This is a genomic window from Liquorilactobacillus aquaticus DSM 21051 (genome assembly GCF_001436755.1).
GTDB classification, from domain to species: domain Bacteria; phylum Bacillota; class Bacilli; order Lactobacillales; family Lactobacillaceae; genus Liquorilactobacillus; species Liquorilactobacillus aquaticus.
In genome coordinates, this window is record NZ_AYZD01000009.1 from 1 (window position 1) to 57,671 (window position 57,671).

Below are 57,671 nucleotides of genomic sequence, written 5' to 3' on the forward strand. Positions count from 1 at the left end.
GCAAGCCCTTATAGGGCTGAAAAAAAGCCACCAGCTATGCTGGTGGATGGTTACTTTTGAAGACTTTAAACCCATCTGTGTATTAACAATAATTTCTTTCAATAATGTACCTTCGTCTTCAAGACCGTACAGTATTTGATGAAGAAGTGCGTGCGCTTTTTATGCCGTACTGCTCATTCTAAACAGCTTCTTTATACTAGAAAAATAGAAAACATATTTTAGTAATGTTAGTTTTAATACAAAAATTTAGCGAAAAAAAGCAGAATTTTTGGAGACTTGACGCTAAATACTATTGCTATTAATATCAATCCATGTTTATTATAAATTAATGATTAGTTTTGACGTTCTCCGTCTAAGGAAGGAAGCAGCAAGGTTTATGCAGAAAATATTTGTGGTAGAAGATGATGAATCAATTTTAAAATCGGTCAAGGAAGGATTGGAAAAATGGCAATATCAAGTAAGTAAAGTTAATGACTGGCAGAATGTCGACCAAGAATCCTTAGACTTTGAAGCTGATCTAATTATAATGGATATCACACTACCAACCTATGATGGCTTTTACTGGACCGCAAAGATAAGAGATGCCTCCAACGTTCCGATTATCTTTGTTTCTGCAGCTGAAATGAATCCGAATGCCGTGAGAGCCATTGCAACCGGGGCGGATGATTATGTTACAAAACCATTTTCACTGGCAGTACTGATATCAAAAGTTCAGGCAGTTCTTCGGAGAACCACAAGCGCTAATGAACTAAGTGATAAAAAGATAACTGTAGAGGGCTATCAGTTGAATGCCTTAAACAACTGTCTAAGTTATGCAGGACAAACGATCAAATTAACACCAACCGAAGGGATAATTATGGAACTCCTCTTTTTAAATGCAAATAAAACTGTTTCAAAAGATCGCTTAATGCAAAGCATCTGGCAGGGCGGCCTATTCATTACACAAAATGCTTTGAATGTTAATATAAGTCGATTACGCAGTAAACTAGCTACGATGGAACTCAAAGAAAGGCTCGTAACTGAACGGGGTCGTGGATTTAGGCTGGTACTTCAATGATTAACAGTTCAATCAAGCGTATACTAAAAAACATTTTGGCAAAGTGGCCATCGTTCATGATGTACCTAGGTTCCATTTCATTTTTAGGCCTTTTATGTTTTCTTTATAATATTGATTTCATGTTGATTGCTGATCTAATCAGGTTTACTTTTATTCCTTTTGTCCTATTGCTGTTTTATCGTGTCTATCATGAGGACAAACTTTTAAAAAAACTAAAAAAGGCGTATTTACAAGGTCAATTGTTGTCTGCGGTTCCTCATAGTTTAACAGAACGAACTTTTATTGAATACTTCAATCGAGCGCAGCAACAGCGGAGCCAATATGAAAAAAAGATCCAAGAAAAATTTAAACAACATCGTGATTATTTAGTAATGTGGAGTCATGAGATAAAGACACCTCTAATTGCTTTGAGCCTGTTGGCGGAAAATAAAAACGAAGTTGCCAGTGTCGATGTGCAGGGGCAGGTCGCTTTAGCTTACCATCAGTTGGACTTAATACTCACTTATGAACGCCTGGCTGATTTTAACCATGATCTTAATTTTAAATGGAGTTCAGTTGATAATATTGTTGAGACAATTATAAAAAAATATGCAGTTTTCTTTATCAGAAAAAACATCACTCCTCGAGTAAAAGTCTCAACTGTTAAAATTTTAACAGATCCAAAATGGCTATCATTTATTTTGGAACAATTATTAATGAATGCTCTCAAGTATTCAAAGAAAAATACCTTAATTGAAATTGAATGGCGAGATAACACGATAAAAATCATTGATAGCGGAGCTGGTATTGATGCGAGTGATCTTCCACGCGTTTTTGAGCCTGGGTTTACTGGTAATAACGGACGCTCCCATGATTCTGCCACTGGGATGGGGCTATATCTCGCTCAGCAGATCAGCAAGATAATTGGATTAAAATTAACAATTAAATCGAAGACTCGCAAGGGGACAAGCGCTATACTTTCAATTTCTGAAGATAAAATTGAGAAATAAGTTGAAAATAACAGATTGTAAGGTTTCTAACGTTGTTGTAACTACAAAATGACGTTAGAAGCCTTTTATAATGTAATTAGACATAAATGAAGGAGTGTTATTTGGATGAACGTATTAAATTTAAACCATGTTCGTAGAGTTTTCGCAGATGATAATAAAAATAAGGTGACGGCGTTAAAAGATATTTCTTTTAATGTTGATAAAGGTGAGTATGTCGCTATTATGGGGGAATCTGGAGCTGGTAAAACGACACTGCTCAATATTATTGCGACTTTAGATAAAGCAACCAGTGGCAGCGTCACCTTAAATAATGTCGATTTGAATAAACTACGGGAAAAACAAACTGCCAAATTTAGGCGTGAACACTTAGGTTTTGTTTTTCAAAACTTCAATTTACTAGACACATTTAATAATCGCGATAATATTTTTTTGCCATTAGTACTTGCGAAGACTGAATATGCTGAAATGGAACAGCGCTTGAATCCATTAGCAGAGCAGCTTGAGATCAAAAATTTATTAGAACGTTACCCATATGAAATATCAGGTGGGCAAAAGCAGCGTGTAGCAGCAGCTAGAGCATTAATTACTAGGCCAGATTTAGTCTTAGCAGATGAACCAACGGGTGCGCTTGATTCTCATAATACAGAGAATCTTCTACAATTGTTTGAAAATGTAAATACTCAAGGTCAAACTATTTTGATGGTAACACATAGTGCGGCAGCTGCTAGTCATTCAAAACGGACTCTTTTCATCAAAGATGGTCAGATTTATCATGAAATCTTCAAAGGTGACCATTCAAGAGCAGAATATTTAAAAAAGATCATGGCAAGTTTAGCAGCGCTATCAAGTAAGGAGGTTTAAGAATGGTCCATTTAAAATTAGCGTGGCATGGTGTTACGCATCATAAACAAGAATATGGTCCCTTTCTTTTGGCAAGTGTAGTCCTTATCGCAATTAATTTTATTTTTTGGAATGTTTCTTTAAACAAGGCCTTAAAAGCAATGCCTTTTGGGGATGCAACAATTGAAATAACAAAAGTGGCCATTGTTTTCATCTCTTTGATATCTTTGTTTCTAATGTTTTATGCAAATAGTTTCCTAATCAAGCAACGTGGAGAGGAACTTGGCCTCTACAATATGGTAGGGCTCAGCATCGGTGACCTACGCTGGATTCTGTCATTAGAAACTATCTTACTGTATGTAGTCAGTTTGATTTCAGGGTTGATTGCAGGCTCGGTTTTTCTTAAACTGGCATTTTTGATCCTGCAAAAGCTGTTGCCAATTAAAGAATCGCTTGACCACTTTGAAATGCATGCAGTATCTACGACAGCAGTGATATTCCTCCTTATTTTTATGGCATTGTTAGTTTACAATTTTCATCGAGTTCATTCGATCGATCCGATTCATCTTTGGAATCAATCCTTTAAAGGTGAGAAAGAACCTAAAGCTAAAAAGGGACTGGCAATTATTGGTATTGCAATACTCGCTTGGGGATACTGGATATCACTTAGGGCTAAACCAAGTGGAGCGGCTTTTATAAGCTTTATTCTAGCTGTTACTTTAGTTGTTTTAGGCACGTATTTACTTTTTATTGTAGGTAGTATCGCTTTCTTGAAAATATTGAAAAAGCAAAAAAGAATCTATTACAAACCAAATTATTTTATTTCGATATCAGGGATGCTTTTCCGTATGAAACAAAATGGAGCAGGGCTAGCTTCGATATGTTTGCTATGTACATCAATTTTAGTCACGATGGTCGGTACTTTGAGCTTGTATGTTGGTGAAAATAAATTGATCGATTCGTGGAATCCTTACGATATCATGTTTACCATGGAGAAACAGCTCTCAGCTAAACAGCAGCAGGTCATCAACGAAACGGCTTCTAAATATAATATCACTTTGGGTAAGCAAAACCAGATGCCGATAACGACTCCAAGTTCAGGATCAATAAAAAACGGTAAGTTTGAAAACCGCAATATTATGCATGGGACATACCAGTTATCTACGCTAACCTTAGCCGAGTATAATTCTATTCAAGGAACGAATGTCAAATTAAAGAAACGACAGATCTTACTTTATACTGCTTCTTCTAAACTTCATGAAAAACATCTTTTTATTCAGGGACAGCAATATCAGGTCAGGACGATCAACGATTTCAAAATGGCATTTAACTATCTGCATTCAATTTTACAGCCGATGTTTGTAGTTGCTGCTAATGAAGAAGTAGCCAAAACAATTAACCCACAACCTAAATTGATTGTTTTAGGTTTTAATATAGCAGGTACTCGATCCAATCAGTTAAAGTTTGCTGATACGCTCCAAAAAGAGCTGAATTTGAGTACTGCAACATATACGGCCGCTCCAATTTATAGAAATCTTTTCCAGTCACTTTTTGGATCTCTGCTTTTCATCGGCTCATTAGTAAGTATTACGTTAATTTTTGCTACAGCTTTAATGATTTATTATAAGCAACTATCAGAAGGGTATGCTGATCGAAGAAAGTTCCAGACAATGAAACAGGTTGGTTTAAGTCAAGAAGAAACAAAAAAAGCTATTCGAAGTCAAGTTTCATTAGTATTTATGCTGCCAATTTTGGGAGCCGCTATTCACTTTGGATTTTGCATTCCGTTACTCAAAAGTATCCTATCAGTTTTCTCAATGTATAGTACCAAGGTTTTAACGGAGGTAAGTGTAGTAACGTTAATTGTTCTATCAGGAGGATATTGCTGTGTATACTTCTTGACGACAAAGGTTTACCAAGATCTGATAGACAAAAAAATCAAATGATTTGAAAAGCTTTTTAAAAGCTCTAATAGTGCTGTCAACCATTCAAACGCTTTTTGAGGCATTCTAATTACTGAGATTATGCGGTTATAAGTGTGATCTGTTAAATTTCAACAAAAACTCCAGATTAATCTCTAACGTATCTCATTTTTGTTTTCGCTAATTCCAAATGACATTCAGTCTGTAAATGTAAAAAACTACTAGCCAAAGGAATATTTCGTTATAATAAGAATCAAGAAGTATAAATAGCAACGGCTGATAGAATTAATCAAGGTTTTAGTTGACTGACTGTTGCGTATTAGGGGCGTGATAAGATTGGAAAAAAGTAGATGGATTCGATTTTTAGGTGGAAATAACCTAGTTTTTACACTGGTTACCTTGGGCTTAGTAGCAACATTGATTTTTTTGTTCGATAAAATATCATTTATTTTTAAACCACTAGGCATTATAGCAGGTACCGTTTTACCACCACTTATTTTTGGAGTCGTTATTTATTATTTATTGAATCCGTTAGTTAAATTATTGGAAAAAAGACTTTCTCGAACATGGGTCATATCGGTTATCTATGTCTTAATACTTATCCTATTAGCGGCTGGCGGCATCCAGCTCCTGATTCTAGTTCAAGATCAGGCAGTTGAATTATTCAATAAGTTCCCAGATATTGTGAAAGGCTTTCAAGATAATTTCGACTCGGCTACAAGGAACTTACCGTTTGCAAACGAAATCAATCAGTTAGTCAAATCAGTAGATTTGAACAGCGATAAAATCGGAGATTTTGTCAGCAACTATTTTACTGATGGACTTAAAGGCTTCGGTGGTGTATTCTCAGCCGTAACCACAACTTTTTTAACAATATTAACAGGTCCGATTGTCGCTTTCTTTTTGTTAAAAGACAAAGAAAAATTCTACAATTTTGTAAAGAAAATCGTTCCACCGGTTTTTCGGAATGACTTTAATGAATTGTTTAAGATTGTCGATCAGCAGATCGGTGGTTATCTTAAAGGGCAGATTGTTGCTTCAATTATTCTAGGTATCCTATATTGGCCAGCGTTCCTCTTGATTGGACTCAATTATGCTGGAGCCATCTCATTAGCTGCAGGTATTTTATGTATTATCCCATATATTGGACCTTTTGCAGTCTTTATACCAGGATTGATCGTTGCCTTTCAAACTTCATTTATGATGGCGGTCAAATTTGTCGTTGTTTGGTTTGTTATCCAATTTCTCCATGGTGAATTAGTTGTTCCACGTGTAATGGGTGACAAGGTTCAGCTGCATCCTATTACTGTCCTCTTAGTCTTGCTAGTTATGGGTGATTTAATGGGGTTGGTTGGTGTCATTTTTGGGATACCTATCTATTGTCTGGTTAAGGTTTTCGCTATTTATCTTTTCCGCATATTTAAGCGCCGATACAATCGTTTTTACGGTAACCATGGCAAATACGAAGATACAAAATTCTCGAAAGATGATTATTTAGATTAGAGAAAAGTTTTTAAGGTGACTTTGGTTATAACAACAAAACTGTTAGGCTGTATAATTGCAGTCTAGCAGTTTTGTTCGTTTTAGCAGGTTGAAGATCTAGCTAAGTTTTATATTAAATCTGTTTTCTTCATTAAAACATGCGAATTCTGAGTATGACTTGACAGATCCTTGAGAGAAACATTGTTATCGATTACTCCTGTATATTTTCCTGATAGGACTAAAAGATTAAATCGATCCGTATATAGATATATTTCATCATCCAAAAATTCAAGTGAGTAACTTTTTAATAAAAAATGACCCAATGAAGTATTAATTTCAGCATTATAATCAGTTAAATCAGCCATATTGTTAACAATAATAATGTCAAAATTTGTTTCAAGTCCGCATGTTGCTTGAAGGTTGGAATACATTCCAACCCCATCATCAAAACTTAATAAAACATGCAGTTTCTTATTATTTGTATACCTTCGAAGTATTTTTTGTGCTGCTGGCAAAATATTTAAAAACATAATAAAATTACCTCCTTCAGAAGAGAATAGTGACCCTTGGTCTAATCTTGACTTTCTAATGCACATAGTTTACTATGCACATACATAGTAAACGCTAATATAATGAAAGTCAACCAAAGGGTGGTACCAACTTAAAATGACAAAAAAAGAAAAAGTTATGCAGCTGGCTAAGATGATTCTGCAAATGAATAAAACAATTATTTTTACTGGAGCAGGAATTTCAATTTCAAGCGGTTATCCTGACTTAGCAGGTATGCAAGAAATTGCTCAAAATGATTCTGAGTTCCATGACAATCTTTTGAGGTTATTAACAAATCGTTTTGCTCAAAAAAATCCCTTAATGTTTTATCGGCTTTATCGAAAAACGCATTTTAAGCCACTAAGCCAGCCGAGTCTGAGTCATGAGGTAATAACTTTATTACAAAAAGAAAAACTAATTGCAGGCATAATTACAATGAATTTAGACCATTTGCATACCATTGCCGGATCAAAAAATGTTGTTGAATATTGGGGGAGTATTAATGATAATTATTGTGTAGCTGAACATCATTACTTTAGTATGAATTTTATAGCAAGACACTCAGTGCCATACTGCCCATTAGATGGATCATTGATTTTGCCTGTTTTTGTTGAGCGCAATATGACAGCCATTAAAAAAGAACTTGAATGCGGACGCAAGCTGACTACAAATACTGATTTAATGATAGTTTGTGGAACCAAAGCAGCACATGGTATACCTGGTAATCCTCATAAAATGGTAGTCATTAACAAAATGCATACTAAGCTTGATTTGAAAGCAGATTTAGTGATTCATGCTAACTTAGATTGGGTATTTGAACAATTAGCAATCGATTTGTGTTTAAAAAAACGAGGAGGTTTTCATGATGAAATTATCACTTGATGACTGTACATACTTTGCAACTAACAAATTGGCAAGAGAAACTGAAAAAATTGCAATCAAAGCGTATCAACCTACTGGATTAGCGCCAACTTACAATTACATTTTAATGACAATCAGTGAAACAGAGAGTATTAGTTTACAAGATCTTTGTCAATTAATGGATATTGCACCATCGACGATGTCACGTTTTATTAAAAAGCTCGAAACTGAAGGTTTGGTAAAAAAAAAATATGGTTGGAGAAAACTAGATTTGAACCTGACCGCTAAGGGCACACATTTTATGCCAACTGTTTACAAATGTTTCAAACAACTAGAAAGCCTAATGATTTCATATTTTGGCGAAGCGAAAGATAACGAAGGTTTTGTTAAGCTCGTTAATGATAAATGTACAGTGCTTGTTGAGAGAAATGAAAAATAATCATTTTTTATAGACCCGCAGTAGTAGCCGAAGTCTTGATCATGGGTAAAGTATAATTACGCGGAGACACAAAGAATCGAAAAAGACTATCACAAGACATCATTTTTTTGTTGAGTAGATACAACCATTTCTGGATTTTTAGATAATAACTGCACTTTATAATTTACTGATGTAGATTGACTTTTGTAAAGTGCCAGTATAAATTTATATTATTAGAGTTTTATCATCTATCTTTAAAAAAATAATTAATGAATTTCGCTAATGGAGAGGATAGTGATTTACATGCATATCTTGTGGAATGATCAGATTGTTGAACGATCAGAAGTTAAACTTGACATTGAGGACCGCGCATATCAGTTTGGAGATGGATTATATGAGGCTCTTCGAATTTATGATGGTGAAATGTTTATGTTCGATGAGCATTTCGCACGTTTAAAGCGTTGTGCAGATGAAATTCGACTGAAACTGCCTTTTACTAAATCTGAATTAAAAAACAATTTAGATAAACTGATCGCTGCTGAGAATGTTGATGGAGGTGAAATTTATTTCCAAGTTTCAAGAGGAGTGTTGGCCCCCCGTAATCATCGAATACCTTCTTCTGAAGAAGTTAAACCTGTTTTAACGGGGAATGTAATTCCATATGAGCGACCAATTGACAAACAAAAACATGGTGAGACCGCTTGTTTAGTTGAAGATAAACGCTGGCTTCATTGCAACATAAAATCTTTGAGTCTTCTTGGAAATATTTTATCACTTGACGAGGCGCGGCAAAAAGGTTGTGATGATGCACTCTTAGTACGTGATGGTTTTTTTACAGAAGCATCTGCATCTAACGCGTGGTTTGTTATTGATGGAATTTTGTATACTCATCCAGATGGCAATTTGGTCTTACCAGGGATAACTAAGCTTCGGCTGCTTGAAATTGCACGCAGTGAGGGGTTGTCGGTTAAAGAAGAAGCTGTACCGGTTTCTAAATTAGAACAAGTTGAAGAATGTTTTGTCTCAAATTCTATTTGGGAAGTAGCACCAGTCGTCAGTGTGGATGGAAAACCTATTAATGGTGGAAAAATAGGCAAAATTACTAAATTTTTACAAGAGAAGTATATTGAATGGATTAATAAGTAAAAATGTCTCACTTATTTTTTCTGAAAAGATAACAGTAAAACATAGTCTTGGAAACTAGCAGGGAAGTGTGTATATAGCTTAATTCTGTATTACAGTTAAAAAATTCATGGTTAGGCTAAGAAGCGATTGTTAGAATACATTATTAAGATAAATATTGTAATAGTGCTAAGTTGAAACATAAGTTTTGACTTAGTGCTATTTTTATGTAAACAAAATATATTGTCAAATGGTAATAACTTGCGTTTTGCATTTTTGGTAATGTGAGCCTAGCTAACACTTTGTACACTTACATTAAGAAATTAATGGGGGTTTATTGGTTTATGAAAAATAAAATATTGCGCGGTTCTATACCATATTATTCAGCTAGCGCGGGGCTGCACATTATCGGGATCGTATTATTGCTCATTGCCGGATTACATTCACCTAGTTTTTGGGGTATGAGTTTTCTTGCCTATTCTTTAGGATTGCGCCACGCTTTTGATGCAGATCACATAGCTGCTATCGATAATACTGTGCGTAAACTAGTTCAGCAGAATAAAAAAACATACGGTGTAGGTTTTTACTTTTCTTTGGGTCACTCAACAGTTGTTTTTTTAATGGCAATTGTGGTCAGCATTTCAGTTAAGTGGGCAAAAGTGAAGTTGCCCTTCTTAGAAGCAGTTGGAGGACAGATCGGTTCACTTGTTTCAGGGAGTTTCCTGATTATCGTTGCTTTATTTAACCTTTTAATTTTGGTGAGCATGCACAAATCGCTTGAAAAGATGAAACAGGGGAACTTCGATGAAAGCAAACTGAATGAACTTTTATTGTCTCGTGGTTTTCTCGCGCGATTATTAGCGCCCCTTTTCAAATGTATTGACCATAGCTGGCAGATGTACCCAATAGGCTTTTTATTTGGACTAGGCTTTGACACAGCTACTGAAATAGCGTTGATTGCTTTGTCAGCCAGTGCAGCACAGTCAAGTATTTCAGGCCTAGGCATTATTGCATTACCCGTACTTTTTGCAGCTGGAATGAATTTAATGGATACAACTGATTCAGTAATGATGTCTGGGGCCTACAACTGGGCATTTGATACACCAGTTCGAAAGGTGTACTATAATTTGACAGTAACTACAGTCTCGGTCATTGCAGCGTTTGTTATCGGTGGGATAGAATTGCTTCAAGTTGTTACTAGTATGACAAACGTTAAAAGTTGGGTACAGAATATTGATTTCAATTACTTAGGTTATATATTGGTGTTGATATTTATTGCGATGTGGGGTTTTGCATATCTAATTTGGAGATTTTTCATTAAGAAACGAGAAGCAATATAATTGAATTTTCTATGCCCATTTTCAAAGAGCCCAATTTTTACCAAAAATAATTTGGACCATTTGTTTGTCACTCAAAAATTGTCTTAATAAACCTTCAGACCGAAAAAACTAGGAGTTATGATTCTTTAATCATTCTTTAAACTGTGGTATACTTCAATGGTCAAAGAAAGTGAGGGATTTTTTTATGACACAATTTATGGACCAGAATGATGAAAAAAAGAAAAATTCGAACGATATCTCAGACGTGTATCGTAAAAAAATGCTTGATCAACGGATTGTTTTGATATATGGCGAGGTTAACGAAGAATTAGCTAAGGATATAACATCCCAGCTGCTGCTCCTTGCTGCTTTATCAGATGATCCAATTACGATTCTTGTCAATAGTCCGGGCGGGCATGTTGAGTCGGGAGATACAATCCATGATATGATCAAGTTTATTAAGCCAACAGTACGTGTTATTGGAACTGGCTGGGTTGCGAGTGCAGGAATTACAATCTTCTTGGGTGCTGACAAAGAAAACAGATACAGTTTACCTAACACACGCTATATGATTCATCAACCTGCAGGCGGAGTACAAGGCCAATCGACAGAAATTCAGATTGAGGCTCAAGAGCTTATTCGGACACGCAAGCGTATTAACGAGTTGATTTCTGAAGCAACAGGACAACCACTCGAAAAAGTGGAAAAGGATACAGATCGTAACTTCTGGATGTCCGTTGATGAAGCTAAGAAATACGGAATTGTTGGAAAGAAAATTACAACATTTGCTGAAATTCAACCTAAATAAGCTAAAGTATTACTTTATTTATTTCTAAAAAACAAAATAGAAAACCATCCTTTGGGAAATATTGATACAAAGAACAAAAAAAGCCTGTAACAATAATGAATTTTGTTGCAGACTTTTTTTTTACCAGGAAAAAGACATTTTTAAATATTGCAGTAATTGATTTATATACTGCGTCTACTATAATAAATTAAAAGCAATGCTAAGAATGAATGAAAAAATTAGAATTGATACAGTCAATATTATTATTTTATGGACAGTTTACATAGGAAGATATTTATTTGGTTTTGACTTTGCGTACACTTTCAACAAGGATTAGTCATAATCAAAATCATGGAGGCAATAGTTATGATTGAATCTAAAAAAATAAATATAGAGGCTTTTAAAATTTGGTTAAATGTAGAGGGACTTCTTTCTGAAGATATGGTGACCTTAAGAGAAAATTACAATCTTTCAAAGGAACTTCTTGAATATGTGGCCGACATTGATGAGCCAACTAACTATGATTATGACAAAGAAACACAGTCGCAGTTATTTGTTTATCACATTCCTTATAGAAGTCAACAAGGATTTCTAACGGTACCAGTTGTCATTCTTTTGATAGCTAATCAGATTATAACTTTTAATCATTCTAACGATGAGGCAGTTAAAAAAATTTTTACTGCTGAGATTCTTAATAAGGATACTTCTAATATTGAAACAAGTATTCTTGAAATATTGAAAAAATTAAGTGATCTTTATCTTTTACCTATGCATGAGATTCGACATCAACGCAAAGAATTAAATGATCTTTTAAGTACACGGGCCGATAATAAAAATTTAATAGCGCTCGCCAATCTTAGAAAAAGCTTGATTTATTTTTCAAGTGCAACTAGAAACAATCAGCAGTTGCTTGAGGGGCTGTCTAAAAAACATTTTGGCTTGAACTTTCTTGAAGATCAAATTGAATCCGTAGTTGATGCTAAAATCGAGACACACCAAGTAGAGCAGCTAGTTGAAACAGAATCTGAAATTGTAACGCAACTGATTAACACTTTCGACACAATATTAAGTAATAATTTGAATGATATTATGAAAATTTTAACAATCTGGTCAGTGGTTCTTGCTATTCCAACCATAATCACAGGCTTTTACGGCATGAATGTTAAATTACCATTTGAACGTAATTCATTGGCCTGGATCATTGTAATTGGATTAACAATAGCTATTATCTACTGGGTTATCCGTGCACTACGGCACCATCGCATAATCTAAAGGTTGAGCAATAATACCATCATGTTAATAGATTTAAATACACATGAAATTAAAGCAATTATCACAAAAAACATCTAGCAGTCTTTTAAATTTAATCTACAGAAACTTGAATTAATATCATAGATATACTTGACTTTTATTATTTTTTGTATGATAATTTTGATAACTTTTAAACGAAAGGAAGAATCATACCATGGACTTTACTTTAAATGTTTGGCAAAACTGGCGTAGTTAGTAAGTAAGTTTGCAGTAAAGTGTAGGCTTACTTTAATTCTTTAGTGTTAAAGAGAGTCTATGCTGGTATGATAATTCTAGATATAATACTATCTTTGAAGCCGCATAGTGAATACTATGTGGCTTTTGTCTATATTTTTCGTAAGGTAGACTCTCTCAAAAATTATATTAAGGGGATAAATCTCATGGAAAATACAACTGAAAAAGGATACTTCGGTAAATTTGGCGGACAATATGTCCCAGAGGATGTTAAAGTAGCATTGAATGAACTGGAAAAAACTTACGATAAATATAAAGATGATCAAGCTTTTCGAGATGAACTAGCTTATTATCTCAAAGATTATTCCGGCAGAGCAACGCCATTATACTATGCTGAGGGTTTGACCAATTATCTCGGAGGAGCAAAGATTTATTTAAAACGTGAGGATTTAAATCATCTTGGTGCTCACAAATTGAACAATGTTTTGGGTCAGATACTCTTGGCCAAAAGAATGGGCAAGAAAAAAGTTGTGGCAGAAACTGGTGCTGGACAGCATGGTGTTGCGACAGCTGCAGCCGCAGCTAAATTTGGGATGGAATGTGAAATTTTCATGGGTGCGGAAGATGTTGAACGTCAGAAATTAAATGTTTTTAGAATGGAACTGATGGGAGCAACTGTTAACTCAGTTACTGCTGGAACAGCAACTTTGAAGAATGCAGTTGATGCAGCCCTAGGCTATTTTGCAAAACATCTCAATGACACTTTTTATGTACTTGGATCAGCCGTGGGGCCCCATCCATATCCAACAATTGTTAAAGACTTTCAAAGTGTCATTAGTCGAGAAGCACGTAGTCAGATTCTTGCAAAAGAAGGCCGTTTACCAGATGCCGTCATCGCATGTGTTGGCGGAGGATCAAATGCCATCGGGGCTTTCGCGGAGTTTATCAACGATAAGGATGTTCGTTTAATCGGAGCTGAGGCTGCTGGGAAGGGGATCAACAACCCCGAAAATGCTGCAACGATGACGAATGGAACAATTGGAATTTCTGATGGAATGAAAACTTATGTTTTACAGGACAAACAAGGAAAAGTTTTGCCAGCATACTCAATTTCTGCTGGGCTTGATTATCCAGGAGTTGGTCCAGAGCATGCCTTTTTAAAAGACACCCATCGTGCAGAATATGTTCCCATAACAGATAAGGAAGCTGTTAAAGCTTTTGAGCTCCTCTCAAAAAAAGAGGGAATAATTCCTGCTTTAGAAAGTTCACACGCAATCGCCGAAGCAACCAAATTAGTTCCAAAGATGAGTAAAGATCAAATTGTAATCATCAACATTTCCGGTCGTGGTGATAAGGATGTAGAACAAGTTGCAAAATATATGAATAAAAAAATCTAATTAGAACCTTCTTATTCACCTGACAGTCTTTCTAGTGAGTGCAAACTCTCGTAAAAAAGCTAGAGCTTGCATTTATTTTATGGTCACAAAGAATGTAGCTTGGCTATAAACGTATTAAGAGAGTTTGGTAGAATGAAATAAGAAATTTTTTGTAGAACCTTACAACAAGATTTAGCCCGCTTCATTTGATAAAATACAAACTTTTTTTAAACAAACAAATAGTTTTTTGACTCTTGGAATCGAGCATGTGGGTAGTACCAGGACTAAGTGTAATGACTATTATTGACCTTGATATTGTTACTTGGGATTATTTGAGTTTCTATCTACTAAAAAGGGGGGATATTTTGGTAAAACCACCAGCGTTAAAAGTTGGAGATAAAGTTGCGATTGTCAGCTTATCTTCTGGTGTTTTAGGAGAAGCATTTTGCAGGCACGAATTAAAAAAAGGTAAAGAAAGATTACTGGAGATGGGTTTGAAGCCTATCTTTATGCCTAATGCGTTGAAGGGAATTGAATATCTTGCAAAGCATCCGGAGTCAAGAGCTGAGGATTTGAAAACGGCTTTTCTTGATGACTCTATCAGAGGAATAATTTGTGCAATAGGTGGTGATGATACTTATCGCCTTGCACCATATTTATTGGAAGATGAAAGTTTTAAAAAAGTTGTAAAAACCAATCCCAAATTATTCACAGGCTTTTCGGACACGACGATTAATCATCTTATGTTTTACAGCTTAGGAATGACCACCTTTTACGGGCCAAATTTCATCAATGATCTTGCTGAATTAGATTCAGATATGTTGAGCTATACTAAAAAATATTTTTTAAATTATTTAAAGAAGACAAACCATCTAGAAATTAGATCAAGTCATTATTGGTATGAAGAACGCAAAGATTTTTCAGAAAATGCTCTTGAAACAGCACGTGTCAAGCATCGAGAAACCAAGGGATACGAAATCCTACGTGGCAGGGGCATCGTAACTGGAAAACTATTAGGGGGCTGTCTTGATAGTTTTTATAATATTTTAGTAGGCGAACGCCACATTGGTGAAAAACAGCTTGTAGAGAAATACAGACTTTTTCCATCAGTTGATGAATGGAAAAATAAAATTATTTTTTTGGAAACAAGTGAAGAAAAGCCCAATCCTACTCTATATCGTAAAATGCTTACAGCTTTAAAAAAACGTGGCGTTTTTGCAGCAGTGAATGCTATTATTGTTGGTAAACCACAGAATGAGATTTTTTATGATGAATACAAAAAAGCAATAACTGATATAACTGCAGAAACAAAAACTCCGATTCTATTCAATGTTAACTTTGGTCACGCCTATCCACGGACTGTTTTGCCGTACGGTTTAGAAGCAAAAATAGATTTTGACCAAAAAAGGATTGTTATCAATGAATCGCTTTTTGCAACTGGTCCTGCCAATCATTTGAATAGTTAGGGATATAGCGTCAAAATAAGAGATTGAAGCACGTTAACTTTTTTATTTAATACATTCTGCCAGAAACTGGAACGAATATTAAAATATAATTAAAAAGCAAAGCTGCATCAAAAATCGAAAGCAGCTTTGCTTTTTAATTATATACATATTTATTGGATTTCCTGTTGCTTTGTTTCTGGGCCAAAAAAGGAAACAACGATTGCAGCAATCAGCATGAGCGCTGCAATTAAGTAAAAAATCAGATCTACTGAAACTTTTTGAATTGCCCATGTAGCAAAGTAAGGCGTTAAAACCGTTAATATTTTTGCAGCTCCATTGGCTGTGCCCGCGCCTCGAAAACGAAAATTAGTAACAAATAATTCTGACACATAAACACCTACGACCGAAGCCATCAAAATATAGAAAGTCATTGTCAAAAAGAAATCAATGATAATAATTGCTGCTGGATTAGTTTGTTGGGTATACAAAAGCCCTAAAATAGCTGAGAAAATAAAGGTCGGGATAATAGTCTTTTTTCGACCTATCCAATCTACAAGTATCGCACCAATTAATGCGCCAATTGGTGCACCTGTCATCATAATCATAAAATACCCGAGAGAATGTACAATGTTTATGTTCTTTTCAATTAATAGGGTCGGTGCCCAAGATGTAAATGTATATTGCGAAACCATAACCGCTGATACAGCAATAATTGCAATAAAAAGTCCACGTTTCAGATTAGGCCGTTCAGCTTGTTGCTTAGTTCCTTCTGTAGGAGTATCGGAGTACGAGCCATTGAGTTCTAGTGCAGCAATTATTTTTTCAGCTTCATCATATCGTCCTTTGGAGAGCAACCACCGTGGAGACTCAGGGAAATGGCGCTAACAATCCATAAAATAAGAGCAGCTGTACCAATGAATAGAAACATTGCACGCCAGGAGTAGCGGGGGATGAAGTAAGTTGCTAAGAGCAGAGCAAGAGGTGCACCCAGATTAGCAATGACAGCAGTTGCTCCCGACCAGCGGCCGCGTGTTTTTACAGGCGCAAATTCATTAATGAGCGAGTACCCAGTTACGATCTCGGCGCCTAACCCACAGGTTGCAATAAAGCGGAAAAAAATAAGAAAATAGATATTTGGCGAAAAAGCTCCAAGAAAAGTAAAGATGCCAAATAATAGCAGATTCAACTGATATGCTTTTTTACATCCCCATAAATCACCTATAAAGCCCGCTGCAATTGAGCCGACAAATAATCCAAGAAAACCGTCAGATAAGAAAAACGATCCTTGATTTAAAGTTGCAAAATGCTGCGCAATCATATCAGCATTAACCGCACTAGACATATACACATCACTTGCATCTATCATCATTCCAGCGACAACTAACCCAAATGCTTTATAAAACAAGCTTGATTCTTTTGATGTGTTAAGCCTCGTTTGCAAAGTATATTCTTTACTTTCCATTACTATAAATCCTCCTTAATATTCAGATCCTGCAGTATTTTTTCCATTTTTTTAGGAGCATATTGCTGTTCTCTCTGATTTACTTCATTGAGACCGATAAAATTATTGAAACGCTCGAAAGTAATCATTTTATTTTCTTGCCTAATGGCTGTACCTTCTTCTTTCAGATTGGAAAGTAATTGTTCCGTTGCGTATGTGTGCGCATAAGTTAATGCTGTTGGATGAACCACTATTTTGAAACCTAAATCGCACAACTCTTCTGAAGTAAGCATAGGTGTAGCACCACCTTCAATCATATTGGCCATTAATGGTGTATCTGGAAAGACTTTAGAGATTTCTTTTAACTCATCAATACTTTGGGGTGCTTCAATGAAAATCAAATCAGCTCCGGCTGCTAAATATTGGCGACTGCGATTGATAGCGTCTTCTAAGCCATAGACTGCACGCGCGTCTGTTCGCGACATAATTAAAAAATTTTTATTTTTCCTTTCTGAAACAGCTGATATTTTTTCAGCTAAAACATCAGCTGTTTCAACACTTTTACCTGCCATATGGCCACAAGGTTTTGGCCATTTTTGATCTTCTAGGAATATCCCTGCAGCGCCAATGGCTTCGTAATTACGGACAGTTCGACGAATATTATCTAGATCGCCATAACCCGTATCAGCATCCGCAAAAGCAGGAATATCAACAGCATTTATAATTTCACGACATTTGTTGAGCATGATAGAAAAATCTGCGATACCTCGATCTGGCATTGCAAGGTTACTGGCACTTGTAGCGTATCCAGCAGCAAAAATAGCTTTAAATCCGAGTTTTTCTGCTATTCTAGCTGAAAGGCTGTCGGGTGCAACAATCATATCTGTAATCTGATTCTTTGTATGAACAGCTATATCAAATTGATTCCTTAATTGATCAAATTTTTTCATACTGTATTTCCTCTAATCTCGAAACAAGTTCAGTTCCTATTTTTTTCTGACAGATAAGTGAAGCCGCGGTTGCAATAATAAAAGCTGGTTCGGCTTGTTCAAGCTCAGATCTTGAGATGAGCTCATTGTCCTGCGCTAAACCAATATCTGCAAGTGAAATTCTATTTTTAAGTTCTGTAATTGAATTAGTTTCCAAATGACCAATTAAAATTTTTTCAACACCAAGCTTGCTAGCAATTCTTATCCTTTCCTTGATTCCGGAAATACCATAATACCGAATTCCATCAAGTTTTACGATTAAATCCACAGAACTTGTTTTTAAACCATCCTGAGCCGCCTTTAATTTACCTGCAAATTCAAGCAGAGAAACAGGAGGTCGCGGAATTTTGCTGTGGGAGGGGAATATTTGATCATTTAATACCAATTGGTCAGCGCCAGAACGCGCTAATTCACGTGCAGTGTAATAGTTGTAAAAAGGCTGGCTGTGAAACGAATAGAACCAACTTTCAACTGTCTTTTTGTCTGAGTGTTTTAAAATTTTAAAATCGATTTGAATGGTGCTTGTTTTATTTGACGTGGTATACTACGATTAATTAAAATAAACTTTTATTTATGACATCATAGATATATGGTTAACAGATGGGATCGATGAAGGTGATTTTAGTAAGCTCATGTTTAGCGGGCTTTAAGGTTCGCTATAATGGAACAAGCGTGGAAAATGCAGCCGTAAGATGGTTGGTTACTCATGGTCAGGCAATTACGGTCTGTCCCGAAATAATGGCTGGTTTTACTATTCCAAGACTATCAGCAGAAATAGTTGGGGGTAGTGCAGCAGATGTTCTGAACGGAAAAGCGTACGTAAGAGAATGTAATGGCAATGATGTGACTGCCAAGTACATTGCAGGTGCACAAATGGTATTGGAGATTGCACGAAAAAATAATGTCCAAGCAGCTTTTTTGAAAGAAAATAGTCCGTCTTGTGGTGTAAACACAATCTACAATGGCCAATTTGACGGGCATTTATTACGAGGAAGCGGGATAACTGCCTATGTTTTAAAAGCTGAGGGCATTAAGGTCTATTCTGATTTGGAATTGAACTACGCAAAAATCAAACCCTTTGTTCCCGTGAGTGTTTCTGAGCAGTTTATCAATGCTGTCGGCTGAAAATCTGGACAGATAAAATATTGAAAGGAATGAAAAAATAAATGAAACTAGTAGTTTTAGATGGATATGCTTTAAATCCTGGTGATTTAAGCTGGAAAGAATTTGAAAAACTTGGAGACTTAACGGTGTATGATCGGACTTCTTACACAAATACGACTGAAATTTTAGAAAGAATCGGCAAGGCAGAAATAATATTCACAAATAAAACACCAATTAACCGTCAAATTATTGAGAAGGCACCCAATCTTAAATATATCGGCGTACTAGCTACAGGCTATAATGTGGTCGATGTCGAAGCTGCACAAGAAAATAGAATTACAGTCACAAACATTCCAGCTTACGGCACCGAAGCTGTCGCCCAAGCGACATTTGCACTGTTATTGGAAATTACCAATCAAGTTGGATTGCATAGTAAAGCTGTTCATAAAAGCGAATGGGAAAATAGCCCTGATTTTACTTTTTGGAAAACACCATTAATTGAATTAGCAGGAAAAACGTTTGGCTTAATTGGCTTTGGGAGAATTGCACAAGCAACAGCACAAATTGCCCATGCCATGGGAATGAAAGTTATCTTTTATAATCACCGGCCTAAAAAGTCAAAAGAGAGCTGGATAGAACAAGTGCCACTAGATGACTTGTTAAAACAGTCAGACGTTATCAGTTTACACATTCCGCAAACGAAATCGACAACTGGTTTCATTGATCATGAAAAAATTTCGAAGATGAAAAACGGAGTTATTTTACTCAATACTGCTCGTGGTGGTCTTTTAAACGAAGAAGAAGTAGCGACAGCTTTGAACGATGGTAAGATTTATGCGGCGGGAGTCGACGTCGTTTCGTCTGAACCGATTCAATCCAATAATCCGTTACTTTCTGCTTCGAATTGCTTTATTACTCCACATATTGCTTGGGCTCCTGTCGAAACACGCCGGCGATTATTAAAAATATGCTTGAATAATATAACATCATTTTTGGATGGGAATGCTAAGAATATCATTGATTAGAAGCTTTAAAAACAGCAGTTAATTATCGTAAATAGCGATAGTTAACTGCTGTTTTCTATATGCAAATAGCTTATTTATAAGGGCTTATTTGTTCTATTCCAATTATTTTTTTATTAATTAATTGTGTAATGCAAACAAACTATTATTTTAATTTGTTTATAACAATTATTCTTTTATATACTAGTATTAGATTCAGAACGCTTTTCTAATCAAGATTGTTTTTTCTCAAAACTACCGAAAGTGACTTAACAATAATTGGAACAACTACTCCAGCAAGAATCGCTTCTGGAATTCCATTAGTCCCGACAACACCTAATAATAAATTCCCAAGCAGCTCAGGATTTTTCAGTCCATATGCCTGTGCAACCGCAGGAGTCCGGAAACCAATATAAATAGTCCCTAGCACTAGGATCGTATTAAGCATTGAGCAAATCAGGGCTGTTAAAGCTGAACGAGCGACTAGACCGAAATGCGAAAGTCTTTTGTAGATAATGGCTGCCAATATTCCAACAATGATGCGAGGAACAACAGAAACTAAAGGGTTAGTAAAAACGAGTGTCTGGACAAGACTTGTCGGTCTTGTCCATGCGTTAATAAATGAAAATACTCCCCAAGTTGTTCCAGCAATGATGCCTTCAAATGGTCCAAACAAGATTGCGACAATAATAACAGTAATGTGAATAGTTGTTAAATTGATTAAGCCAATTGGAACGTAGCCGAGCATAGGAAAGAGACTTTGAACAATTATGATGGCCATAACAATACCCGAAATAGTAATCCGTCGTATTTTTTTTCTGTTATCTAACATTTAAAATACCTTCCTTTAGTGTATTTTGACTGCTGTCTATTATTATTTTTTGAAATACTTTTTTAAATATAGATTATTAATTTTCTTAGCAAGTCCAGCTGTTCATCGATATACTTTTCAGAGGCTTGATGGAGATAGCAGAAAACACTCAAACCCTCAATAGTCAAAATAAAATGATCGCCAATCGTTGCTAACTGTTTTTCTTGAATCTGATGCTGTGCAACTCCCAAATTAAGCACTCCTAAAATTGTTCTACGCATTTCATCCAAATTCTTGGATAAGAAGTTGGTGGCTTCAACAGAATTTTCAGAATAATATTCATAACCAGACATTAATAATGATTTGGAGATGTTAAGCAGCCGATCCTTTTGAAGATTAAGGTAGTTATCTAAAACCTCTTCAAAAGCTCTATCGCTTAGGATATCTTCTCTAACGCTGTCAAACCTCTTATGTTCGCGTTCAGTGATGATAGCCTGCATGATCTCTTCAGTTGAAGAAAAATAGAGGTACAGTCCACTGCGGCTGAGATTAATTGCACTTGCAATGTCCTTCATTGTTGTATTGGAAAATCCCTTTTCTAGCAATATCTGACGTGCCTTTTTTAATATTTCAGATCTTTTTATTTCACGTAATTTTTCATTTGCTTTTCTAGCCATATAAACCCCCTAAAAAAAATAAAGTGACACGCGTGTTACTTTATTCAAAGTTTATTTCAAATCATTAATTTTGTCAATATTTTTTTATACATGTAAATGGTTCATTTAAAATTTTTTCAAACATTATGCGCTAACTTTTTTCAGAGTGGAAGAAATTGCAAATTAAACAAACCAAGTTATACTTTAAGGAAAAAGCAAAAGAAATATCGTTTACCTTGGAAAGGGGATGCTAATTCAGTGGATTCGTTTCAAAATGAAAAAATCGTCAAAAGAATTATTTCTAAAAATAAAGATTTAATGCAAATTTTGCGAATAATCAAACTGCTCGATTTAAAACAGGGAGTATTAGCCGCTGGAAGTATCAGAAATACAGTTTGGCAGGTTTTAAGCGGTCAACAAGTGTTTTTAGAAAATGATGTCGATCTTGTTTATTATGACCCTTCAAAGCCTCAAAATTACGATTTCTTCATAGAATCTCAGTTACGCGAAAATTATCCTGGGTATAATTGGCAAGTCAAAAATGAAGTTTACATGCATGATTATGATTTTAAAAAAGAAAATCCCTTTGTCTCTGTCGAAGATGCTATTGCTCATTTTGTCGAAACTCCAACGTGTATTGGTGCATATCTCAATACAAATGAAATACTTAAGCTGATCATTCCTTATGGGGTTGACGATTTGGTTAATTTCACTTGTCGTCCTGTACCTGCCTTTAGAGAAGATCAACAGCATTTAGATATCTTTAAAAATCGGATTCGCTGCAAAAAATGGATTAAAAAATATCCACAGCTAAAAGTAATAGTATGAGTCACCTTTTCAAAGTAACCATAATTTGTTTAAAGGCAACTTTAATTGTCCACTAGTCTAGAAAACTCAGCTCAGGTTTAAAGCATATAATTTATAACATTGTACTTTATAATTCCTATTTGGAAATTTTTATTTGTTACAAGCATAATGTATAATTGATACGTGTTCTTAATTGTATTAAGTGGGGGAAATTTTTATGGAACTAAAAGATCATCAGGAATGGTTAGTTGCTTTTTATAAAAAAAGAGATTGGTATAAATTTTCACCGGAAATCAGAATGAATTTTTTAACCGAAGAGGTAGGAGAATTGGCTAGGGCCATCAGAACTTTTGAAATTGGACGAGATCATCCTGGTGAAAAGAAAAAAACACAGGAAGAAATGTTTGACAATTTAAAAGAAGAATTAGCTGATGTCATTGATCAAGCACTGGTTTTATGTGCGAAGTATGATCTTGAACCAAGTAAAATCTTGCATTTTAGTGAAAATAAATTAATAAAGCGTTTTAAAGATCAATAAATGATCATATTTTTACTACATAACAAGTACAAGACAACACTTTTTGCGGGTTTGAACCGTTTGAAACGGTCCTTCTTAGTAATGAAAGCTACTTATTTGAAAATGGGGTGGGAAAATTTTAAGGAGGCATAAAATGGATTTTAAAATATTCAAGGGCTCTTTAGTCAAGCTTAGAGCAATACATGATGATGATTTCGAAACAATTGCGAGCTGGTATGAGGATGCCTACTTTCTTAGAAATGTCGATACCGCTATCGCGTTGCCAAAAGACATTGAAGAAATCAAGGACATGTATGAACCCGATGATAGTATGATCGAACTTATGATATGTCCGCTTGAAAATAATTTTCCAGTCGGTTTTGTCTCAATTTACAACATCGAGTGGAACAATAGAAGTGGAACCTTGGCAATCGGGATTGGGCGTGAAAGTGACCGACATCTCGGTTATGGAACAGATACACTGAAGTTGATAATGAAATACGCGTTTAATGAACTTAATTTAGATCGCCTCGATCTAGAGGTCGTTGATTATAATCAAGACGCATACAAGCTTTATGAAAAACTTGGCTTTAAATTAGGTGGTCGGAGGCGAGAAGCCGTTTTACGTGACGGAAAAAAATTCGATGTTTTATTTTTAGATATTCTATGTTCAGAGTGGATAAAAAAATAGGTTCCATTATTTACAGAGATAAAAAAGGCTTTTCGCATGCTAACCGTTTTTGAATACTTTTTAATCAACTATAGTTTAGGATCGCCAAATATTTACGAACTGAAGGGCAAAAAATAGGTTTATTAAAGATTGCTCCTTGTTTTATAACAATTCTTTTGATATTCTAATCAACATAATAAATAAAAGACTATTAGGATGTGTAACTCTTGAAAATAACAAAATTCGGTGGAAGTTCGCTTGCCAGTGCTCAACAATTTAGAAAAGTTTTTGATATTATAAAATCAGATCGAGATAGGAAAGTTGTAGTAGTTTCAGCACCGGGGAAACGTTTTTCCTCTGATACAAAAATAACAGATAATTTAATTACTTTGGCTAAAGAAGTCCAAACGGGGCAAGACATCGAAAAAACATTAGCGGTTATCAAAGAACGATATGTGGGTATTATCGAAGACCTAGGCTTAAAACAAGAAATTAAAAACCAACTGGAAGATAATCTCAAAAAAATGATTACGGCTTCTTATTCTTCAAACAACCAGCTTTTAAACACCTTCAAAGCCAGTGGAGAAGACAATAACGCACAATTAGTAGCGGCGTACTTTAATGAAAATGGACTACCTGCTAAATATGTAAGTCCAGAAGAAGCAGGCTTACTTGTTTCCGCTCAAGATGGGCATACACGCGTTTTATCCGAAACGTATGCTAACTTAGAACGGCTTACTGAAGTGAACGAATGCATCATTTTTCCCGGCTTTTTTGGTGTTTCAAAAGAAAATCAGCGGGTCACCTTTTCACGGGGAGGTTCTGATATCACCGGAGCAATTCTTGCAAAGGGCTTGAAAGCCGATTTATATGAAAACTTTACCGACGTAGATGCTATCTTTGCCGCCAATCCTCAAATTGTTGATCAGCCGCAAAAAATCAATCATTTGACCTATCAAGAAATGCGTGAACTTTCATACGCAGGTTTTTCTGTTTTACATCATGAGGCTTTGCGCCCGGCAATCATGGCTGATATACCTATCAGAGTTAAGAACACTAATAAGCCTGAACTTCCAGGAACTTTGATTAGTAAGACTCGTTCTGAAAATAATTATCATATTACAGGAATTGCAAGCTCGCGAGGATTTATGTCTATTTCGATTGCAAAATATTTGATGAATGAGGAAGTTGGCTTTGGAGCAAAAGCATTAAATATTATGGCTGAACATAATTTAAGTGTAGAGCATGTTCCTACTGGAATAGATGAGATTACTTTAATTTTGCGAGCTGATCAGTTCAAGAATGAAGCAGATGAAAAAGAACTGCTGCAGGAATTGCAGGAAAAGCTTAATGCTGATAAGGTTTACGAAGAGAAAGAGCTTGCACTCTTAATGATCGTGGGCGAAGGTATGATTTCAACAGTTGGTACAGCTGCGAAAGCGATGGCCTCCTTGGCCAAAGCTGGAATCAACCTCAAAATGATCGATCAGGGATCTTCAGAAATCAGTATGTTATTTGGCATTGCTGCCTCAGATGAGAATAGTGCTATTGCCGCTTTGTATGAGTCTTTCTTCAAATCGAAAATTCCCGTTGAGGAGAAATGACTTTTACTTTTTTAAAACTTTTAAAAGTAAACAAAGTAAAATTATTTTTTACGATGAGTTCCTCGTAATTTAGCTTGAATCCAATGTATAGTCTCCGTAATTTAAAATTAATTACAGGGGCTTTTTTGCATTGTGAAGTGGAAAAACAATCACTATTTTTAATTACTTTAAGCCCGATATAAAAGGCATGCTAGAGAAAATAGCTCGACAAAAAGGGAAACTTAAAATATGCTGAATGGAGATTTTTTATGGTTAATGACAGCAAAAAATCAAATAAGTAACGCATAAAGGGGAAAAAATATATGGGTTTAAAAATCTGGCACTGTTTAAACGTATTCTGGCTATTAATTTTTTTAGCCACTGAGTTATTTATCTTATTGCGGAGATTTGATGGGGCCGGAGCAGTTCAAACACCGATAACCCGCATAATAGCATCAATTTTTCTATTTTGTTTTTTTACGATAGTTGCAATTATTCAACTTATAATCTGGCTGCTTATTCGAAAAAATAAAAAGACCCGCTAGCCTTCTGTTGTTAGCAACTTATATTACTGGTTACGTCTTATATATTTAACACAACAGAAAAATTTTTATGGGCTAGATCAAAACTTATCTTTTGGTCTAGCTTATTTGTATTATCTTGAAATATTCGTAAATTAGTTTAACAAATTATCCGAAAACGACGAATCAAATATCTCGCAAAGCATTATTATTGCTTTGCTAAAGAGACATTAAAACTAATATTCAGAGGGTGTCTTGACACCTAGCGCTTTTTACTTCATAATTGCTTTAACTTAAAAATTAAGAGGGTTTACCATAATGAAAAAAGTTATTATTGTCGGCGCTGGTTTAGCCGGAAGTTACATAGCAACACAGTTACCTGCAGATTACGATATAACAATCATTACAAAGAAAACGCGTATTGACAGCAATTCAATGCTTGCGCAAGGAGGTATTGCTGCCGCTCTTGATGAAGGAGATTCTCCTAAGGTACATGAGGAAGACACTTTGAAGGCCGGGAAGTATCATAATGACGAACAAGCAGTTAAACAATTAGTCACGATTGGTCCCCAATTGATTGATGACTTGATTGCGCAAGGAATGAAATTCGACAGGGAAAGTGACGGTCAGTTGTCATTTGGTCTTGAAGGCGCACATCGATTTCGAAGAATTTTACATGCACAGGGAGACCAGACCGGGCATGCATTAACAGAATTTGTTCAAAGTACGATCAGAAATGATATCAAATGGGAAGAAAATACGACTGTTTTGGATCTTGTCGTAGAAAAAGGTGAATGTCAAGGTGTTGTAATCAGAAATAGAAAGGGCGCGATAAAAACTAAATATGCCGATTTTACGATTCTGGCTTCCGGTGGCCTGGGACATCTATATCCTCTAACTACTAATGATCAAACTATTACCGGTGATGGAATAGCTCTTGCTTTCAGAAATAACATAAAGTTAAAAGACATGGCATATGTCCAGTTTCATCCAACTTTATTGACCAAAAATGATAAGTGCTATGGCCTGATAACGGAAGCAATTCGTGGCGCTGGGGCTATTTTGATTGATGAAAATGGCAACAAAATAATGGAAGATACTCCGCAGAAAGATCTTGCACCGCGTGATGTTGTTACAAGAAAGCTCAAAGCATGGCAGCAAAAAGGACACAGACTTTTTCTTGATATTTCAAAAATCCAGTCTTTCAAGCAGAAGTTTCCTGGTGTTAGCCGCAATTTGGCTAATCATCAGATCGATTTTGAAAGAACAAAAAAAATTCCAATTCAACCAGGAGCCCATTTCTTTATGGGTGGAATAAAAACAGACCTTGATGCACAGACATCTCTTAAACGACTGTATGCCGTTGGAGAGGTTGCTTGCAATGGTGTTCACGGTGCTAATAGACTTGCAAGTAATTCTTTGTTGGATTGCTTAGTCAGTTCTAATAGGGCTGCTGAAGCAATTGCCAAAACTCCAACTGCTGAAAATAAAAACAATGACTATACTGTTGATAGTCCTAGTAATTCTGATATCAAATCTAAGTTACCCTCAAAAGATGTGCTATTAGAAAAAACTTGGAAACAAATTGGTGTAGTTCGCTCAAAAACTGACTTAAACAACTTTTTAAACTGGCTCGACAAATTTAACTACAAAGAATTAAATCCCAAACAATTGTCATCAAAAGATTTAACCATTGCCAATTTATGTATTTGTGCAGAACTGATTGCTAAATCGGCTCTTGCACAGCCGAAAAGCTTGGGTGCAAATTATATTAAGGGAGTTTAGAATCATATGAATCATTTATTAGCAAAAAATAAAATTGAAGAGTTCTTACTAGAGGATCTTTCATTTGGAGATGCTAGTGACTTTTTCTTTAAGTCAGAGAAAGTTAGTGGTTCGCTAGTTGCAAAGAAAAGCGGTGTAGTATGCGGGCAGGAGATTCCATATATTGTTTTTGAAATTTTGGGAAATGTTGAGTATCAAGCCCGTGTCTCAGAGGGAAAAAATGTTGCAGCTGGGACTGTTATTGGAAGATTTAGTGGGCTGGCAAAAAATGTGCTTGCCGGTGAAAGAGTTATTTTGAATTTAATGCAGCGCATGAGTGGAATCGCGACTGCCACACATACAGCAATTCAAAAACTAGAAGATCCTGCAATAAAAATTACAGACACACGAAAAACAGCGCCGGGCTTAAGGTACTTTGACAAGTATGCAGTTAAAGTCGGCGGCGGACAAAATCACCGCTTCGATCTCTGTGCAGGATTAATGTTAAAAGACAATCACTTAGCAGCGAAAGGCGGAATCAAAAATGCTTTGACATTAGTCACAGAAAATATTGGACCAATGACTAAAGTTGAAGTAGAAATCGAAACAAAAGAGCAGCTCGAAGTAGCCATAAAAAGCCACATTGACGCTATAATGTTTGATAATCAAAAACCAGAAGTAATAAAAAAATGGATAAAAATAGTGCCCACACATATCACGACCGAGGCATCTGGTGGAATAAATTTTGAAAACATTGCTTATTACAAGGGTTGCGGCGTTGATTTTATTTCACTAGGGTGCTTGACTAATGAAGTAAAGCCGCTGGACATCAGTCTTGTATTGGATGGTGTTATCAAAGCATGAAACTAGCAAATATTGCGGAAAAAATAAAACTTGCTCAATATTACGATGAGGACCCTAAAAAACAAATTAAACGTATCAGGCAGATCAAACAAGAATTTGGCAAAGATCTTCTTCTAGTTGCACATCATTATCAAAAGGATGAGATTGTTCAGTTTGCTGATGCCACGGGTGATTCACTTAAATTGGCGCAAACTGCTTCCCAAAATAAACAAGCGCGTAAAATTGTTTTCTGTGGTGTTCACTTTATGGCTGAAACAGCGGATATTTTGACAGAAGATTATCAAGACGTGATTCTTCCTGATCCGACCGCAGGATGTTCAATGGCAGACATGGCGAATGCTTTTCAGGTAACTACTGCATGGAATTATTTGGCTCAGCAATACGGGGACGATATTATGCCTGTCACTTATGTTAACTCCAGTGCTGCCATCAAAAGTTTTGTTGGAAAAAAGAACGGAATTGTCGTTACATCGGGAAATGCAACTAAAGTAGTTGCCTGGGCTCTCAAAAAGAAGAAAAGACTTTTTTTCATGCCCGATCAGCATTTGGGACGGAATACGGCTTTAAAACTTGGAATCGACAAGGATGAGATCGGGCTTTGGAAACCTTTGACTAATACATTGGTCGCTGATTATCCAGATGCGCTACGAGTCATTTTATGGGATGGGTACTGTTCTGTACATCAGCAATTTAATGTGACACAGATAGAGAAGTTACGTTCGGCCTATCCAGATATAAAAATTATCGTTCATCCAGAATGTAGAAATGATGTGGTCAATGCGTCTGATGAAGTCGGTTCTACAGCCGCGCTTATTAGCTATATTAAGTGTGCACCTGCCGGAACAAGAATAGCAGTTGGAACAGACAATAACCTGGTAAGACGGCTCCAGAAAGAATACACAGATAAGAAGGTTATGCTGCTAAATCCGATTGCATGTTCTTGTGTCTTGATGAATCGGATCGATCTTCCACACTTAGCTTTTACAATGGACAATTTAATAAGCGGTGCTGCAGATTTAAATGTCATCAAGGTTAATGATGAAACTGCTTTTTGGGCTAAAAAAGCTTTAGATACAATGCTAAATCTTAGTTAGGATGATTTTAATGATTTATTTTGATAATGCAGCAACAACAAAAATGAGTGCGGCTGCTTTGAAGTCTTACAGAGAAGTAGCAGAAAACTTTTATGGAAACAGCGAAAGTCTGCATTTTTTTGGCAATCAAAGCAATTCATTGGTTGATGAGTCAAGACAGACTATCGCAAAATTATTCAATGTGATACCTGACGGTCTTATTTTTACTAGTGGTGGAACAGAAAGTAATCAGGTCGGTATCAGTACTTTAGCAAAAGTAGGCGGCAAAAAAAATGAAATTCTAGTAAGTCCGCTTGAACACTCATCAGTTTATCAAATTTTAGATAAGTTTGAAGCTGACAAAAAGGCACACATCCGCTTTCTTCCCGTAGACAGCGCTGGTAAAGTCACACCAACTATTTTGAAAAAAAATATCTCATCGAAAACAGCGCTGATAATAATTCAGGCAGTTAATTCCATCGTAGGAATCGTTCAAGATATCAAATCCTTGAAAACTATTGCAAGTGAAAATAAAATCCCACTGTTCGTAGATACTGTTCAAGCTACCGCTAAAATTCCTATAGATTTTTCCAATTTAGCTGGATTCAGTTGCAGTGCCCATAAGTTTAACGGTCCCAAAAGCTGTGGCCTTTTGTTTCTTTCACCAAATGCATTGACTGTACCTCAATATAATAATGTTTTTCAACAGAACGGTTTTCTGCCAGGAACGCTGGATGTCCCTAGTATTGTTAGTATGACAACTGCTCTTCAAGAAGCTTATCCTAAAATCGATGCAAATTATTCGTATCTAAAGGGATTACAAACAAGACTTGAAAAAAATATATCTAGGGAGATCAAGGTTATACATGGCGCTTATCCTGGAATTTGTGGATTAATGTTGCCACAGGTACAAGCACAAGAAGCAGTAACTACGATGGGACAATCAGGCTTCTGCTTTTCAACTGTGAGCGCCTGCAGTATTAAGGATCCCAGACCTAATCGGTCTTTGCTATCTTTAGGATTATCCGCCGAAGAAACAAAACGCTATATTAGGCTTTCATTTAGCCCCTCTAACACACCTGCGGAAATAGATCTTTTCGCAGAGACACTAAATGAGATGTATGGCTGAGCAACTCTGTACGAAGAAATAACTTTAATAAAGTGCAAATACCCCCACGTCAAAGTGAAAGCTTTGTAATGGAGGTATTCTTTTACTTAAATGTTCACTGAATCAATACCATCCAGCAAACAAGTTATTTTTCCGATTTCAAAAACGTCAATGTTCCTAAAAGAAAAGGATAACAATCAGTTTTTCGCTGTTTTATTAAGACTTGAGCGTAAAAATCTGTAAAATGACGAAGGAAAGAATTCTAGTGCAATTACTGAAACAATTATAGTTTTATTCACTAAAAGATTCATAATTTGTTAAGATTTGCTTTACTGTGCTTTTTATTGTTTATAGGTTTCATCACAAATAAATGCTGTACTACAGCTAAATTTTGCTTGAAATTGCAAGAGAATTGAAAATAATGGATTGTTTTATTATCAGCAATTCATTTTAGAAAGGAATCCTGTTCAAAACTACTTGAAGTAACTACAACTTTCAAATGTTATATGTTGTAAACTTCATATGTATATGATAACATGTAAAAATAATTGTAATCACCACAGGAGGGGGATAAAATGTTACAAGCTGTTTTTACAGGAATCACTGCATATATTTCAACAAGCATCGATTATTTAGTTATTTTGATGATTATTTTTGGAACTACGAGCAGAAAAAACAAATGGTCAATTTATGGAGGAGATTTGTTAGGGACAACTGTCTTAGTTATCACTAGTTTGTTCATCGCAAATATTTTAAAATTAGTACCTGAAGATTGGATACTAGGTTTGCTGGGTTTGATTCCAATATTCCTTGGAATTCGGCTTCTTATTTCGAATGAAAACGATGATGAATCCACGATTAAAAAACGCCTTCAAAGCAAGAAAAATATTTTTTTCAATGTTGCTATTATCACCATCGTTACTTGCGGTGCTGATAATATAGGTATCTATGTCCCACTTTTTGCTCAAATGGACTTAGCTAATAGTATGGTCGTTATTATCACGTTTTTTATCATGCTTTCATTATTCTGTTTAATGGGCTTGCTCTTGAGCAGGATACCATTAGTCGCAAATATTTTAGAAAAATGGGGCAGCTATATTACAGCTATCGTTTATATTGGATTAGGAGGTTATATTCTCTGGGAGAGCGGGACCTTAATGCATTTTTTAAGCTGACATGTTTTCTTTTGAAATAGTATAGAAGTTGCTTGCTAAGGCAAAGAACGCCTTGAATTAGTCAATCTTCCATCAGAGTAAAGCATCAATATACTTTTCTTGCAGGTTTTAAGCAAACGTTGAATGTTTGACTTATCTTCGTTACAATAGCATTAATATAATATGTTTTTTTTGAAAGGATAATGTGGAATGAAGGCACTATATTTTAACCACTTTGGAGATAATTCGGTTCTACAATATAATTCTCTCCCTGATCCTGAAGTGAAGAATAATGAAGTTTTAGTTAAAATGAAGTACATTGGTTTAAATTTTGCGGATATTTATAGACGCAAGGGCAACTATCATATTGAAAAGCATAGTCCGTACATTAACGGCTATGAAGGACTTGGAACAATTGTTAAGCTAGGCCATAAAGTTGAAAAGAGCCATCTAGGAGACAAGGTGCTTTTTGTCGATGTTCCACTTGCAAACGCAGAATTAGTAGCTGTCCCGTTATCTAAGATAATAAAAGTACCCGCTTATCTTGGAGAAAAGACAGCTGCTTCAATTGGGCTGCAAGGACTAACAGCCGACTTTTTAGCCCATGATCTGGCAAATAACCAAAAACATGACCAGGTTTTTATTCAAGGAATCAGTGGCGGGGTCGGACAAATTCTTCTTCAGATGCTTGTTGCGGACGGCATTAATGTATATGGTGTGACTTCCACGAAGAAAAAACAGGAGTTAGTTTTAAAACAAGGCGTTTCTGAGGTTTATCTTCGTTCAAATAAATGGGAAACTAAAGTGAGCGGAAAATTTGATACAGTTTTTGATGGTGTAGGGAAGACTTTAGATCAAAGTATTTCGCTTATTAAACATCGAGGAAAAGTTGTCTTATTCGGGATGGCTGGCGGAGATCCCAAGAAAATCGATGCGTTAAAACTTCTTGAACAATCAAAAAGTATTATGACAGGAGATCTGTGGGATTATCTAACAAGTCGAGAAGAAAGACAATTTAGATTCTCCAGATTAGTTAAATATTTTTCTGATGGAAAAATTGTTATTAACGATCCAAAAATATTTTCTTTATCAGAGGGAAGAAAAGCATATGCGTTACTTGAATCGGGTCAGAGCAATGGAAAGATTTTAATGAGGTGCGATTGATTCATACGGATTCTTAATCACGCTTTAGAGCATACTTTTGTAATAAATTTTCAAAGGAAAAGAATTTTATGATTAAAAGTCGGTTATTTAGAGACAGCGATGCAGTTGAGGTCGCTGAATTGGTTGCGACTACAATGCTTACAACTAATATCAAAGATTATTCGCGTGCGTATTTGGAAAATGATCTCAAAGAGCTAACTAGCAATAATTTTATTGAAAAGGCTAAATTTTTTCATTGTTATGTTTTTATTGATGACACTATAAACAAAATAATTGCAGTGGGATCGATTGGTCCGTACTGGGGTAGGACAAATGAGAGCAGTTTATTCAATATATTTGTTTTGCCCGATTATCAGGGACAGGGTGTTGGCAGAAAACTGATTGAAATCCTAGAGCAGGATGAATATTTTGAACGTGCAAAAAGGATTGAGATTCCTGCTTCGATTACCGGGTTAGGCTTTTACCAAAAAATGGGCTACTCTTTTAAGAACGGTATTAACACCGTTGATGAACAACAGCTGTACAGATTGGAAAAGTTCAATCCCCAACAAAAATAACGCTATTGACAATGAAAAAGACGACTATGGGGCATTTATAAAATGCTCTATAGTCGTCCTTGTTTTATCTGGTATTTACTATCATCTGACTTTTAATTTAGATTTTCCTAGTAACCAAGTTTAGCATATCTAAAAAGTTAATTGTCATCATTTAAGTCTATGAGTTGCTTATTCATAGTTGAAATTATTGCTAAAATTGGGGAAAAGTGCATTGTTATTTTACTTCTATAAAAATATCAGTTATTTTCCAAGTCAAAACAATATTTTTGGGGGTACAATGACATTCTTTCTGCGCGATACGCGTAACCTTTTTCAGCAAAATTTGAAATAGTTGCATTAAATACAACTTTTTTGGTTTTATTGTTGTATTCGACAATGTTGCTGCTTTCTCCCAGATTTCGATAACCGAAATCAATTAATCGATTATTTTTACTTAAATAGCGATTGCTGCCGATGTAATAGCTAAAGTTCTTTTTACCCAGTTGTTTGCCATATTGTGCAAATTCTTTAATGGTTTTCTTTTTTTCATTTATAGTGTATTCAACGCCTTGAGAGTATTGCTTCGATGTTTTAGTATTCCCTCGATATACAGAAATATTATTATTGAAAATCAATAAACGCTTAACTGATCCAGCTGTATTAGTCAAAATAGCTGCATGCTGGCCACCCGGATAAGAAATTTTGCCCTTAGTTTTTAACAGGTATTTTCGATAAGCTTTAGGCCACTTCTTGTTATTGCTAAAAATCCATTTAATGCGGTGTGTTCGATAATTGATTTTCATCACGAGATCTTGATTTCTGCTTGAAATAACTAAACCTCCGTCAGTTTTGTCGTAATATAACGAGTTGTTATGGAACCAATCCCTTTTACCATCGGAGCGCTTAACAGTATTTTTAGAACTAAACTTTGTGTAGAGAGATTTGGGTAAAATTTTCTTCATATCAATAACGTTAACTATTTTCCCTGTTTTATGCGATATTTCAACTATTGTATCTTCCATATATTTTTTGCTTCCATCAGAAACCGTAGCTAGAATATTATGATTAGTCAACTCGATTGCATCATGATGGATAATAGTTTCATCACTTCCTTTACTAGTTCCCGCCTCATCACTATGCGTTTTAGTAGAGAATTGATATTCTTTATATACCCTTCCTAAGTAATCAGTTTCTAGCATTTCATTATAATAGTTACCAGTATTGTCTTTTTTTGCTAAGTACAGCAAATGACCATTACTTAACTCTCTAAATACATGCTGAGAATAATTAGCAGTGAACCATCTTATCGCACCATCGGCGTCCATTCCAAAGGGTTCGTGCGTAGTACGAACAATAAAGGTAAGCTTATTACTGCCAATTACCATCTGCTTTTTATTGTTCTTTGTAACTTTTATCTTTGTTTTAGCCAACTCGGAGGGAAGTTTAGCTGTCTTAACAGTATAAATTTTAGACTCTTTTTTCCCATTTTTATATGTAGCTTGAACGCGAATTTTATTATTGTAATTTGCATATAGCCCTAAAACTGGAAGCGCATGTTTTTTATTGTACTTAGAATTATTATATGTAATAGTTGTTCCAGCTGTTTTACCAATTACTGAAATTTTAATCTTTGCTTTTTGAGTAGTTTTGAAAATTATTAAAGCTGTTAGAGGAGAGGTTTTATACGGATTCAATTTAATAAAAGGATTATCTAATGTGTATCGGCTTGATGTCAATTTTTTTCTGTAGCCAGTTGTCAGTGAACTTTGCTTATTTTGTAAGTCATGTGATAATTTGCTGGCTATATTTTTTTTAATCTGTTTTGTTGTCAGCATTTCCTTGTTAGGGTTCACATAGTTGACCACATGATTCTGACAGTAAAACCAAAAACCGGAAGCACTTATTAGTACGATAAAAAGAAATAAGACAAACCATTTTTTCTTGACCATGAGAAAAACTCCTTTGTTAATAATTTCATTTAATTGTAGCATAAGCTGCAATTTACAGTATTTAAGATAAACTTACGTTTTTTAAAGAAAACTAATGGCCTATATTACCAAGATTACATTAAGTTGACTTTATTTTAGAATCTTAAAAAAATAGTAACCTCATTAAAATGCCTTTGTGATATTGAAGGCTCATACTTGTCACCATAGTCGTTTTAGTCAAGAAATTGATATAGGAGGAATATAAGTTATGAATCTTAGAAAACAACTCACTGTTGCAGCTCTAGCAACTACCAGTCTTTTTGCCCTTCAAATCACTGCGGTTAATGCTGATGGTATTCAGCCAAATCACAATGTAAATCGGCAATCGATTGGAAACCACTACAATAGATCACAACGTCAATACGGTTACCATTATGGTTACCGCCAAGCAAAAAGAACGGTAGCTTACCATGTAAACAATTCAGTCAACAGTGGAAATCAATCTTCAAATTCAAATACAGCAGTGGTAGCAAGTACTGCTACTGCAAATTCAAGCGTAAATGATACAAGCACAACTGCATCAACTAACTCAACTACATCAACTAACTCAAGTGCAGAGGAAGCAGCTAAAGAATGGATCGCTCAAAAAGAATCAAGCGGTTCATATACTGCACAAAACGGGCAATACTATGGTAGGTATCAGTTGACTATTACTTACTTGAATGGCGATTTATCAGCTGCTAATCAAGAAAAGGTCGCAAATCAGTATGTAACTTCTCGTTATGGTTCATGGGTTGCTGCAAAAGCTCATTGGGAAGCTTACGGTTGGTACTAAGAAAAGATTATTTTATGCAAAATAGCATATTACCGTTGAGCTTTATAACATAAATTCTTCAAAGAAAAAGCAGGCTAGTAGGAATCATACTTGATTCCTACTAGCCTGCTTTTTTGTCAGATAAACCGTTATAACCACAATGCAATGGACCATATTCATTATCGAAAAGACTTAATAAATATTAAATAAAGTAACCTCAAAAATGACTATAAAATACTTACGTTTGCAAATAATCTCTAAACAGTATCTCCTTTCCAGGGCCTTTCCTTAAATTTGTAGTTTTTCTTATCAAATAAATAATTTTAGCTTCAGCAGATATTAACAATTATCGCCTATACTGACTATATTGATTCGAAAGTTTCGGTGTCAATTATAAAAGGAGATAATTTTAATGAATATTGACTTAAATATTGTTTCAGCTAAAATTGTTGGCGTTAGAAAAAAACAGATCATTTGTAAAACAGAAACCAATGAATTCCTTTTGATTAATAAACCAGCTATGTTAAAAAACGATAAAATCTTCACTCAAGTTATGTTTGATCTTTTAAGAAATGAACTCTGGATCCCTGTAAATAAAAAATTAAAAAAACTAATGCGGTATGATTGGTTGGACGATTCAGCCGAAAATCTGGCATTTTGACAACGAAGGGCGCAAGATGTTTAAGTATAAAAAATTTCAAGGCAGTTTTATTGAGACACTATTTTTGTATATGTGTCTTCGATAGTACTGCTATTTTTATATCGTTTTTTGATGTATTTATTTTTTCAATTTAACATGAGTCATAATAAATCATAGAGTTTAAAAAATTTTTACCTAGCCGGTGCAAAAGCCAACCTTAAGTTTAGTTTCTGAATGCTTTATAAACCTTTAGTTTCTTGAATATAAATAATGCTGCAATTGCTTTGATCGTATCACCAGGAACAAATACCAAAACAGTCAGTATAGCTTTGGGAAAGGGCATACCTATTAACAAAGTTAAACCAACAGCCCCGCAAAAGTTGATGAAGGCAACTCCAACAAACCAAATTGTCAGAAAATCAACTAAGATTTTTTCGTCGTTAAATATTTTTAAGCCTTTACCTATAAGTAAGGGGCAGAAGAGATAGCTGATCAAAAAACCGCCTGAGGGACCTATGAAAGTTAAAAAACCGCCGCGACCACCAGGCAGAAAAGGACAACCTAAGGCCACTAAAGTAAGTAGCATTAAAACTGCTAAACATCCCTTCCTAGAGCCTAGTAAAGCTCCAGCCAGTATGATCCCCAAGTCCTGTAAAACAATAGGTACCGGAATATAACCGAGGGGAATAGCTGGAATTAAACCCAAAATAATTAAAATGGATGTCATTAAGGCAACCTGAGTTACAGTTCGTACTCTCATCTCAAACCTCCCAATAATAATTACGTTTAAAACAATACAACTTAGTTAACCCAAGAGTCAAATGCAGTTAACTAAATGAACGCATTGTTTAAAAATAACAAATGAAAGAGTTGACAAATATCTGGCAGTGACAGTTAATCTACTTGAAATTTATCTTTTATTTAATAAACTGGCTTCAAACCTTTATACTATAAGTTAGTTAACGATTTAATTTTTATACTTTTTTGCTTAAATTATTTTTAAAAAGAGGTGTTCTATGACAGCAGAGCTTAGAAATATAAAACAAATTAAGATTCGCAAAATGTCTCTAAGGGACTATGATAGTGCTTATCTTCTTTGGAAAAGAACATCTGGGATGCACCTAAGAGAAGCAGAGGACAATTTTACAGAAATTAGTCGCTTGATAAAATTCAATCCAGATTTATGTTTTGTAGCTGAGTTTAAGCATAGGATCATAGGTACGGTCATGGGCGCTACTGACGGAAGAAGAGGCAAAGTTTATCATCTAGCAATAGATGGAGATTTTCGCAATTTGAAATTAGCAAGTAATCTACTAGATCGGGTATATGTACGATTAAAAGAAGTGGGTATTCGTAAAATTTCAATCTGCGTTATGAAAAATAATCAAATTGGCGAAAATTTTTGGGAACATTGTGGTTTTCAAAAGCGGACAGATATCAATTATTTTGATCGGTTTTTGTAATCAAACTAAGAAAGTAATAATCAACTAAGATCTGATTAACAACGTTGAATGTGAACTATTATGATACTACGTTTCAAAATTTAATTGCTAAGGACGTTTTTTTTGTGACTATCAAACTCAGAAAAATTCAACACAAAGATGCTGAAGCATTTTGGAACATGGCTTTCAGCAATGAAGACGCGGAATGGACAAAGGGGAATGGGCCATACTTCCAAGAAGAACTTCCAACCAAAAGCAGTTTTATTGCTGGACGTGTAGGTGCTGACTACATGAATAATCCGTTGAAAAAAATTATCTTGCTTAATAATAGAATGGTCGGGATGGTCTCTGCACACTATGAAGATGGAAATCTGCAAAAATGGCTCGAGGCAGGAATCGTAATTTATAATCAGAGCAACTGGCAGCAGCATATAGGTTTCCAAGCGTTTTCTTTATGGATTGACGAGCTTTTTGAAAAAACAGATCTTCCACATATCGGACTGACCACTTGGGCTGGCAATCAGCGCATGCTTGGACTGGCCGAAAAAATGGGACTGAAAAAAGAAGCAGAAATTCGTCAAGTTCGTTACTGGAATGGTCAGTATTGGGATTCTATTAAATACGGTGTTCTGCGTGATGAATGGGAAAAGGGGGATCGATCACAGATCTCGCATTTAAAATGAAAAATTAGTTGATTAAAAAAGAGAGACATTCATTTGTTTTTCATAATCTATAGAACCTGATATTGTCTTAATGTTCAAAAATAAAATGTGCTTTTTATGCTGCGTTGCCTTCTAGTTTCTTTTAATGTATTCTTAATAACTATAATGAACAAAATAAAAAAAGGTTATTTTCCACTCATATTGAGCCCATTTGCTTCACAGCTAGGCTCTGCCATTTATGTTTTGGGTCTTAATTGGCTTATTGTTCGAAGTACTGGGAATACTAAAACATTAGGCCTAATTGAAGGATTAGGAGGTTTAGCATTTCTTTTAGGAGACTTTTTAGTTGGCTTATTAGTAGATCAGTATAATCGAAAAAAAGTTTTAATTTGGACAGACATTGTTTCAGCCCTGATGTGTTTTGTGGGCAGTTTTTATGTAAATAATGAAAAACCTCAGGTTTGGTTGTTAATTGCAATCACTTCTATCCTGAATTTAATGTTGTCCTTAAATTATCCAGCGGCTAAGGCGCTTGCACCTGAAGTGGTCGCAAAAACTCATTTGCAAAAATTTAATGCAATTTCAAATACTTTTTTCAATTTAGCTAATATAGGCGCTCCACTTATTGGTGGAGCTCTGCTAGCAATCAAAGGCATTGATTTTATGGAATTTTTGTTGATAAACGCTTTATCCTATATTGTTGCACTTATGATGAATTTATTAATTCCATATAAAAATAAATCGGATGTAAAAGGAGATAAGAAAGAGTCAGCCCTTGCTAGTACTTTAACTGGTTTTAAATATGTCAAAAAACATCCAAGATTACTAATGTATATGTTAGCCATGGGCATCTTTAATTTTTGTTACGCGGGTTTTTTGTTGGCTGCACCTTATGTAGCACAGCATTTTTTTGAAGGACGTTCAACGAACTATAGTTTATTCCTAACTTTTTCTGCTGCTGGAGGCATTTTAGGTGGTTTATGGCTTACTTTTCAAAAAAGAGAAATTTCACCTCAGCGCATCTATCAAGAACAACTCTTTTGCGGTTTTGTTCTTATTATTTGTGGAAGTTTTCTTTCTCTGTCAACCTGGATATTGATTGCTTTAGTATATGGCATTTTTCAAACAAGATTTTTTGGGAGCATTACTACATTTATTCAAGGTGAGACTGACACTGCATTTTTAGGGCGAATATTCGGATTAACTTTTTTATTTTTTGATGGAATTCAACCCGTGGGAGACTTTATTTTTGGCTTTTTCGTTAGCAGCTGGAATCAATGGACCTATGTAATCTTGGGTGGATGCTTGGTAACTTCTTTTTCACTACTCCAGCATTTTAGAAAAGATGATACACTAAGTTAGCCTGTTATCCAGTACTAACGTATCATACTCTTTTAATATTTTTTCTCGTAATGAAAATAATAGCTTTAAGGTTAATCGGGCTGGCTCAAAAAACGAATTTTGAGCCACTTCTTTATTGATTCTGTATACACAGGCTCCATAAGTCAAAATTTTCCGTCTAACTTCGAATTACCCGTAGCAAGGAAGATGCTAAATCCATACTTTTGCGTTGGTACTCAAATTTTAGCAATTACGTCACACTTCCTTTTTCTGTAGAATTTAAAACAAGCTACGCAGCAAAGATCAAATACGAAGATAAGTCGGCGAAGAGGCTAACATGACAAACATAGTTAACAAATCTGGACATTAATCTGGTTAAAATAGTAAGTAGCGGAGGTGTTTTGTTTGGAAAAAAACGGAATAATTCATCATATTGAGCTATATGTCAGTGATTTATATACTTCTAGAAGATTTTGGGAAGTATTATTGATCGATCATTTAGGATATAAAAAATATCAACAATGGGAAAGGGGAATAAGTTATAGTAAAGGTAATTCTCCCTACATCGTATTTGTCCAAGCTGCTAAAGAAAAGCTACTGCCAGCTTACAATCGAACAAGAGTTGGGCTAAATCATCTAGCATTTTCGATTTCAGACAAAAAGAAGCTTGCACAAATAAGGAGCGAGTTGAATTCTCTAGGATATAAAGAGCTATACCCTGAAAAATATCCACATGCAGGTGGAAAAAAACATTACGCTCTTTATTTTGAAGATCCTGATAGAATCAAGGTAGAAGTGGTGTTGGAGAATTAATTTTTTTGAGTCAGTTTTGAAAAATACAGATAATTAATGTTAACGGGGACGTCGTCAACGCCGCCTAAAATTATAGTAAGTACTTGTCACTAAGAGACAATTGCTGCAAAGGAGGTTAAATCAAATGAAAAAAAATTGGATAAATGCTCTAAGTATATTATTTTTTGCATTTTGGGGAGGTATACTCCGCTATCTGTTCAGCATGTGGTTTGGCTTCAACGGCACAATCATGGTTAATCTCATAGGTTGTTTCTTATTAGCTCTTCTAACATATTTCTTCATAACATTTAAAAATTTTGCAGAATGGTTAACACTCGGTTTGGGCACTGGATTAATAGGTTCTTTTACAACTTTTTCAAGCTTCAATCTTGATATTTTTAAGTTGACTTCTCTTAATAATTCCGAGTATTTATTTTTCTATGTAGCAATAAATATTTTTGGTGGACTGGTACTAACATTCCTAGGCTCATTTATAGGAATTTATTTGGGTAACAAAAGTAAGATAAGGAGAAAATAATAAGTTGATATATTTAATAGGACTTGGTGCGGCTCTGGGCTCGTTGTTGAGATTTGAAATAACTATGAAAACAAAAATGTATTTCAAAACAAGCTGGCCCTTAGCAACTTTTCTAATTAATCTTAGCGGTGCATTCCTTCTTGGTTTCATGTTTGGCTTTCATTTTCAACAAAGCTATTTTCTCTTCTGGGGGACTGGAATAGTAGGTGGATTCACAACTTTTTCAACTTTAAATTCCGAGATTGTGGAACTTTTTAATAACAAACATCTTTATACAGGGCTAAACTATATGGTGTTCAGTTATCTAGGCGGTTTTATCTTACTTTTTATTGGATATTTTCTTGGCAAACTGATTGGATATTTATAGTAACATCAAAGATGACAGAACTAAAAGGTGACCATAAATGCGACACGAATACAACTATGTCAAAAAAATGAACGACCCTCATCATCAGCAATTAAAAATGACAGTAAGGTTCGTTCACAAATTTTCATTCAAACAAAACTACAGAAAAACGTCCTATTAAGAAGACGCTTATTTTGATCGAAACAATGTTGAATATCATAAAAGAAACTAGAAAACATACAAAATTAATTATCGTGTCCAATTATCTTTTTAAATATTTCATTTGATTTAGTTGGTTCAAATTCGATAACGCTGTACTTTGCTATTCCCTCTTTATAAAAAGGATCATTATGATAAATCTTTTCAGCCTCCTGAAGAGTAGGCGCCTTACAGAGAATTACACCGCCCGTGCGAGGCTTTTTTCTGCCTGAAAAAACGAAATTTCCCTTTTTATAAAAGGTTTCTAAATAATGATTGTGCTTATCTAAAAATTTTTCAACTTCGTCTAACGGTTTAATATAGGTTAAACTAAAGAAAAACAACATGCTCACATCCTTAATATATTTATTTGAACATATTCACTGAACACATTCATTTTACTTTAAAAAAATACTATTGTCAAAGGGGCCTTTTAACTATGACACGTGCAGAAAAAAAAATTAAAACTCGTAGGGAGGTATTTAAAGCTGCAATTAAGCTGTTTAACGTTCATGGCATCGAAAAAACAAAAATATCTGATATCGCAAAAGAAGCACATGTTTCTGTAGGGACATTCTATGTTCATTTCAAATCAAAAGAAGATATAATTAGCGCTATCTATTATGAAGATTTTAATAATTTTATGAATTTTAACATTCAACAAGTCGAAAAAAGAAATTTGAATTTAAAAGAAATACTATTAGAAATTGGAATCCTAGAACTGCGTTTTGCAAAAAAAGTTGGTCTTGAAATTACAACGGCTGCATTTATAGCAAATTTGCAGACCAATATTGAAATGCCAGGCAACCATTTTGGAAAGCGGACTTTTTCTTTAAAAATAAAAAAAATGCTTAGTAAATTAGCGGTAGGGACATCAAAAGACAGTGAAATTCTTTTTCAAGAGTTTGAAACTATAGTACGTGGCACAATGCTTACTTGGTGTTTTAGCAATGGAGCAGTTAATATGGTCAGTTTAGGGACTCCACTTTTAGAAAACTATTTGAATAACCTGTAAATATTATAAAGTAGCATTTTAATCAAGTTGCTACACTGAACATCAGCACTACTTATCATGAAAAATTGCTAAAAATCTTGCAGAATTATTTTCAATGCGCAAAGATATATCGTTATAAATTTTTTGTTGTTCTCAGACAGCAGTAAATCAAAAAAGACTACTTTGACATTCCTTTTTAGTAGTGCTACCATACTTTCATAAATATTGAAAATAGGTGGTAAATACTATCTAGTATGATTCTTAAAAAAGTGGCTAATTATAATCGAATGCTTAAGTATTTTTTCATAATGTTGTATGTAAACTAATCGTTTATACCCAAAAGACGAATATAACGCGCTTGTCATTAAATAGTTTCTTGCGTTTTTGAAATTATTCGAGTTTATCGTAAAGGAAAGATATATTTCACTCAAGTGAGACAAAAATGAAAAAATTATGATCAGTTATTCGAAAATTGACAAGAATTATAAATAATAAAGTGGGGTCAAAAATAATGGACAAGAAACTAAAGGTTGGTATCTTAGGAGCAACAGGCATGGTTGGGCAGCGTTACATTACATTATTAGCAGATCATCCTTGGTTTGAGGTAGTATTAGTTGCTGCAAGTTCACGTAGTGCCGGGAAAACCTACGAACAGGCTGTCGCTGGGCGCTGGAAAATGGAAGGACCAATTCCAACGGCAGTTAAAGATTTAACTGTTTTAGATGTCGATCAAGTTGATCGAATTGCAGACGAAGTTGATTTCGTTTTTTCAGCTGTCAGCATGTCCAAAGACGAAATCAAAAAAATCGAAGAAAAATATGCTAAAGCAGAAATACCAGTTGTTTCTAACAATAGTGCTCATCGGTGGACGCCTGATGTACCGATGATTGTTCCGGAAATCAATCCAGATCATTCTCGCGTTATAAAGTTTCAACGCGAGCGTCTCGGTACAAAGAAAGGTTTTATTGCCGTTAAACCTAATTGTTCAATTCAGAGCTATGCTCCGGCCTTATCAGCTTGGAGAAAATTTGAGCCGACTCAAGTAATAGCAACAACTTACCAAGCAATTTCGGGTGCTGGTAAAACCTTTAAAGAAGCACCTGAAATTTTAAATAACGTTGTTCCCTTCATTGGTGGCGAGGAAGAAAAATCTGAAAAAGAACCATTGAAAATTTGGGGTCGAGTTGATGATCAAGAAAAGGCAATCATCCCCGCAGTTTCGCCTGTAATTACAAGTCAATGTCTACGAGTAGCAGTCTTATATGGGCATACTGCAGCCGCTTTTGTTAATTTTAAACAAAATCCAACTAAGGAAGAATTGATCCAGGCCTTGGAAAGTTATCGCGGCGTTCCGCAGGAAATGAAATTGCCGAGTGCACCAAAACAATTCATTCAATATTTAACAGAAAATGATCGCCCGCAAGTTCGTTTCGATGTTAACTTTGAAAAAGGTATGGGGATCTCGATTGGTCGATTACGTCCAGATAAGATTTTTGATTGGAAGTTTATTGGCTTATCTCATAACACTGCACGTGGAGCAGCAGGCGGGGCCATACTTTGTGCTGAATTACTGAAGGCTCAAGGTTACATTACAGCAGATTAAAGTATTTCCCTTTATCCTTGCTTTTTGCCGCTTAAAGGATCCTAGAACATAGGTAAATAGGTAACATAATACTTTTTTGGTTATATTTTTAGGAGAGACAAAATTCACAACTTTGCCTGGGATTTAATAAAGTTAAAGATATAGTTGAGCTTAATATTTTTCAAATTTTTGACTTATAAAACACTTTTATCTGGAATCAATAAGGGAAATATTTTGAAGTGTCCTACAATCATTAGACTTACTTGTCTAACAATTGTAGGGCACTTCATTTATGGTCACTGTATTAAATCCTTAATGATGCAAGAATTGAGCATCAATGATTTGTCAAAATAATTCAGTTAGTTATGCTTTACTCATTGAAAAATATTTGAGTGCTGCAGTATGATCAATATTTGGAGTCCTGTATATGAAAAAAAATATTTCGCTTCTTTCAGCTAGTATGTTTGTTAATATGGGGATTGGACTAATTATGCCGATCACGACCTTATATATTCATCAAGATCTAGCAAAAAGTCTTGTTACTTCTAGCTATGTTTTAATGGCTTTTTCTATTTTTATGGTGCTTGGTAATCTCTTAGGTGCTCAGCTCTTTGATCGTTGGAATCCAAAATTGACAAGCTTTTTAGGGGCAGGGATCGTACTGCCTTCATTGGCTTTACTTGTAGTCTTCCCTGTGTGGCCACTTTACGTATTACTGATCATTTCTTATGGTTTTGGTCTAGGGATACTCAATTCAAGCATCAATGGGTATATAGCATACAAACAAAAAAAGGACAGCAATCTTTTCACTAATGCTTATTGGTTAGCAAACCTCGGGATGGGCATCTCAACCTTTCTTTCTGGGATACTATTTTCAGTTAGTATTAAGATAGTGTTTCTAGGAGCCTTTCTGCTTTTTCTTCTAACTTTTTTCATCATTTGGTTATTTATTCCAAATATTAAAATTGTTCACCATCTAGCCCAAAATGAGCGTTATCGCATCCCAATTAGAAAAAATAAAAAAAATTTTTTTTACTTAATGATACTTTGTTTAAGTCTGATAGTTATTTGGATTGGTTATGAACAATGGAACAGCAATATATCAGTTTATATGTTGTCAAAAAACAATTCAGTTCAGCAGTACAGTTTTCTCTTTACAATTTCAACAATTGAAATTGTAGTGATTCAGCCTATATTCAATCATTTTTTTAGAAATACTTTTGAAAACGAAAAGTTCAGAATGCTTTTAGGAATTTTGTTATTTGGTATTTCTTATCTGAGCATAGTTGGAGCAGGGTCATATTGGCGTTTTGTTTTTGGAATTACACTTTTATCAATCGGGGATATGCTGGCATTAACAACAACTCCTGCTCTTCTTAATAGATTCGCTACAGATTATAATCGCGCATCTATTCAATCGGTTGGGGGGACCTCAGCTTCACTTGGTAGAGCAATCGGACCATTAATAGGCGGTGCTATGATAACCGCTACTGACTTCACGCTTACCTTTATTTTAATGTTCTCTTTACACTTTTTTGTAGCAATTTTGGGTACGTTTTTACAGAACCCTCAAAAACAGTAGCTTAAAAATGCTGATGAAAAATTTCGAATAAGAATGTCAACAACAGATAGGTTTGTAACATGCTAAATAATAACCATTCTTTAAACGATCTAATGCCTAAAATTTTTATTAAGTCAAAGAATTGGAGTTTCTGTTTGCCAACCTTTTCTTAAATCAATACCTAAAGATTAGCTCTAGTAAAAGCAAAAGATTAATAATAGTGAATTATGCTTTTATTAAATCTATTTTTTCAGGCAATAGGATGTTACGTTCAACCATTAAAAAAACAGATTGTCATCTTTTTGGACGTAAGGGCAAGTATAGAATGTTTCGACCGTAAAGAAAACAAATCAAATTATAAGTTACACTCAGAAAAAAAGATGGATAGCATTAGTAAGGGTTTACAATTATTTTTGTTATAATAGCGGTAATTAGAATAGTTTGACTAAGAATTTTAGAACGGAGGTAGTTGTATGCAGGATGAGTCATTGTTAGCGCACCTCATGCATAATTGGCACGAAGTTGCAAAGAAAGATCAACAACGAATACTTAGACAGGCAAAACCGCTTGGGGCTCTCACCCAAACAGATTATTCTTATATTAGTAAAGCAGGCCCTCTGCAAAAGCTTAACCTATATTTTCCACGTAGTTTTGACACTGAAAAGCTGCCGACTATTATAGATATTCATGGCGGTGGTTGGATGTATGGTGACTGTCACTTAAACGACAATTATTGTCGTTTCTTAGCTTTTCAAGGATATGCTGTAATGGCAATGAGCTATCGTTTACTTCCACAGATCGGGCTCAGAGAAATGATACAGGATATTTTTGCAAGTCTGCACTGGTTAGAATCATTTGGTTCGCAAAAGGGACTTGACCTAACACGCGTTTTCTTAGTCGGGGATTCAGCAGGCGCTCACTTAGCGGGATTAACACTATGCATTCAAAAAAGCCTCCGCTTGCAGAACATTTATGGGGTAGAGGCACTTAAGTTCAACTTTGACGCACTAGCTATTATTTGCGGCGTAATGGAGCCCCGCAAACTTGCGCTGGGCAACGGCATTATGAGCCAAGCTGCAAATTTACAGCTTAAGTTAATGATTGGTAAAAATCCTGAAATAAGTAATGCTATCGACTTCTCACAAGTATGTCGAAACATACATTTGCCACCTATTATGATTATTGGCGGAGAAGAAGATAGTTTCTGGTGGCAAACAAAGCTCCTCCTAGAGATACTTAAGCAAAATAAATTCGAGTTTCATACTAAATTATGGCTGCACTCACAAGGTCCTCATTTGACTCATGTGTTTAATGTTAGTCATTGGGAATGGAGCGAGAGTCAAGAAACCAATCTTGCAATGTTGGATTTTTTCCAAAAAAACTCTGTCAGTAAACAAAAAAATTGACTTGCGTAGTACAAACCATTGATTACGCCAAAAAATAAAAAAGAAGAAAAACAAATAAAATTTAACACTGTACTTGGGGATGAAAAATTTTGATTAATTATACTAATAAAAAAGAAATAACTGCTGCCGATTTAGCACAGGTTTTCAAGAATTCAGGTATTCATCGTCCTGTAGATGATTTGCCTCGCTTAAAACTAATGATCAAAAATGCGGATATTCTATGGACTGCATGGGACAATAAGAAGCTTGTGGGAATAGCCCGAGCAATAACAGATTATAGTTATGCTTGCTATCTGTCAGATTTAGCTGTTGATAAAACTTATCAACGACACGGGATAGGGCGTAGGTTAATTAAAAGTCTTCATTCACAAATCGGACCTGACGTTTCCTTGCTTCTTCTATCTGCACCCTCGGCATTAGAGTATTACCCAAAGGTAAATTTTGAAAAGATCGATAATGCCTTTTTAAAAAGAAGAAGACCCTTTTAAAAACAATGTTACTTATTATAAAAATCAGATAATTACCAAATGTAAAGGTTAGAACAACCAATTATTGTATCATTTTGTTGTCAGCAATAGAGAAGGTCTTCTAAACGATTGTCAGATTGACATTACCGGTCACGAAAATAATCTAGCCCTATCAGAGGTGTAGAAAATGTTGATATGTATTTTAGTTGCATTAATCGTTGTTTTTTGTATTATTATTGTTTGCCAGTATCATAATGACATAAAGGCGGCTTATAAACGACTGGGATCCTATAATATAAAAACTATAGCAACAAAATTTGGAACAATGTCTTATGTTGACGAAGGAAAAGGTGAGGTAATTCTTATTTCGCACGGCATTTTTGGAGGATATGATCAAGGTTCTACCAGCTTGAGTCAAATAGTAGGAGAACGATACAGGAAAATATCTATTTCACGTTTTGGTTACCCTGGATCAAAACTGCCAAATAATCCGACTCCAGGAAATCAAGCAGAAGTGTTTATTGAATTGCTTGATGAATTGGGCATCAACCAGGCATACATACTTACAACCTCTGCTGGTGGTGCTGCCGGATTTCAGTTTGCATTGGCATATCCAGACAGGTTAAAAGGATTGATTCTTTTATCATCCGGTGTACCAGATAAAAAAAGGAACAAAGATGAAATAAAAGCACTTGGAGCGACGGGACCACCAAAATTACTAATCAATGACTTTTTTATGTGGTTTTCTACAAAATATTTTGGCTTTATATTCAATTCTATGATGGGATCCGATGTGAGCAATGGTGCTTTGCTTGAAACTATGCTCCCTGTAAAGCCTCGAAGACAGGGGATCTTAGCCGATACTAAGATTACAAATATTGACATGACGCTGCATTACGAAAAATATACGATTGAGGGGTTGAAAACTCCTATACTGGTAATTCATGCGAAAGACGATCCGCTGGCAAAATATGAAAACGTAGAAAAATTACTCACGCGTGTTGACACCGAGACTGCTGTTTTTGAAACAGGGGGGCACACTATTGAGGGACACGCTGATCAAGTAAAAAAGGCAATTATAAGATTTATAGAAAAAGAAAAATAATTTATGGTGACCAATTCAAAATATTATCCTAAGTATTTGTTATAGATTAATGTTTGCCTTATTTCGAAAAACACTGGTTAAAAGTATGGCTACATTAATTGTGGTTTATCAACTGCTGAGTTTACGCATCATAAGATAATATTTTGTTTGTTTAATGAACAATTACAATTCTGGTATATTTATTTGTAAAAAATGGTATCTCTTGAAATAAGAGATGAGTTATTATATGTTGCGGGAAAGTACTCTTTTGAACTTGTCTTTACACGAAATGAGCAAGTAGGTTATTAAATTTTAGACGCAACTTATTAAAACCTGCCATTTAAAATTTGAATTTCATTCTGTATGTTGAGTTAGTAAAATATACAAAAAGCCGAACTCAAAATGAGGCGGCTTTTTTAAGGCATTTCTAGTAAGACAATATTGGTGTGAATATCTTCTGTAAGTTCTGGTCAAAAAACACAGCGCACGGAAACCAGTCATCATGAGTAAAACTAAAAAGATAGTTTTAATTGCTTTCACTTTTTGAAATTAGTTTATCATTGGTAAAATAAAAGCTGTAGTTTTTATTTGTAGTTCTATTTCGGTAAACCAATGTCGTATAAGAGCTACTGCCGCTACTAGTCACAGTTACTCTAGTTGGTTCGCCTAATACGGTGATCACAACATCGTAATCAGTTCCGTTTTCAAGGGAGTCAAAAGTGGCGCTTGAAATATTTTTCCCAGCAGTTCCATATCTACTAAGGCTTTTTGTCCTAATCTGTTCTCCGATCGTATAAACAGATATATATGCCGTTTTATTCTGCGAAAGATACCACAAATATGAACCCCGTTCTGTACCGGAGGTCTGAGTCTTTTGCGTTCTATCTGGTCTGCCAAGTTGTTTCTTTAATTCGGCAATGGTCGTAGCGTTCGCATCAAGACTTGAGGAAGCGATTTTAATTTTATTAAAGTCATTAATTGAATAGGGCTTGCGTGTTAATTCTTTTTGCGTGAATTTTTGAAATTTATTATCAGTTATTTTGACGAACTTATTTCTTTTCAGAAGCGTTTCACTTCTTTTCAAACTAATATTATTACTTTTTGTACTGGAAGAATAACGCATGCCTGGAAGATTTCTAATCTTTTCAATATCGACTTTACTATAGTCTATCGTTAATTCTTCTTGAGCATATGTTTTTTTGTAAGTGATTTTTTCGGTTAGACCATCAATTCCTTGGAAACGTTTTGAAAATGGAACAAGTATTTGCTGGGCGCTTTCTTTGTCAGTAACGCCTAATGCAGAGTAAAGGACTATACTTCGAGTTTCCTGTCGCGTAACTTTGTCTCTTCGCGCATAATATGTCAATCGAGTATCTGTTCCGTTGCCAAAACGCTGGTAGTGTACCTGTTTCTCTGGTAAAAGACTGCATGCTGCTAATATAAAGATAAAGGCAAAAATTGATAAAATACTCCCCCAAAAATGATAGCGTTTCATTTTAATTCCCCCTTTAACTAACTTACGGCCTTAAGTTACACCCCTACATCTCCATTCTACTTGGTAAGAAAAGCTTTTGGAAGTTAATAACCTACTCACTACTTATCAGATTATAAAACACTTACTTTATCTAAATGTAAGCCGTGTTGTAAAAGATAGAAACACTATGAATACCTCGGTAAAAAAGTGAACAAACGAACATCAGACAAAAAAGCGTCTCATAAAGAGGCGCTTTTTTATTTTAGAGAAAATGATAATCAACTTTAGTCTGCGTAAAACCGACTGTCTTACTCTTTACAAACTTTATATTTTTTTATAGGTAGATCATTACCCTATAGAGTAGAATTCTCATTACTTCCAACCAGTCAAAATTGCTTTAAGTCCCATTAAAAACTGTTGCTCACTAGTATATTGTTCAGTCTGCAGTGCCTGTAGTAGTTCACTTAGAGGGCCTGAATTATCTTGTAACTCTTTCATTACTTCTGAATCAATTTTCCCACCATCTGCTGGTTCAATCGCCTCGGCCCACACAAAACCTAAAGTGTACACGGTCAAAGAATTGATTAGAAAAACTGTTGTTGGTTGAATATTCAGCCCCTTTTCCTTCAACTTGGTCAAAGTTTCTTCCACTAACGTAAATTCTGATCTAGTAACTATTGGGTGGGTTGAGATCAGAGGTAAGACATGTGGATGCTTTAATAAAGTTTGTCGTAATTGAGACATTAGATCAGTTACATATTCTTGCCAACTACTATTGGTGCTCTTACATGTTTTTAGAATTAGGGCATTTCGCCAGATCAACTCAACTAGTCCATCAAAAAGTGCTCCTTGATTTGGAAAATAGCGATAGACTGCCATTGGCGAAACATTCATTTCTTGCCCCAATTTTCGCATTGTAAATTTCTGAAGACCTGCTTGATCAAGCAGATTAAGTGCAGTCTGTAAAATATAAGTTCGACTCAAAGTTTCCTTTGTTGGTTTAACGGGTTTCATGCTAAATATTTCCTTCTTTCAAGGGTCGATGATAAAAACCAATCAAAGATATTATACAAAAAGTTGCTGTGATACTCCATAGAGGAACTAAACAATGATTGATAGTACTGAAATTACCGCTATTAAGACTGATTTTTTTCATGGCTGAAAGTGCCCAATATGCGGGATCAATTCTGGCCAAAACTTTTGCCCAATGAGGAAATGTGCTAACTGGTGATAAGCTGCCACCTAACCCAGCCATTAAAATTCCTAGAAGATTAGACAACGATAACGCTATAGATGCAGATTTAGTCCAACTAACTAATAAGATACCAAAAAAGGTTAGTGTTGCAGCAAAAGACATAACGACAATGATAAAAGCCAGCCAACTGCCATTGATACGAAACTTAAATAATAGGGTACTAAGCAAAAGTACAGCGGCAAGCTGTAGCACTTGAATTAAATAGGCTACGAATACTTTTCCAGTAATTATTTCAGTCATAGAAGTTGCTGAAATTTGCTGGCGATTCCAAGTGTTCCAATTAGCTTCGTCAAAAAACATTTGAATAATTAATTGAATCGAAAAAAAAGAAAACAAAATTGCTAGTCCTGGAATGACTTGTTCAGCTCCATTAGCATGTGAATATCCTTCTGAAATTAATTGTGTTTTGGCTGTCGGTAACATGAAGGGTGCCATAATCAAGGGAACTAAGATCATAATAAACTGTACAGTGGGGTTAGCTAATTGCAGACGACTATTTAATTTAACGACCGCAAAAATTTGTTTAATCTTCATCGGTAATCCTCTTCTCCAATAACCTATGGTAGGCTGATTCTAAATTGGCTTTCAAAAACTTGATATTAGTTAATTGGTACTTATGGATTTCCGGATTGCCAAGGGTTTCTTGTAATAATTCAACGTAACTATTGTTTTTTAAACCTATTGATTTTAAATGGCCGTTTTCTTCTTTCCAGCCTTTTAAATCAGGCAATTGACCCTCAAAGTAAAGCTCTAATGAAGGCTGGGCGTATTGTTGAAGAATTTCTTCTAAACTTCCAGTAGTCTGAAGTATCCCATGATTTAAAAAAACAATTTTTGCTTCAAGATCCTCCATTTCTTGCAGATAATGTGTTGTATAAATAACGGTAATTCCTTGACTACTCAATTCTTTGACAGCCCGAATAATTTGATTACGAGAATCTACATCTGCACCAACAGTTGGTTCATCCAAAAAAATGATTTTTGCCTGATTCATTAGAGCAATAGCGGAATGTAGACGCCTTTTTTGACCATCACTCAAATTTTCTGCTTTCTGGTTTTCAATTTTTTTCAGATCAAAAACTGCTATCACTTGAACATACTTTTCCTTAATTTGCCTTTTCGACAGACCACTGAAAGCACCAAAACTTTGCAAATTTTGCTTGACTGTTAACTGCGGGTAAATGCCTAATTCTTGTGGAGCAATACCCAAATACTTTCTTAGCTGATGCTTATTCTTAGAGAATAATCTGTTTAATAACCAGATTTCACCAGAATCAGGAATCACTAAACCCGTCATAATTTTAATCAACGTTGACTTTCCAGCACCATTGGGGCCGAGTAATCCAATAATTTCACCTTGTTTTATTTCTAAATCTATTCCTTTTAAAATAGGCCGTTCATCAAATTGTTTGTGAACTTGTCTAAGCTTAATAGCTAGTGGCATAATCTTTTCCTCCATTCAGTTTACAACGCACTCTACGTTTACGCTGTAAACTAAATATAAAAAACATTCAAGTATTAAAATAATTAGGTTCAGCTGTTAAAAATATGAGTGAAAAATCAAACGAGTAATTTCAAATGAAAGGATATCAGACCATGCCTAAAGCTTTGCTTGAGAACAATTATATAATTTATAGCTTTTCTGTACATTTAAAATTTAGGAAAATGTGATGCATATTTAATCAGTCAGATAAAAAAAAGATAAACTGGAAAAATATTGTTATAATCACAATATTTCAGTTTATCTTTTTAATTTGAACGGTTTTATATATACTCTAGAAGATTTATAACGTTCAGGCGAATTTCTAATACAAAAGTAGCGAAAAAAAGCAAATTCTTTTGCTTAAGATTGTCCTGCTCATTAAATTAAAGCAATTAAATGAAGAATTAACCCGCTATCCCAAAAAACATATAGGCCAATAGCGATATAGCATACCTTCATCAATTTTTCTCCATGCGCTTTCATAATTTGAGAAACTATATTTATAGTAGAGATAAATTTAATCAGAAAAACTGCCAAAACAGTAAGAGACCCTATAAATAACAAAGTTGTTAAAAAGTTCATAAGGCTTTCTCCAACTAAAACAGGTAAAAAGATTGATAAATTGCAACCCGCACACACCGACAGATATGTAATGAGAACACTAAGCACTTCAGATTTATTCTCTTTAAGACCGTCATCATCATCATCATCATGAAAAGCTAGATAAATTGGGAGAATCCCTAGAATACCCAAAATCCATTCTGGTAAAAAGGTAGTTAACATTTTTCCGATAAAATAGCTCATAATCAACAAAATTATAGTACCTGCAAGGTAGCCAAGAACTACTTTGGATGTAGGATATTTTTTTAATAAGAAAAGCAGCATAAAGAAGAAATCCAGGTTAACACTTAAAAACGTTAATACTAAAATCCAATGATTCATTTATATACCTTCTAACGATAGTTATTTTGATTGCTTTAAGGCAGTTTGTTTATTTTCCGTGAGGCTTACCGCGCAGGACATGATCAGCATGGTCTAATGTTTCAGTTACTATATCAAAAATATGTGGATCATCTAGTTGATAATAAATTGCTTTTCCAATCCTTTTAGTACTGACTAATTGAAATTTGCGTAGGGTGGCAAGATGGTGTGAAACTACTGATTGTTCTAAATTTAGTAATTTGCCTATTTCGCCTACGTTAAGCTCTCGCTGCTCCAAAATATTGAGCATTTGTAAGCGTGCAGGATTACTTAGTAGTTTCAGTATTCGTTCTGATTCTTTCAGTTGATTTTCGCCGATTAGAACGATGTCTTGATCTATAGAATTTGACTCTTTCAATCAAGGGCCTCCTTTTTGAATGTTATTTTATTCATATGTAAATAATAGCATATTAAACTACTTTGTAAATAACTAAAATATTAAAAGCTGATTTTAACTTGCCAGAAACTTACGCCAGAAAATAGAAAAGCAAATGTCACTATCAGCAGTAAATTAAAACATGAAAAAACTCATTCAGTTAGTAGTGGAAGTAACAAAATGTTAAACTTACGTTAGTTATTGTAGAATGCTTTTATTTCTTTTGAGGGAGTGAAATTGATGTCTTTTATTGGTTCCCTGGTTATTATTTTATTATTCACTACTCTTGCCGGACACTTAGCTGCAAGAGCCGGAATTCCCGCCGTTTTAGGTCAACTCTTAATTGGTATAATAATCGGTCCTGGAATTTTGAACTTTATTCATTCAACAGATTTAATAGAACAATTTGCCGAGATTGGCGTAATTTTACTAATGTTTATGGCAGGCATTGAGAGCGATATGCAGCAACTAAAAAAATACCTTAAACCTGCATTATCAGTTGCGTTAATTGGCGTTTTATTACCTGTGATTGTCATGGGAACAACCAGTCTTTTATTTGGCTATCATTTACAAGAAGCTTTATTCATTGGTGTGGTTTTCTCAGCCACTTCCGTTAGCATTTCTGTGGTTGTTTTACGAGAATTCAAGGTCTTGAAGGGCAAAGAAGGGGCAACTGTTCTTGGAGCAGCAGTTGCGGATGATATCTTAGGCGTCTTACTATTGAGTTTTATGATTGCAATTGTTGGGAATACCGGCGGAGTAGCTGGAAACGAAAGTTCAAGTAATATGTTAATCCAGCTGATCTTTCAGGGAGTTTTCTTTGCTGGTGTCTTCTTACTTGTTCGTTGGATTGCACCAGGTATTATGTATCTCAGCAACAAGTTGCTAGTTCCGACTGGCAAAACTATCTCAGCTATGATTATCTGTTTATCGATGGCATACCTAGCTGAACGAGTTGGTTTGTCTGGTGCAATTGGTGCTTTCTTTGCGGGAATTGCAGTTGGACAGACACCTACTAAGAAAACTGTTAGCAATAACATTGAACCGATTAGCAATGCCATTTTTGTACCTGTCTTCTTTGTTAGTATTGGACTAGGTATTTCGTTTAATAATTTTTTAGCGTCGCTGCCTTTTATTATTATTATGACAACTCTTGCCATTTTAACAAAATGGTTAGGTGGTGAATTAGGCGCTTTGCTAGCTGGCTTTGACAGAAAGAGCGGACGTGTAGTTGGCACAGGAATGATTGCGCGCGGAGAAATGGCTTTGATTACAGCCCAAATTGGTTTTAATGCTCACTTACTCGACAAAGCCTTATATGTAGACATTATTTTTGTGATCGTTGTTGCCACATTGCTGGCACCATTACTATTACGCTGGTCATTGAAAAAGTTAAATGAGACTAATTAATATATTTTTTGAGAATATTAGCAGTACTTTACCTATCTTGGTACTATTTCAATTTTATTTAATTTCAAATTGACCGATATTTGGACTTGTCTTAGAGCTAACTCTAACTGATATATTATGTATATACTATAAGAATTGGGACAAAATTAACGACTAATAAAATGACGACAGAGATTGAAAAGAATAAACATATCACCGAATTTAATCGCCAGGATGATTTGACTGAGCTTGAGGTGCTAACAAATGCTTTTTTCAGGTTTTCAATACAAAGAACTTCGCGTTAATGAAAAGTATGGGCAAATGAGGAATATGTCAGCATGGCGAATCCGGTAGGGGGGTGCGCTTTGGTTGCAGTAATATCGAGAATGTTACATGTTAGATACTAGAAGTTAATCAAACACTTTATTTTATGTTGCACCAGTTTTACAATAAAAAATAGTCATTTTTCTCAGGTGATATGACCTTTTTTCGAAATATAACTATCTTATTTTACTTTTGCTTGATTGCTAATTTTGCTCCTATCCTAGTATTTGGTACACAAATATTTAGACATTTGTGCCATAATAAAATGACTAGGATAGGAGCTTTTATATGAAACGATATATTGATGATTTTAAAGCCAGCATTATTAAAATGCACACCACGGAAAAGAGATCAGTTCGTTCTCTTTCAGAAGCATATGCAGTGTCTCCTGCATCAATTCATAACTGGACTAAAGATGCAAAATCTGTTGAACTTGATGATGGAACCGAAGTTACTTCTAAAGAATTTAAAAAATTACAAAAAGAGAACCAACGTCTCAAGGAGGAATTGGAGATTTTAAAAGCTGCGGCGGTGTTACTGAAAAAGCTCTATTTTGAATACAGCATGAAAATATGTCGCATAGAAAGAAGGGAACTAGTTAATATTGTCACGCAAGATGAATTTCAAGTTTGGGTAAAAAATAAAAAATTTTAGAATTCTTTTCCAATTCTAATAAGTAACTTCAAATCATAATATAAAAGAACCTTGTTAATTAGCAAGATTCTTTTTTTAATAGCTGGCTTAGTCAGTCCTTGTTTCATTGTGTTTCCTTTTAGCATGCAAAATATCCTATTAGGTTATTTGAAGAATAATCGTGTTTTAAGTTATCTTTATTATTTAAAATACGCACGAAGTAAAATTGACTTTCCGTTGCATTTGTGAAATGATTTAATAATCATAATAAGTTATAAATTATATTAATTAAAAGGGTGAGAACTTGTGGATTTAAAAAAAATGGATTCAAAAAACTATGAAAAATATATAATCGGGACCATCAAAGAATATGCATCTGAAAAGGTTGAGGCAGGAGCATGGCCAGCTGATGAAGCTTTAGTGTTAGCTAAAGAAGAATACAAGCGTTTGCTCCCTGATGGATTGGAGACAAAAGATAACTGTTTCTATACTTTTACCAATGATGAGAAGACTGTTGGATATATATGGCTTGCTAAAAGCAAAACA

At 35.0% G+C, this 57,671-nt stretch carries 58 protein-coding genes and 2 pseudogenes (1 of these 60 running past the window's edge); 44 read left to right on the forward strand and 16 right to left on the reverse strand.

Going from position 1 to position 57,671, the window contains the following annotated elements:
• Positions 1–376 precede the first annotated feature (376 nt).
• The 5 genes from FC19_RS01515 (at position 377) to FC19_RS01535 (ending at position 6,311) form a co-directional block, all read left to right on the forward strand.
• A complete protein-coding gene (locus FC19_RS01515) occupies positions 377–1,057 on the forward strand; it encodes a response regulator transcription factor (protein ID WP_057875237.1) in 681 nt (226 codons plus the stop codon).
• Positions 1,058–1,092: 35 nt separating this feature from the next.
• Positions 1,093–2,046: a sensor histidine kinase gene (locus tag FC19_RS01520; protein WP_201782295.1), complete on the forward strand. Its 954-nt coding sequence runs from the start codon at positions 1,093–1,095 to the stop codon at positions 2,044–2,046.
• A 105-nt stretch (positions 2,047–2,151) separates the two neighbouring features.
• A complete protein-coding gene (locus FC19_RS01525; protein WP_057875239.1) occupies positions 2,152–2,907 on the forward strand; it encodes an ABC transporter ATP-binding protein in 756 nt (251 codons plus the stop codon).
• A gap of 2 nt (positions 2,908–2,909) precedes the next feature.
• Positions 2,910–4,832 carry an FtsX-like permease family protein gene (locus FC19_RS01530; RefSeq protein WP_057875240.1) on the forward strand — a complete coding sequence of 641 codons (1,923 nt, stop codon included), beginning with the start codon at positions 2,910–2,912 and terminating at the stop codon, positions 4,830–4,832.
• Between the two features lie 306 nt (positions 4,833–5,138).
• Entirely contained in the window at positions 5,139–6,311 is a 1,173-nt protein-coding gene (locus tag FC19_RS01535; RefSeq protein WP_057875295.1) for an AI-2E family transporter, read from the forward strand.
• A gap of 107 nt (positions 6,312–6,418) precedes the next feature.
• Here the strand turns inward: FC19_RS01535 and FC19_RS01540 are convergent, their stop codons facing one another.
• Complete coding sequence (locus FC19_RS01540; protein ID WP_057875241.1) at positions 6,419–6,820, reverse strand: iron-sulfur cluster biosynthesis family protein; 402 nt, start codon at positions 6,818–6,820, stop codon at positions 6,419–6,421.
• Between the two features lie 136 nt (positions 6,821–6,956).
• Here FC19_RS01540 and FC19_RS01545 point away from each other — a divergent pair, with 136 nt between their 5' ends.
• The 8 genes from FC19_RS01545 to FC19_RS01580 all read left to right on the forward strand — a co-directional run bounded on the left by FC19_RS01545 (position 6,957) and on the right by FC19_RS01580 (position 15,673).
• Positions 6,957–7,721 carry an SIR2 family NAD-dependent protein deacylase gene (locus tag FC19_RS01545; protein WP_057875242.1) on the forward strand — a complete coding sequence of 255 codons (765 nt, stop codon included), beginning with the start codon at positions 6,957–6,959 and terminating at the stop codon, positions 7,719–7,721.
• The gene (locus FC19_RS01550; RefSeq protein ID WP_057875243.1) at positions 7,705–8,139 is read left to right on the forward strand and encodes a MarR family winged helix-turn-helix transcriptional regulator; all 435 of its coding nucleotides are present in this window, start codon (positions 7,705–7,707) and stop codon (positions 8,137–8,139) included. Before FC19_RS01545 ends, FC19_RS01550 begins: the two co-directional genes overlap by 17 nt.
• Positions 8,140–8,421: 282 nt before the next feature.
• A complete protein-coding gene (gene dat / locus FC19_RS01555; protein ID WP_057875244.1) occupies positions 8,422–9,264 on the forward strand; it encodes a D-amino-acid transaminase in 843 nt (280 codons plus the stop codon).
• Positions 9,265–9,584: 320 nt separating this feature from the next.
• The gene (locus FC19_RS01560) at positions 9,585–10,580 is read left to right on the forward strand and encodes a HoxN/HupN/NixA family nickel/cobalt transporter (RefSeq protein ID WP_057875245.1); all 996 of its coding nucleotides are present in this window, start codon (positions 9,585–9,587) and stop codon (positions 10,578–10,580) included.
• 196 nt (positions 10,581–10,776) lie between these two features.
• A complete protein-coding gene (locus FC19_RS01565; RefSeq protein ID WP_083488282.1) occupies positions 10,777–11,367 on the forward strand; it encodes an ATP-dependent Clp protease proteolytic subunit in 591 nt (196 codons plus the stop codon).
• Between the two features lie 345 nt (positions 11,368–11,712).
• On the forward strand, positions 11,713–12,618 hold the full coding sequence (locus FC19_RS01570; protein ID WP_057875247.1) for a magnesium transporter CorA family protein: 906 nt from the start codon (positions 11,713–11,715) through the stop codon (positions 12,616–12,618).
• Between the two features lie 419 nt (positions 12,619–13,037).
• Positions 13,038–14,228, forward strand: coding sequence for a tryptophan synthase subunit beta (trpB, locus tag FC19_RS01575; RefSeq protein WP_057875248.1), 1,191 nt, complete (start codon positions 13,038–13,040; stop codon positions 14,226–14,228).
• A 344-nt stretch (positions 14,229–14,572) separates the two neighbouring features.
• Positions 14,573–15,673, forward strand: a complete 1,101-nt coding sequence (locus tag FC19_RS01580) for a S66 family peptidase (RefSeq protein ID WP_057875249.1) — start codon at positions 14,573–14,575, stop codon at positions 15,671–15,673.
• A 149-nt stretch (positions 15,674–15,822) separates the two neighbouring features.
• On the opposite strand, the gene FC19_RS11930 is transcribed toward FC19_RS01580, so the two are convergent.
• From FC19_RS11930 to FC19_RS01595, 4 genes are read right to left on the reverse strand one after another with little or no spacing between them, the layout of a single operon-like run.
• A complete protein-coding gene (locus tag FC19_RS11930) occupies positions 15,823–16,506 on the reverse strand; it encodes an MFS transporter (protein ID WP_338037333.1) in 684 nt (227 codons plus the stop codon).
• The gene (locus FC19_RS11935; RefSeq protein ID WP_338037334.1) at positions 16,467–17,114 is read right to left on the reverse strand and encodes an MFS transporter; all 648 of its coding nucleotides are present in this window, start codon (positions 17,112–17,114) and stop codon (positions 16,467–16,469) included. The genes FC19_RS11930 and FC19_RS11935 overlap by 40 nt, the downstream gene beginning before the upstream one ends.
• A 2-nt stretch (positions 17,115–17,116) precedes the next feature.
• The gene (locus FC19_RS01590; RefSeq protein WP_057875250.1) at positions 17,117–18,043 is read right to left on the reverse strand and encodes an isocitrate lyase/PEP mutase family protein; all 927 of its coding nucleotides are present in this window, start codon (positions 18,041–18,043) and stop codon (positions 17,117–17,119) included.
• The gene (locus FC19_RS01595) at positions 18,030–18,467 is read right to left on the reverse strand and encodes a hypothetical protein (protein ID WP_057875251.1); all 438 of its coding nucleotides are present in this window, start codon (positions 18,465–18,467) and stop codon (positions 18,030–18,032) included. The genes FC19_RS01590 and FC19_RS01595 overlap by 14 nt, the downstream gene beginning before the upstream one ends.
• Positions 18,468–18,682: 215 nt before the next feature.
• On the opposite strand from FC19_RS01595, the gene FC19_RS01600 reads away from it, so the two are divergent.
• Entirely contained in the window at positions 18,683–19,207 is a 525-nt protein-coding gene (locus tag FC19_RS01600) for a 2-thiouracil desulfurase family protein (protein ID WP_235809296.1), read from the forward strand.
• A 41-nt stretch (positions 19,208–19,248) separates the two neighbouring features.
• Positions 19,249–20,211 (forward strand): D-2-hydroxyacid dehydrogenase, encoded by a 963-nt coding sequence (locus FC19_RS01605; protein ID WP_057875252.1) that lies wholly within the window; start codon positions 19,249–19,251, stop codon positions 20,209–20,211.
• Positions 20,212–20,416: 205 nt separating this feature from the next.
• Here FC19_RS01605 and FC19_RS01610 read toward each other — a convergent pair whose 3' ends face one another.
• Both FC19_RS01610 and FC19_RS01615 read right to left on the reverse strand, forming a co-directional pair.
• Positions 20,417–21,019: an ECF transporter S component gene (locus FC19_RS01610; RefSeq protein ID WP_057875253.1), complete on the reverse strand. Its 603-nt coding sequence runs from the start codon at positions 21,017–21,019 to the stop codon at positions 20,417–20,419.
• 62 nt (positions 21,020–21,081) lie between these two features.
• Entirely contained in the window at positions 21,082–21,675 is a 594-nt protein-coding gene (locus FC19_RS01615; protein WP_057875254.1) for a TetR/AcrR family transcriptional regulator, read from the reverse strand.
• 96 nt (positions 21,676–21,771) lie between these two features.
• Between FC19_RS01615 and FC19_RS01620 the strand changes: the two genes are divergently transcribed.
• From FC19_RS01620 to FC19_RS01675, 12 genes are all read left to right on the forward strand, one after another.
• Positions 21,772–22,482 carry a nucleotidyltransferase family protein gene (locus tag FC19_RS01620; RefSeq protein WP_235809297.1) on the forward strand — a complete coding sequence of 237 codons (711 nt, stop codon included), beginning with the start codon at positions 21,772–21,774 and terminating at the stop codon, positions 22,480–22,482.
• Between the two features lie 196 nt (positions 22,483–22,678).
• Positions 22,679–22,999, forward strand: coding sequence for a MazG nucleotide pyrophosphohydrolase domain-containing protein (locus FC19_RS01625; protein WP_057875255.1), 321 nt, complete (start codon positions 22,679–22,681; stop codon positions 22,997–22,999).
• Positions 23,000–23,132: 133 nt separating this feature from the next.
• Entirely contained in the window at positions 23,133–23,669 is a 537-nt protein-coding gene (locus FC19_RS01630) for a GNAT family N-acetyltransferase (RefSeq protein ID WP_057875256.1), read from the forward strand.
• 206 nt (positions 23,670–23,875) lie between these two features.
• Positions 23,876–25,252 carry an aspartate kinase gene (locus FC19_RS01635; protein WP_057875257.1) on the forward strand — a complete coding sequence of 459 codons (1,377 nt, stop codon included), beginning with the start codon at positions 23,876–23,878 and terminating at the stop codon, positions 25,250–25,252.
• A gap of 302 nt (positions 25,253–25,554) precedes the next feature.
• Entirely contained in the window at positions 25,555–25,776 is a 222-nt protein-coding gene (locus FC19_RS11975) for a DUF3923 family protein (RefSeq protein WP_057875258.1), read from the forward strand.
• Between the two features lie 294 nt (positions 25,777–26,070).
• Positions 26,071–27,537, forward strand: coding sequence for an L-aspartate oxidase (gene nadB, locus FC19_RS01645; RefSeq protein WP_057875259.1), 1,467 nt, complete (start codon positions 26,071–26,073; stop codon positions 27,535–27,537).
• Positions 27,538–27,543: 6 nt separating this feature from the next.
• Positions 27,544–28,380, forward strand: coding sequence for a carboxylating nicotinate-nucleotide diphosphorylase (gene nadC, locus FC19_RS01650; protein ID WP_057875260.1), 837 nt, complete (start codon positions 27,544–27,546; stop codon positions 28,378–28,380).
• On the forward strand, positions 28,377–29,474 hold the full coding sequence (gene nadA / locus FC19_RS01655) for a quinolinate synthase NadA (RefSeq protein ID WP_057875261.1): 1,098 nt from the start codon (positions 28,377–28,379) through the stop codon (positions 29,472–29,474). The genes nadC and nadA overlap by 4 nt, the downstream gene beginning before the upstream one ends.
• Before the next feature lie 10 nt (positions 29,475–29,484).
• Positions 29,485–30,582, forward strand: a complete 1,098-nt coding sequence (locus FC19_RS01660) for a cysteine desulfurase family protein (RefSeq protein WP_057875262.1) — start codon at positions 29,485–29,487, stop codon at positions 30,580–30,582.
• 554 nt (positions 30,583–31,136) lie between these two features.
• Positions 31,137–31,736, forward strand: a complete 600-nt coding sequence (locus FC19_RS01665) for a cadmium resistance transporter (RefSeq protein ID WP_057875263.1) — start codon at positions 31,137–31,139, stop codon at positions 31,734–31,736.
• A gap of 189 nt (positions 31,737–31,925) precedes the next feature.
• A complete protein-coding gene (locus FC19_RS01670; RefSeq protein WP_057875264.1) occupies positions 31,926–32,879 on the forward strand; it encodes a zinc-binding dehydrogenase in 954 nt (317 codons plus the stop codon).
• A 68-nt stretch (positions 32,880–32,947) separates the two neighbouring features.
• Positions 32,948–33,436 (forward strand): GNAT family N-acetyltransferase, encoded by a 489-nt coding sequence (locus tag FC19_RS01675; RefSeq protein ID WP_057875265.1) that lies wholly within the window; start codon positions 32,948–32,950, stop codon positions 33,434–33,436.
• Between the two features lie 236 nt (positions 33,437–33,672).
• Here the strand turns inward: FC19_RS01675 and FC19_RS01680 are convergent, their stop codons facing one another.
• Positions 33,673–35,364, reverse strand: coding sequence for an aryl-sulfate sulfotransferase (locus FC19_RS01680; protein ID WP_057875266.1), 1,692 nt, complete (start codon positions 35,362–35,364; stop codon positions 33,673–33,675).
• A 553-nt stretch (positions 35,365–35,917) separates the two neighbouring features.
• Here FC19_RS01680 and FC19_RS11980 point away from each other — a divergent pair.
• Positions 35,918–36,178, forward strand: a pseudogene (locus FC19_RS11980) (aggregation-promoting factor C-terminal-like domain-containing protein); the annotation flags it as partial.
• 391 nt (positions 36,179–36,569) lie between these two features.
• On the forward strand, positions 36,570–36,818 hold the full coding sequence (locus FC19_RS01690; RefSeq protein WP_057875268.1) for a hypothetical protein: 249 nt from the start codon (positions 36,570–36,572) through the stop codon (positions 36,816–36,818).
• 202 nt (positions 36,819–37,020) lie between these two features.
• Here FC19_RS01690 and FC19_RS01695 read toward each other — a convergent pair whose 3' ends face one another.
• Entirely contained in the window at positions 37,021–37,557 is a 537-nt protein-coding gene (locus FC19_RS01695; RefSeq protein WP_057875269.1) for a biotin transporter BioY, read from the reverse strand.
• Between the two features lie 256 nt (positions 37,558–37,813).
• Between FC19_RS01695 and FC19_RS01700 the strand changes: the two genes are divergently transcribed.
• The 6 genes from FC19_RS01700 (at position 37,814) to crcB (ending at position 41,939) form a co-directional block, all read left to right on the forward strand.
• Positions 37,814–38,260, forward strand: coding sequence for a GNAT family N-acetyltransferase (locus tag FC19_RS01700; RefSeq protein ID WP_057875270.1), 447 nt, complete (start codon positions 37,814–37,816; stop codon positions 38,258–38,260).
• Between the two features lie 104 nt (positions 38,261–38,364).
• A complete protein-coding gene (locus tag FC19_RS01705) occupies positions 38,365–38,922 on the forward strand; it encodes a GNAT family N-acetyltransferase (RefSeq protein ID WP_057875271.1) in 558 nt (185 codons plus the stop codon).
• A 144-nt stretch (positions 38,923–39,066) separates the two neighbouring features.
• Entirely contained in the window at positions 39,067–40,263 is a 1,197-nt protein-coding gene (locus tag FC19_RS01710; protein ID WP_057875298.1) for an MFS transporter, read from the forward strand.
• 399 nt (positions 40,264–40,662) lie between these two features.
• Positions 40,663–41,055 (forward strand): VOC family protein, encoded by a 393-nt coding sequence (locus tag FC19_RS01715; RefSeq protein ID WP_201782298.1) that lies wholly within the window; start codon positions 40,663–40,665, stop codon positions 41,053–41,055.
• Positions 41,056–41,179: 124 nt separating this feature from the next.
• Positions 41,180–41,572, forward strand: coding sequence for a fluoride efflux transporter FluC (locus FC19_RS01720; RefSeq protein ID WP_057875273.1), 393 nt, complete (start codon positions 41,180–41,182; stop codon positions 41,570–41,572).
• A gap of 4 nt (positions 41,573–41,576) precedes the next feature.
• On the forward strand, positions 41,577–41,939 hold the full coding sequence (gene crcB / locus FC19_RS01725) for a fluoride efflux transporter CrcB (RefSeq protein ID WP_057875274.1): 363 nt from the start codon (positions 41,577–41,579) through the stop codon (positions 41,937–41,939).
• Between the two features lie 224 nt (positions 41,940–42,163).
• Here crcB and FC19_RS01730 read toward each other — a convergent pair whose 3' ends face one another.
• Entirely contained in the window at positions 42,164–42,460 is a 297-nt protein-coding gene (locus FC19_RS01730; RefSeq protein ID WP_057875299.1) for a YciI family protein, read from the reverse strand.
• Positions 42,461–42,555: 95 nt separating this feature from the next.
• On the opposite strand from FC19_RS01730, the gene FC19_RS01735 reads away from it, so the two are divergent.
• From FC19_RS01735 to FC19_RS01760, 6 genes are all read left to right on the forward strand, one after another.
• Positions 42,556–43,131, forward strand: coding sequence for a TetR/AcrR family transcriptional regulator (locus FC19_RS01735; RefSeq protein WP_057875275.1), 576 nt, complete (start codon positions 42,556–42,558; stop codon positions 43,129–43,131).
• A gap of 490 nt (positions 43,132–43,621) precedes the next feature.
• Positions 43,622–44,713 carry an aspartate-semialdehyde dehydrogenase gene (gene asd / locus FC19_RS01740; RefSeq protein WP_057875276.1) on the forward strand — a complete coding sequence of 364 codons (1,092 nt, stop codon included), beginning with the start codon at positions 43,622–43,624 and terminating at the stop codon, positions 44,711–44,713.
• Between the two features lie 406 nt (positions 44,714–45,119).
• Positions 45,120–46,274 carry an MFS transporter gene (locus FC19_RS01745; RefSeq protein WP_057875277.1) on the forward strand — a complete coding sequence of 385 codons (1,155 nt, stop codon included), beginning with the start codon at positions 45,120–45,122 and terminating at the stop codon, positions 46,272–46,274.
• A gap of 452 nt (positions 46,275–46,726) precedes the next feature.
• Positions 46,727–47,659, forward strand: coding sequence for an alpha/beta hydrolase (locus FC19_RS01750; protein ID WP_057875278.1), 933 nt, complete (start codon positions 46,727–46,729; stop codon positions 47,657–47,659).
• A gap of 89 nt (positions 47,660–47,748) precedes the next feature.
• On the forward strand, positions 47,749–48,147 hold the full coding sequence (locus FC19_RS01755) for a GNAT family N-acetyltransferase (RefSeq protein ID WP_057875279.1): 399 nt from the start codon (positions 47,749–47,751) through the stop codon (positions 48,145–48,147).
• Positions 48,148–48,313: 166 nt separating this feature from the next.
• The gene (locus FC19_RS01760; protein ID WP_057875280.1) at positions 48,314–49,231 is read left to right on the forward strand and encodes an alpha/beta fold hydrolase; all 918 of its coding nucleotides are present in this window, start codon (positions 48,314–48,316) and stop codon (positions 49,229–49,231) included.
• Between the two features lie 505 nt (positions 49,232–49,736).
• On the opposite strand, the gene FC19_RS01765 is transcribed toward FC19_RS01760, so the two are convergent.
• From FC19_RS01765 to FC19_RS01790, 6 genes are all read right to left on the reverse strand, one after another.
• Positions 49,737–50,705 (reverse strand): DUF1307 domain-containing protein, encoded by a 969-nt coding sequence (locus tag FC19_RS01765; RefSeq protein WP_057875281.1) that lies wholly within the window; start codon positions 50,703–50,705, stop codon positions 49,737–49,739.
• A 351-nt stretch (positions 50,706–51,056) separates the two neighbouring features.
• On the reverse strand, positions 51,057–51,698 hold the full coding sequence (locus FC19_RS01770; RefSeq protein WP_057875282.1) for a TetR/AcrR family transcriptional regulator: 642 nt from the start codon (positions 51,696–51,698) through the stop codon (positions 51,057–51,059).
• 1 nt (position 51,699) lies between these two features.
• Entirely contained in the window at positions 51,700–52,473 is a 774-nt protein-coding gene (locus FC19_RS01775; protein ID WP_057875283.1) for an ABC transporter permease, read from the reverse strand.
• A complete protein-coding gene (locus tag FC19_RS01780; protein WP_057875284.1) occupies positions 52,463–53,383 on the reverse strand; it encodes an ABC transporter ATP-binding protein in 921 nt (306 codons plus the stop codon). The genes FC19_RS01775 and FC19_RS01780 overlap by 11 nt, the downstream gene beginning before the upstream one ends.
• A 417-nt stretch (positions 53,384–53,800) precedes the next feature.
• Positions 53,801–54,364: a cadmium resistance transporter gene (locus FC19_RS01785; protein ID WP_057875285.1), complete on the reverse strand. Its 564-nt coding sequence runs from the start codon at positions 54,362–54,364 to the stop codon at positions 53,801–53,803.
• Between the two features lie 49 nt (positions 54,365–54,413).
• Complete coding sequence (locus FC19_RS01790) at positions 54,414–54,743, reverse strand: ArsR/SmtB family transcription factor (RefSeq protein WP_057875300.1); 330 nt, start codon at positions 54,741–54,743, stop codon at positions 54,414–54,416.
• 276 nt (positions 54,744–55,019) lie between these two features.
• On the opposite strand from FC19_RS01790, the gene FC19_RS01795 reads away from it, so the two are divergent.
• From FC19_RS01795 to FC19_RS01805, 3 genes and pseudogenes are all read left to right on the forward strand, one after another.
• Complete coding sequence (locus FC19_RS01795) at positions 55,020–56,189, forward strand: cation:proton antiporter (protein WP_057875286.1); 1,170 nt, start codon at positions 55,020–55,022, stop codon at positions 56,187–56,189.
• Positions 56,190–56,780: 591 nt separating this feature from the next.
• Positions 56,781–57,043 (forward strand): annotated as a pseudogene (locus tag FC19_RS01800) (transposase); the annotation flags it as partial.
• A gap of 388 nt (positions 57,044–57,431) precedes the next feature.
• Positions 57,432–57,671 carry the 5' portion of a GNAT family N-acetyltransferase gene (locus FC19_RS01805; RefSeq protein ID WP_057875287.1) on the forward strand. The gene runs 219 nt beyond the window's last position, so only the first 240 of its 459 coding nucleotides appear in the window; the start codon lies at positions 57,432–57,434; the stop codon falls past the right edge of the window.

Excerpts from the sequence above, each read along its gene's own strand:
- FC19_RS01670 (WP_057875264.1), top strand. The coding sequence starts at position 31,926 with ATGAAGGCACTATATTTTAACCACTTTGGAGATAATTCGGTTCTACAA.
- FC19_RS01710 (WP_057875298.1), top strand. The coding sequence starts at position 39,067 with ATGAACAAAATAAAAAAAGGTTATTTTCCACTCATATTGAGCCCATTT.
- FC19_RS01775 (WP_057875283.1), bottom strand. The coding sequence starts at position 52,473 with ATGAAGATTAAACAAATTTTTGCGGTCGTTAAATTAAATAGTCGTCTG.
- FC19_RS01785 (WP_057875285.1), bottom strand. The coding sequence starts at position 54,364 with ATGAATCATTGGATTTTAGTATTAACGTTTTTAAGTGTTAACCTGGAT.
- FC19_RS01660 (WP_057875262.1), top strand. The coding sequence starts at position 29,485 with ATGATTTATTTTGATAATGCAGCAACAACAAAAATGAGTGCGGCTGCT.
- FC19_RS01690 (WP_057875268.1), top strand. The coding sequence starts at position 36,570 with ATGAATATTGACTTAAATATTGTTTCAGCTAAAATTGTTGGCGTTAGA.
- FC19_RS01590 (WP_057875250.1), bottom strand. The coding sequence starts at position 18,043 with ATGAAAAAATTTGATCAATTAAGGAATCAATTTGATATAGCTGTTCAT.
- FC19_RS11975 (WP_057875258.1), top strand. The coding sequence starts at position 25,555 with ATGGGTTTAAAAATCTGGCACTGTTTAAACGTATTCTGGCTATTAATT.
- dat (WP_057875244.1), top strand. The coding sequence starts at position 8,422 with ATGCATATCTTGTGGAATGATCAGATTGTTGAACGATCAGAAGTTAAA.
- FC19_RS01765 (WP_057875281.1), bottom strand. The coding sequence starts at position 50,705 with ATGAAACGCTATCATTTTTGGGGGAGTATTTTATCAATTTTTGCCTTT.
- FC19_RS01735 (WP_057875275.1), top strand. The coding sequence starts at position 42,556 with ATGACACGTGCAGAAAAAAAAATTAAAACTCGTAGGGAGGTATTTAAA.
- FC19_RS01550 (WP_057875243.1), top strand. The coding sequence starts at position 7,705 with ATGAAATTATCACTTGATGACTGTACATACTTTGCAACTAACAAATTG.
- FC19_RS11935 (WP_338037334.1), bottom strand. The coding sequence starts at position 17,114 with ATGGAAAGTAAAGAATATACTTTGCAAACGAGGCTTAACACATCAAAA.
- nadC (WP_057875260.1), top strand. The coding sequence starts at position 27,544 with ATGAATCATTTATTAGCAAAAAATAAAATTGAAGAGTTCTTACTAGAG.
- FC19_RS01620 (WP_235809297.1), top strand. The coding sequence starts at position 21,772 with ATGGTTCATTTAAAATTTTTTCAAACATTATGCGCTAACTTTTTTCAG.
- FC19_RS01540 (WP_057875241.1), bottom strand. The coding sequence starts at position 6,820 with ATGTTTTTAAATATTTTGCCAGCAGCACAAAAAATACTTCGAAGGTAT.
- trpB (WP_057875248.1), top strand. The coding sequence starts at position 13,038 with ATGGAAAATACAACTGAAAAAGGATACTTCGGTAAATTTGGCGGACAA.
- FC19_RS01745 (WP_057875277.1), top strand. The coding sequence starts at position 45,120 with ATGAAAAAAAATATTTCGCTTCTTTCAGCTAGTATGTTTGTTAATATG.
- FC19_RS01795 (WP_057875286.1), top strand. The coding sequence starts at position 55,020 with ATGTCTTTTATTGGTTCCCTGGTTATTATTTTATTATTCACTACTCTT.
- FC19_RS01665 (WP_057875263.1), top strand. The coding sequence starts at position 31,137 with ATGTTACAAGCTGTTTTTACAGGAATCACTGCATATATTTCAACAAGC.
- FC19_RS01760 (WP_057875280.1), top strand. The coding sequence starts at position 48,314 with ATGTTGATATGTATTTTAGTTGCATTAATCGTTGTTTTTTGTATTATT.
- FC19_RS01700 (WP_057875270.1), top strand. The coding sequence starts at position 37,814 with ATGACAGCAGAGCTTAGAAATATAAAACAAATTAAGATTCGCAAAATG.
- FC19_RS01770 (WP_057875282.1), bottom strand. The coding sequence starts at position 51,698 with ATGAAACCCGTTAAACCAACAAAGGAAACTTTGAGTCGAACTTATATT.
- FC19_RS01560 (WP_057875245.1), top strand. The coding sequence starts at position 9,585 with ATGAAAAATAAAATATTGCGCGGTTCTATACCATATTATTCAGCTAGC.
- FC19_RS01750 (WP_057875278.1), top strand. The coding sequence starts at position 46,727 with ATGCAGGATGAGTCATTGTTAGCGCACCTCATGCATAATTGGCACGAA.
- FC19_RS01695 (WP_057875269.1), bottom strand. The coding sequence starts at position 37,557 with ATGAGAGTACGAACTGTAACTCAGGTTGCCTTAATGACATCCATTTTA.
- FC19_RS01780 (WP_057875284.1), bottom strand. The coding sequence starts at position 53,383 with ATGCCACTAGCTATTAAGCTTAGACAAGTTCACAAACAATTTGATGAA.
- nadA (WP_057875261.1), top strand. The coding sequence starts at position 28,377 with ATGAAACTAGCAAATATTGCGGAAAAAATAAAACTTGCTCAATATTAC.
- FC19_RS01615 (WP_057875254.1), bottom strand. The coding sequence starts at position 21,675 with ATGGCTAGAAAAGCAAATGAAAAATTACGTGAAATAAAAAGATCTGAA.
- FC19_RS01610 (WP_057875253.1), bottom strand. The coding sequence starts at position 21,019 with ATGTTAGATAACAGAAAAAAAATACGACGGATTACTATTTCGGGTATT.
- FC19_RS01600 (WP_235809296.1), top strand. The coding sequence starts at position 18,683 with ATGGGATCGATGAAGGTGATTTTAGTAAGCTCATGTTTAGCGGGCTTT.
- FC19_RS01570 (WP_057875247.1), top strand. The coding sequence starts at position 11,713 with ATGATTGAATCTAAAAAAATAAATATAGAGGCTTTTAAAATTTGGTTA.
- FC19_RS01675 (WP_057875265.1), top strand. The coding sequence starts at position 32,948 with ATGATTAAAAGTCGGTTATTTAGAGACAGCGATGCAGTTGAGGTCGCT.
- FC19_RS01565 (WP_083488282.1), top strand. The coding sequence starts at position 10,777 with ATGGACCAGAATGATGAAAAAAAGAAAAATTCGAACGATATCTCAGAC.
- FC19_RS01515 (WP_057875237.1), top strand. The coding sequence starts at position 377 with ATGCAGAAAATATTTGTGGTAGAAGATGATGAATCAATTTTAAAATCG.
- FC19_RS01680 (WP_057875266.1), bottom strand. The coding sequence starts at position 35,364 with ATGGTCAAGAAAAAATGGTTTGTCTTATTTCTTTTTATCGTACTAATA.
- asd (WP_057875276.1), top strand. The coding sequence starts at position 43,622 with ATGGACAAGAAACTAAAGGTTGGTATCTTAGGAGCAACAGGCATGGTT.
- FC19_RS01545 (WP_057875242.1), top strand. The coding sequence starts at position 6,957 with ATGACAAAAAAAGAAAAAGTTATGCAGCTGGCTAAGATGATTCTGCAA.
- FC19_RS01525 (WP_057875239.1), top strand. The coding sequence starts at position 2,152 with ATGAACGTATTAAATTTAAACCATGTTCGTAGAGTTTTCGCAGATGAT.
- FC19_RS01530 (WP_057875240.1), top strand. The coding sequence starts at position 2,910 with ATGGTCCATTTAAAATTAGCGTGGCATGGTGTTACGCATCATAAACAA.
- nadB (WP_057875259.1), top strand. The coding sequence starts at position 26,071 with ATGAAAAAAGTTATTATTGTCGGCGCTGGTTTAGCCGGAAGTTACATA.
- FC19_RS01625 (WP_057875255.1), top strand. The coding sequence starts at position 22,679 with ATGGAACTAAAAGATCATCAGGAATGGTTAGTTGCTTTTTATAAAAAA.
- FC19_RS01720 (WP_057875273.1), top strand. The coding sequence starts at position 41,180 with ATGAAAAAAAATTGGATAAATGCTCTAAGTATATTATTTTTTGCATTT.
- FC19_RS01605 (WP_057875252.1), top strand. The coding sequence starts at position 19,249 with ATGAAACTAGTAGTTTTAGATGGATATGCTTTAAATCCTGGTGATTTA.
- FC19_RS01630 (WP_057875256.1), top strand. The coding sequence starts at position 23,133 with ATGGATTTTAAAATATTCAAGGGCTCTTTAGTCAAGCTTAGAGCAATA.